Raw genomic sequence first — 57228 nt, forward strand, 5'->3', positions numbered from 1 at the left:
CCATGGGGTTTCTGTCTTTCGGCCTGTGGGTGCACCACATGTATGCGACGGGCATTCCCCACCTGTCGCTGTCGTTCTTTTCGATCGCCAGCGCCCTGGTGGCCCTGCCCACCTCGGTCCAGATTTTCACCTGGCTTGCGACCATGGCCAAGGGGCGCCCGCGCTTTTCCATCCCCATGCTGCATGTGGGGGGGTTCTTCTTCGTCTTCATCTGCGGCGGGTTGTCGGGGGTGATGCTGGCGATGGTGCCGTTCGACTTGCAGGCGCATGACACGCATTTCGTGGTCGCCCACCTGCATTACGTGCTGATGGGCGGGTTCGTGTTTCCGATGATGGCCGCCGCCTATTACTGGCTGCCCCACATCACAGGCCGCCAGCCGGTCCAGCATATGTCCCACGCCGCGTTCTGGACGATCTTCGCGGGCTTCAACGTGACGTTCCTCGGGATGCACCTGACGGGTCTGCTGGGCATGACGCGGCGCATCCACTCCTATACTGATCCCTTGTGGGAGGTGCTGAACTTCATCTCCTCCATGGGCAGTTTCGTGATGACGATCGGATTCGCGCTGCTGGCGATCGACCTCATCATGATGATCTTCTTCGGTCGCCGGTTCCGGCGGGATCCCTGGGGGGCGGGCACGCTGGAATGGGCGATGCCGACGCCGCCCGCGTCCTATGGCTTTGCGGCCATTCCGCATGTGGACGGGCGGGCCGACCAGATCGATGTTCGCACCTTGGGCCCCCGTCTGGCGGCGGGGCAGGGATATCTGGCGACGCCGAACGCGGATCAGGAAACGATGGGGGTCGATCCGATGACCGGCGCGCCGATGCAGGTGATCGTGCTGCCGACGGCCACATATCTGCCGCTGGTCACGGCGGTGCTGACGGGCGGGGTCTTTCTGTCCCTGATCCTGAAGGTCTATATCCTTGCGCCGGTCTTTGCCGCGGGCGTGGTGGGGATGTTCCTTCTGTGGATGCGCGCCTCGGCCCCCGCCGCGCGGGTTGAGGCGGCGCCGGGCCTGACCCTTCCGAACCACCGTGCCAGCGGATCGCCCCCGTCGCTGTGGGCCATGCGGTTCATCCTGACGGCGGATGCGACGGCCTTCACCTCGCTTCTGTTCGGCGCGGGGTTTCTGGCCATAAGCGCCCCCGGCTGGCCGCCCGAAACATGGCCGGGCGCGGGCTGGATCGTCGCGGTTCCGGCAGCGGCGGCGGTTCTGCTGGCCTTGATGCCCCGGGGATGGGCGGCGGTTCTGGCGCAGGTCGTGCTGGTCGCGGGTCTGGCCTGGGCCGTGACGCGCCTTTCCGGCATGACCGAACATGCGGCCGCCGCCTCGCTGGGGGTGATCGGGATCTATGCGGCGGTGCACGCGGTCGTGGGCGCGGTCATCGCCGCCGCCACGCGCGGGCGGGTCGCGGCCGACCGCCGTCTGTCCGACCTGTGGCAACGCTATACCGCGCTGATCACCTTGGTCGCGGTTGGCTTTCCCTTCGCCCTGCGGCTGCTTGCAGCAGGTGCGGCATGAGGGAGGTCGCACGTCTTCTTGCAGGGTTCGTCATCTGGTCGGTCGCGTTTCTCGGCATCTATGCCGTGCAGGCGACGGGATGCGCGATGGGTGTGGCCCCCGGCACCTTGCGGACGATCCTGATCGCGGGGATCGTCGTGGCCCTGGCTGCGGGCGCGGTGCCATTGTGGTGGGCGCTGCGGGGCCAGTCATCCACCTTGCAATTTGCGGCGGTGATCTGCGGCATCGCGGCGCTGGCCTCCACGGGCCTGACGTTTTCGGCGGTGTTCTGGGCCGGGGTCTGTTGACGCCACCGCGACCGTTTGCACGATTGCCCGCCCGCGCGGGTGATCTACACTCGACCATAACATAACAAAGGGGCAGGATCATGATCATTCATCGGCGGAGTTTCACCCTCGGCATCGGCGCGTTGGGGCTGGCCGCCTGCGCGCGCGGCGGCACGGTGTCCAGCGGGCCGGCCTCCATCCCGGACGATCTGCGCCCGGTGCCGGATGCCGGGTATGACGCCTGGGTCGCCGCCTTCCGTCCCCGCGCCGTCGCGCGCGGGATTTCACAATCCACCTTCGATGCGGCCTTCCGTCAGGCGGGGTTCCTTCCCGGCGTCATCACCCGCGACCGCAGTCAGCCCGAATCCGCCCGCTCGCTGGAGGATTATCTTTCCATCGCCGTCTCGGACGAACGCGTGGCCAAGGGGCGCGCCGCGTATGCCCGCCACCGCGCGCTCTTGTCCGCGCTGGAGGCGCGGTATGGCGTGGATGCGACGATCATCACGGCGGTCTGGGGTCTTGAAAGCTTCTATGGCGAACGTCGGGGCGATATCCCGGTGATCTCCGCCACCTCCACCCTTGCGTATGATGGGCGTCGCGGCCAATTCTTCGAAAGCCAACTGATCGCGGCGCTGCGCGTGCTGCAGAACGGCGACGTGTCGGCGCAGGGCATGACGGGCAGTTGGGCGGGGGCCATGGGCCACACGCAATTCATCCCGACCTCCTATCTCGCCTATGCCGTGGATTACAACGGGGACGGGCGGCGGGACATCTGGTCCGACGACCCCACGGATTCGCTGGCCTCCACCGCCGCCTATCTGGCGCGCAGCGGATGGACGCGCGGCACCCGCTGGGGGGCCGAGGTGACGGGCGCCGCACCGGGGGGCACCGTGATCCAGCCGCAGGCGGGCGGGCCGCGTTTCGCCGTCACGGGCAATTTCCGCGCGATCAAACGCTACAACAACTCGGATTCCTATGCGATCGGGGTGGGGCATCTGGCCGATCGGATCGGCGGGGGCGGGCCGCTGCGTGGAACCTTCCCGCCGGACGCGAACGGTCTGACCAAGGCCGACCGCGTGCGCCTGCAACAGCGCCTGACCGCGCGCGGGTTCGATACCGGCGGTGCGGACGGTGTGTTGGGCAACAAGAGCAAGGCCGCGATCCGCGCGTTCCAGGCCAATATCGGCCAGCCCGCCACCGGCGTGCCCTCGCAGGCGCTGCTGCAGGCCCTCGGGTGATCCGTCAGCCGGCCGCGGGTTGATCGAACACCCGCGCGCGCGAGCCCAGAAGGTGCTCGCGCATGAGGCGGCGCGCGGCGTCGGCATCGCGCCCTTCGATGGCGTCGTGAATGCTTTTGTGTTCGGCGAACACGTAAGACAGCCCGTTTTCATCACGCTTCACCGACGCGCCGTGAAACCGCATGCCCACCGCGATGTGATCCTTCAGGGCGATCATGGCCGTGGCGAAATAGGGGTTCTCGGCGGCTTCGGCGATCGCATGGTGGAACTCGAAATCCGCATCCACGCGGTGCGCATGGCGATCGGTGGCATCCCGCATCAGGGTCAGGGCGGTGGCGATGGGGGCCAGCGTGTCGGGACGGTGGCGCGCGGCCGCCAGCGCTGCCGCCTCCGGCTCGATCGTGATGCGGAATTCATAGCAGTTCAGAAGATCGGCGGCATTTTGCAGCTGCCCGAACCCCAAGGGCTGCTTCATGCCGATGGAGCGGACGAAACTGCCCGCGCCCCGGCGGGAGTAGATCAGGCCCTGATCGCGCAGCCGCTGCAACGCCTCGCGCACGATGGGGCGCGACACCTCGAACTCCGCCGCCAGATCGTGTTCGGTCGGCAGACGTTCGTCGGGCTGATAGGAGCCGGACTTGATCGCCCGCTGCATCCGCTCGAACACGATCTCGCCCAGGCTTTTGCGCCCCGTCACGGAAGTCTGGACCATCGTTATCCCCCTGTCCTGATCTTGGCCACCACCTGCGCCAATGTGTCGGGCGTGCCGAACCCGCCCGATTTCGCGACGATGATCATGCCGCCCGCCTGCGCCACCGGCAATCCGGGAAGGCATTCCCCCAAAAGCCGCATGGTGCGGATGCCGTATCCGGTCAGGATCGCCTCCGCCGTCGCCCCGCCGGTCAGGAACAAGGTGTCGGGGGCCGGATGGTCGCGCAGCCCTTGGGCAAGGTTCGCGGCCACCTCAAGGCCGGTCGCCTCATGGTCTCCTTGCGTCGCTTGGATCACCAGCAGATCCTGCGGTGGCAGGGGGGGCACGACGCCGTTGGGCGCGGACACGCGCGGCACGTCCAGCGCCGCCACTTGCGCCAGGGTGATCGGATCGCGCGACCCGATAACCAGCGTGCCGCGCGGGCCGGTCAAAGGCGGGGCCATGGCCGCATCCCGCCCCGTCATCCGGCAGGCAAGCGCTTCGGCCAGACCCCGCGCGCCCACCAGCAGCGCATCCGGCGCCGCGTCAATCGCCCGACGCATGTCGGCCTCGGACCGGATGTCGGGGATGCTGGCGGGGCGGCCCAGCAACGGCGCGATGGCAATGGGGGTCTCGACCCCGAAACCGGTGACGCAGCCGTCTTCCACCCTGCGGTCGAAATCGGGAATGGCGGGGGCAACCAGCGTCGGTCCTTCGGGAAACAGCGCCAGTTCCGCCGCGATATGCCCCTTCATGCGGGAATCGATCTTCTTGAACACAGGCAGGCCGGGGGGCAGGGCGGCCACCGCCTCGGCCACCATGGCGCAGGCTTCGGCTTCGGTCACCTCGCGGGATCGGGTGCTGACGGTCACGACATCGGTGCCCGCCGCCAGCGCCTCAGGCAGATCGGCGGACGAAAGCGCCACCTGAACGGACAGGCCGCGCCCGGCAAAGGGGGCGGCGGCGTCCAGCGCGCCCGTCAGATCGTCGGCGATGATGGCAAGGCGAAGGGTCACGTCGGGCATCCATTGGCTGAAAGGGTGAAAAGACATTGCATCCGTGGGGACATGGCTGTTTCCTGCGGTCTATCCGAGGAGGACTGACGATGACACATGAAACCCCCACCCAGACCGCCGCCCGTCTGCTGCGCGATGCCGAACACGGGTCGAAACTGGCGCATCTGCCCGAAGGCGTGGCCCCGACGGACGAGGCGGCCGCCTATGCCGTGCAGGATGCGGTTCTGGCCGGACAGCGGGTGGCGGCGTGGAAGGTGGCGGCCATCCGCAGCCCGGAACCGCTTCAAACCGCGCCCCTGACGCGCGACATGATGATTGAAAGCACCCTGCCGTCCCACATCCGCGAACCGGAGATCGAGGTGGAGATCGCCATCGCACTGGTGTCCGACCTTCCCCCGCGCGAGGCTGATTACACCCGCGAGGAAGTGATCGAGGCGCTTGGCAAGGCCCATGCCGCGATCGAGATCGTGGAATCGCGCTTTGCCGTGCGCAAGGAGGCGGCGCCGCTGTCCGCCTTGGCCGACAAGTCCAGCAGCGCGGGCGTGGTGATCGGATCGGGCACCGACGCGTGGCGCGATCTGGATTTCACCACGTTGAACGTCACCCTGACGGGGGCGGAACCGATCGCTGAGGCCAAGGGCAACGCCACGCAAGAGCAGACGATCAATTCGCTCATCTGGCTGGCCAACCACGCGTCGCGGCGCGGGCTGGGGCTGATGGCGGGGCAATACGTCATCACGGGCGCGCGGATCGGTCCGATGGTCGTCAAATCCGGCCAACGCCTGATGGCCGGGGTGGAAGGCATCGGCGAAGTGACCCTCGCGGTATAACATCCGGGCGGTCATGCGGCGGCCGCCCCCCGATCCGCCGCGAAGACAAGCCCTGCGGCGGTGAACGGATCGCGTCTGTGCAGCGTCTTGGCGGAACGGGTCACGCGAAAACCTCCGGGTGCGGGATGCGGGCGGGGCGGGCGCCCCGCCGGACCCCTGTCACGTCACAACAGATCGTAGGTCTTGAGTATCTCTGCGATCTTGCGGTCCTGATCCGCCTCGGGCAGCAGCGCGGGCTGACGGCTGGCCCCCACGGACGTGTCCATCAGATAGAGGGCGCGCTTCACCAAGGCGGGGGGATAGCCCAAGCCATACAGATCCTTGCGGAAATTGCCGAAGATCTGTTGCTGACGTTCCGCCTCGGCATGATCGCCCGCGTTGTGGGCGCGCAGCAGGGCAGCCAGGACATCCGGCATGACGTTGCCCAGACCGGAAATGCAGCCCGCTGCCCCGTTCATCAGCGACCAGTGCACCAGATGATCGGGCCCGGAATAAACGGCGAAGCCCGGCTTCTCCTGACCCACCTTCAAATACGCCTCAAGCGTGTCCTGCGCCCCGCCGGAATCCTTGATGCCGGCGATGTTGGGATGATCGGCCAGCGCCTTGGCCGTCGCCGGCTCGATATGGTTCTGCGTGCGCGCCGGAATATCGTAAAGATAGACGGGCGTGGACACCGCCTCGGCCACGGCGGTGAAGTGGCGCACCATCCCGTCCTGCGTGCAGGCGATGAAGAACGGCGTGATGACGGCGATGCCATCCACCCCGATCCGGTCGAATTCGCGCGCCAGCTTGATCGTCTCGAACGTGGCGGGCATCCCGGCGTTGACGATCACCTTGGCGCGGCCCGCCACCTCGTCCACCACCGCTTCGGTCAGGGCCACCTTCTCGTCGAAGGTCAGGGCGGTGAAATCGCCGTTGGTGCCCGCGCACATGATGTTGTTGCCCGCCCGCACCTGACGGCGCACCTGCGCGCGGGTGGCGTCGAAGTTGATCGTCTCATCCTCGTTGAAACAGGTGACGAGGGCGACGTAAGCCTCTTTGGTCATCGAAATTCCTCAGGTCTGAAGGGCAAGGCGGGCGCGGCGGCGTTCTGCCTGCACCTCGGGGTCGGGATCAAGGCCTGCGGCCAGCAGGGCCTGCGTGTAGGGTTCGCGGGGGCGTTCGAAAATCTCGTGCACGGGGCCGAGTTCGACGACGCGGCCCGCCTGCATCACCATGACATTGTCGGCAAAATCGCGCACCACCGGCAGATCGTGGGCGATGAAGATGAAGGCGATGCCCATCGTCTTGCGCAGATCGTCCAGAAGGTCGATCACCTGCGCCTGCACCGACACGTCGAGCGCGGACACCGCCTCGTCGCAGATGATCAGCTTCGGCTCCAGCGCCAGCGCGCGGGCGATGGCGATCCGCTGGCGTTGCCCGCCCGAGAACTGGTGCGGATACCGCTGCGCCATTTCGGGCTTCAGGCCGACCTGTTCCAGCAATTGGGCGACCCGGGTCTTCCATTCCTTCTTCGGCAGGATTTCGGGATGGATCACCCACGCCTCGGAGATCAGTTGATAGACCGTCATCCGCGGGTTCAGCGACTGCGTCGGGTCCTGGAATACCATTTGCAGATCGCGACGCAGCTTGAACAGCTCGGCGGGGGGCAGGGTGAACAGATCCTTGCCTTTCCACACCGCCTTGCCGCCATCGGGTTCGTCCAGACGCAGCAGAACCCGCGCCAAGGTCGATTTGCCCGACCCGGATTCGCCCACGACGGCCAGCGTCTCCCCCTGCATCAGATCGAAGTTGATCCCCTTCAGCGCCTGATAGGCGCCGTAGTTCTTCTTGACATTGCGCACCGACAGAACCGGTTCGCTCTCGGGCAACGGCTCATGCATCGCGCCCTTGCCGGGGGCCGCACCGATCAGCTTTTTCGTATAGGGGTGGGCGGGGTTGCGATAAACCTCGGCCGCCGTTCCCGTCTCCACCACCTCGCCCGCGTTCATCACCACGACGCGGTCGGCAATCTCGGCCACCACGCCCAGATCGTGGGTGATGATCAGCACCCCCATGCCGGTTTCCATCTGCAATTCGTTCAGCAGCGACAGAACCTCGGCCTGCACGGTCACGTCGAGGGCGGTCGTCGGCTCATCCGCGATCAGCAGGTCCGGCTTCATCGCCAGCGCCATCGCGATCATCAGGCGCTGCCGCTGCCCGCCGGAAAATTCGTGCGGGTATTTCTTCAACGAGGCTTCGGGTTCGGGAATGCCCACGCGGGTCACAAGACGCAGCGCCTCTGCCCCCGCCGTGTCGCGCGGGGTGCCGTGGGCGGTCATCATCTCCACGATCTGCCAGCCGACGGCATAGACCGGGTTCAGATGCGACAGCGGATCCTGAAAGATCATCGCGATGCGCTTGCCGTTCAACTGGCGGCGCTGCTCCTCGGTCATCGACAGAACGTCCTGCCCGTCGAAGGTGATCGTGCCGCCCGAAATCCGCCCGGGCGGCATGTCGATCAGATTCATGATGGCCGAGGCGGAGACGGATTTCCCCGACCCCGATTCCCCCAGGATCGCCAGCGTTTCGCCCCGGTCCAGATGGAAGCTGACATCGCGCACGGCCTTCACGACGCCGGCAGCGGTGTGGAATTCCACAGACAGGTTTCGCACATCCAGCATATGGTCAGCCATTCTCGGCTCCTTTCATCTCAAGCCGCCAGCGTTGCACGGGATCAAGCGCGATGCGCAGCCAGTTCGACAAAAGCGTCAGCGACAGCGTGGTCAGGATGATCGCCAGCCCCGGCCAGAAAGACAACCACCACGCATTCGTCAGATAGGCGCGTCCTTGCGCGATCATGAGGCCCCATGTCACATCCGGCGGCTGGATGCCGATGCCAAGAAAGGACAGCGCGCTTTCGGCCAGCATCACGAAGGCGAAATCCAGCGTGGCGACGGTGGTCAGCGTCGGGATCACGACCGGCAGGATGTGGCGGAACAGCACCCGGCGTCGTGGGGCGCCCATCACCTGCGCCGCCTGCACGAACATCCGCTCGCGGATTTCCAGCACCTCGGCGCGGGTGGTCCGCAGATAAACGGGGATGCGCGTGATCGCGAGGACGATGATCAGGTTCGTCACCGACGGCCCAAGGATCGACAAGACGATCAGCGCGATCAGAAGCGAGGGGAAGGACATGATGATGTCCGCCAGTCGCAGGACGACCTCGGACAGGATCTTGCCGGAATAGCCTGCGATCAGGCCCAGCGTGGTGCCGATGATCGCCGATCCCAGCACCGCGCCGGCGGCGATGGCCAGCGTGTTCTGCCCCGCCACAAGGATGCGCGGCAGCAGCGGGCGGCCAAGCGCATCCGACCCGAAGGCCCAGATCAGCCCGCGATCCCAGTCGAAGGGCGGCATGTTGCGCCCGCGCAGATCCTGATCGGCGGCGATGTCACCGATCAGCCACGGCCCGAAAAGGGCGAAGAACACGATGAAGATCAGATAGAAGGCGGCACACAGCGCCATCTTGTCCGCGCACAGCATCCGCCAGAAGCGGGACAGGGCGCTCGGTTCGTCGTAAAGGATGGGGGTGTCGGTCATGCTCGCCTCAGTGCCGGATGCGCGGATCGAGCGCGGCATAGGCCAGATCGATCAGGATGTTCATGAGGAAGATCGCCAGCGCCGTAACCATGATCGCGGCCAGAACGACGTTGAAGTCACGCGCCATGATGCTGTCGATCATCAACTTGCCCACACCGGGAAAGCCGAAGATCGTCTCGATCACCACGGCGCCGTTCAGCAAGGCCGCCGCCTGATCGCCGATCACGGTGATGACCGGCAGCATCGCGTTGCGCAGGGCGTGGACGAAGATGATGGGGCGGGATTTCACGCCCTTGGCCCGCGCGGTCTTCACATAGGCCGAGGACAGGGCCGAAATCATCGACCCCCGCACCACCTGCACGATCAGCCCGAAGGGGCGGATGAACAGCACCGCCACCGGCAGGACCCAGTGCCAGACCGTGCCCGTGCCCGAGGTCGGCAACCAGCCGAAGCCGACCGCGAACACCACGATCCCGACGATCGCCATCCAGAAATCCGGGGCCGACGCCCCAATCAACGATACGAAGGACGCAAACCGGTCGAACGGTCCGCCCACGTTGAACGCGGCCAGTGACCCCACGACGATGGCCGACACCGTCACCAGCGTCATGGTGATCAGCGCCAGTTGCAACGTCCACGGAAAGGCTTCCAGCACCACGTCCATCGCGGGGCGCGCCTGCCGCAGGCTTTCGCCGAAATCGAACCGCACCAGATCGCCGATGTAATAGCCGAACTGAACGATAAGCGGATCGTTCAGGCCGTTGATCTCACGGAACTGGTCCCGCATCTCCTGACTGGCGTCGATGGGAAGGAACAGGTCCGTCGGATCGCCGGTCAGGCGCGTCAGAAAGAAGACGAGAACGACCAGCCCGATCAGGGAAATCAGGCTGGCAAGCCCTCGTTTGCGAAGGAAATGAAGCATCCGTGTCTCCGTTGGGCCGGACGGGGGAGCGTCCGGGGCCGACGTTTACTTGAACCCGATCTGCGACAGCTGAAGCTGCGAGTTCGTGGCGATGGTGGGGGTGAAGTCCAGGCGCGACCCGACACGTGTGAACCCGACCGTGTGGAAAAGCAGGGCATCCGCCTGAATGTCGTCGTGCAGATAAGCGATCAGTTCCGACCAAAGCGCCGCACGTTCGTCATCCGTCGCGGCCGAGGCGCGGGCGATCAGATCGTCCACCTTCGGATCGGACACGCCCGACTGCCGTCCTTCGCTTGCGTATTTGAAGAACATGGTGAAGACGGGGTCGCCCTTGTCGTTGTCATGCATCGCCATCAGCATGTAGGGGCCGACATTGGTGGGATAGGGCTTGGAGTAGAACTGCTCGTGCTCGGCCACCTCATAGAATTGCAGGTCGATGTTGAACCCGGCATCGGTCATCATCTGCTGCAACGCCTCGCCCACCTCGGTCACGGCGGGGAAGTTGCCGGTGCGGGCGATCAGCTTGATCTGCTGGTCCACGTCCACACCATCGGCGCGGGCCTCCTCCAGCAGCGCGCGAGCGCCTTCGGGATCGTATTCCGGCACCTGCACGTCCGGGTTCCAGCCGAGCGTGGTCGGCGGGACCAGGGCGGTGGCCAGTTCCGTTCCTTCGGCCATCACGGTGCCGATGAAAGCCTCGCGGTCGATGGCCATGTTCAGCGCCTTGCGCACCCGCACGTCGTTCATCGGCGCGACCGAATGGTCCAGCCGGATATAGACGGTTTCCGAATTCAGATAGCTGAAGTCGGTGTCGGGGTTCGTGGCGTCGATGTCGGCGATGGAGGGGGCCAGATCCGCCTCTCCGGTGGCGACCATCGCGGCGCGCACGGACGGGTCGCTGCGGAACAGATAGGTGGCCGAGGTGACGGCGGGCGCGTCGCCCCAGTAACCGTCGCGTTGCGTCAGCACGATGCGCTGTCCCGGCGTCCATTCGGTCAATTCATACGGCCCCGTGCCGATGGGCTCGCGGGTGAATTCCATCGGGGTTTCTTCCGGCACGATGGTGACCAGCGACAGCAGCAGCGGCAGGATCGGCTGCGCCGGATCGGTGGTGAAGTCGATGGTGTTCTCGTCCACCACCGTCGCCTTGATCGTCATGCCGCCGAAGTAGCGGGGCGTCTCGCAGCTCAGCTGATCGCTCATCGCGCGGTCGAACGAATGTTTCACATCTGCCGCATCGAAGGTGGAGCCGTCGGAAAACGTCACGCCCTGTCGCAGGTTGAAGCGCCAGGTGGCGTCGTCCATCTGCTCCCAGCTTGTCGCCAGGCGGGGGATCACGCCTTGCCCGCCGCGCGTGTCGTATTCGGTCAGGGTTTCGTTGATATTCTGCAGGATGACCCGCCCGATATTGGACCGGGTCGCCATGCACGGCTCCATCAGGTCCAGTTCCTCGCTCAGCACGACGCGGATGTCGCCTTCGGCTGCGTATAAGGGTGTCAGTCCCGTCGCGGCCAAGGCCGCCCCAAGGGCCAGCGTCTTCGTGATCATCGTTACCTCCCCGAAAAAGACAGGCGCGGGTTCGCGCCAAGTTCCCATTCCCTGTGCGGCCCCTCCGAAGACCGGTCCGAGAAGCATAAATCAGGGGTATATCTTGTCAACAGGGATGGTGCAGGGAATGACAAATCGAGAGTAGGTCAATGTTATAATAAAGTAAAACAACAGTATAACCATGTTCACATCCTATCAGTATGTCTGAAAATGAAAAACCAAACTTGACAACCTGCCCGGACGGACCGACCTTCGCGGCAAGGAACGACGGGAGGATTCCATGCGTCTGGACGAAATCGAGGGGGCCATGACCGGCCAGATCAACGCCACGGCCCCCGGGCGGGCCGAGGGCTTCCTGCCCTCACCGATGATCCAGAATCACGCGGCCTTTCTCAGCCTGCTGCCGGATGGGGCGCTTTTGTGCGTCTGGTTCGGCGGCACGCTGGAAGGCAAGTCCGACATTTCCATCCATGGCAGCGTTCTTCCCGAAGGCGGCGATCGGTGGGGACCGGTGCGCGCGCTCAGCTTCGATCCCGACCATTCGGAACAGAACCCGGTCGTGTTTCATGCGCCTGATGGGCGGATGTGGCTGTTCCACACCTCGCAGCCGTCGGGCAATCAGGACGAATGCCGCATCCGCATGGCCCCGCTGACCCGCGACGACAAGGGCGTCGTGGCGGGCGAGGGGCGGTATCTCGACCTGCCGCGCGGCTGTTTCGTGCGCGGCAATGTCATGCTGCGCGAGGATGGGGCGTGGCTTTTGCCGATTTTCCGCTGCATCCCGCGTCCGGGCCAGAAATGGACCGGCAGCCATGACGACGCGGCCATGGGCGTCTCGGTCGATGGCGGGCAGAACTGGACGCTGGAACCGGTCCCGGACAGCATCGGCTGCGTGCATATGGGGCCGGTTGCGGGTGCGCCGATGACCGCCTTCTATCGCCGCCGCCAGGCCGATCACGTGTTCCGCAGCGAAAGCGGGGATGGCGGGCGGACGTGGACCGCACCGCAGGCGACGGACCTGCCCAACAACAACTCCTCCATCGCGGCGACGCGGGTGGCGGACGGGCGGATCGCGGTCATCTGCAATCTTTCCTCCGCCGCCACCAGCGCCGACCGCCGCGCGTCGCTCTATGATGAGCTGGGGGAGGAGGACGACCGCCCCGACGCCGATCCGACCGGGGGCTGCGTGCCGATCTGGGGGGTGCCGCGCGCGCCCGTGGCGGTGTGTCTGTCGGACGATGGGGGGCGCAGCTTTCCCCATCGGCTGGTGATCGAGGATGGTCCGGGCACCTGCACTTCGAACAACTCCACCGATGGGCGCAACAAGGAAATGTCCTATCCCTGGCTTCTCGAGGCCCCGGACGGGACGCTGCACATCGCCTACACCTATCACCGGCGGGCAATCAAATACGTCCGGCTGGCGCCGGGCTGGGCCAAAGGGAACGCACAATGAAGAACATCACAATCCATCTGCCCAAACGTCTTGAGATCGGGGCCCATGCCGCGACCAAGGTCGGCGAGGTGTTCGGCGCCGCGCGAACATTCGTTCTGGCCACGCCGCACACGCAAGGCTTCGTCGATCAACTTGGCCTTTCGGGGCAGGTCACGGTCTTTGCCGACATTCCGGGCGAACCCGACACCGCCTGTCTTGAGGCGGCGATGGCGGCGGCGCGCGAGGCCCGTCCCGATCTGGTCGTGGGTCTTGGCGGCGGGTCGGTGATGGATGTGGCAAAACTGGTGGCCGCCCTGTGGGACGGTGATCAGACGCTGGCCGACGTGGCCGGGCCGAACAAGGTTGCCGGGCGCGCCTGCGCGCTGGTGCAGGTGGCCACCACCGCAGGCACGGGGTCCGAGGCGGGCATCCGCGCACTGATCACCGATCCGGGTGCGGGCGCCAAGATCGCGGTCGAAAGCCCGCATCTGATCGCCGATCTCGCGGTGCTGGATCCGGTGCTGACCTACAGCGTGCCGCCGGCGGTGACGGCCGCCACCGGCATCGACGCCATGGCCCATTGCGTGGAGGCGTTCACCAACGTCAACGCCCATCCGGTGATCGACGGCTTTGCCCGCATGGGGATCGACCTTGTGGGCCGGTTCCTGGCCCGCGCGGTCAAGGACGGCACCGATACCGAGGCGCGGGAGGGCATGATGCTCGCCTCGTTCTATGGCGGGATCTGCCTTGGCCCGGTGAACACGGCGGCGGGCCATGCGCTGGCCTATCCGCTGGGCACCCTGCTGCATCTGCCGCATGGCCTTGCGAACGCGATCATCTTCCCGCATGTGCTGGCCTTCAACCAGCCTGTGGCCGAGGCCAAGACGGCCGAGGTCGCCGCCGCCCTGGGCCTGACGGGCGATCTTCTGCCCGCCGCCCGCGCCTTTTGCGAAGGGCTGGGGGTGGAGATGCGCCTGTCGGCCCATGGCGCGACCGAGGATCAGCTGGATCGCTTCGCCACCGATGCGCACGGTATCCGCCGCCTGATGAACAACAACCCCCGGGACATGAGCGTGGAGGACGTCCTGGGCATCTATCGCGCGGCGTTCTGACGGGGCGGCGGGGGGTGATGCGTCGTGCGATCCGCGGCACGCAGTTCCGCCAGAACCAGGGCGCGCAGGCGGGCGGCGATGGCCGACATCTGCCGTCCCCGCACCTCGATCACGTAATAGGGGGGGACGACCATGTCCCCCGCAACATCCAACGCCGCGAACCGCCCCATGCCGGGCCCGGTCATCAACGACACGACTTCGGCCGAAACGGGGGCGATGGCGTTGCTGTCCACCAAGAGCGCCATCATCACCAGAAGCGAACTTGTGGTGATGACATGCGCGGGCAGGGGCGCACCGCTCAGGGCCAGCGCCTCCTCCACCGTGTGGCGAACGGGGGTGCCGCGTTCCTGGATGATCCATTCATAGCGTGAGAGCGCCTCAAGCGACACGCCCCGCTGGCTGGACATGGGATGATCGCGACGCGCCAGAAACCGCACGATCTCGGACCCCGCGGGGTGCATGACAAAATCCGACTGGCGCAGATCGGGGGTCAGGCGCGCGATGACGAAGTCGTAATCCCCCGCCATCAACCCGCGCATCAACTGGCCTGAGGGGGCCACGTCCACGGCGACCTGCGCATCGGGGGCGTGCCCGCGCAGCTGCCGGATGGCGGGCACCATGGAGCCGACGGCCGGCCCCGTGACCGACCCAACCCGAACCGCGCCGCTGCGGCCTTGCCGCAATTCGTCCACCTCCGCCTCCAGATCGTGCATGGTGACGATCATGGCCTGCGCCCGCCGCGCCAGAACCCGCCCCACGGGGGTCAGGGTCATGCCCTTGGGATGGCGTTCGAACACCGGCGCGCGCACGATCCGCTCGATATCGGCCAACATGCGCGAGGCGGCGGGCTGGGTCAGCGCCAGCTGCGCCGCCGCAACCTGAAGCTGCCCCAGTTCGGCCACGGCGGCAATCAGACGAAGATGGGACAGCTTCAGGTTCATGGGATACCATAATCGCTATGCAGAACGTCAGTTTACTCATTTGATTGTTATCCTCGCAAGGCGCAACATTATTGCGGAAGGTGAAACCGGGGAGGGTTTCGCCACCTTGGGAGGATCATATGAAGAGCAAGCTGCTCGTGGCCGTGGCCGCGATGGGCGTATCCCTGTTTGCCTTGCAGGCCGGGGCGCAGGACAAGGGAATGGTCGGGATCGCCATGCCCACCAAATCCTCGGCCCGCTGGATCGATGACGGCAACAACATGGTCAAGGCGTTGCAGGAAGCGGGATACGAAACCGACCTGCAATATGCCGAGGACGACATTCCGAACCAGTTGTCCCAGATCGAGAACATGATCGTCAAAGGCGTGGACGTGCTCGTCATCGCCTCCATCGACGGCACCACCTTGTCGAACGCGTTGGAAAACGCCGCCGCCGCCGACATTCCGGTGATCGCCTATGACCGGCTGATCAACGGGACCGAGAATGTCAGCTACTACGCCACCTTCGACAACTTCCAGGTGGGCGTGCTGCAGGCGACCAGCCTGGTGGACGGGATGAAGGAACGTTTCCCCGACACCAAGCCCTGGAATGTCGAACTGTTCGGCGGCAGCCCCGACGACAACAACGCCTTCTTCTTCTACAACGGCGCGATGTCGGTCCTGCAACCGCTGATCGACGACGGCTCGATCGTGATCGGGTCCGGCCAGATGGGGATGGAAACCGTGGGCACCCTGCGGTGGGATCCCGCCGTTGCGCAGTCGCGGATGGATAACATCCTGTCGGCCAATTACACCGACAAACAGGTGAACGGCGTGCTGTCGCCCTATGACGGGTTGTCGATCGGCATCCTGTCCTCGCTGAAGGGTGTGGGCTACGGGTCGGGCGACATGCCGATGCCGATCGTGACGGGGCAGGATGCCGAGGTGCAGTCGGTCAAGTCGATCCTGGCGGACGAGCAGTATTCCTCGATCTTCAAGGACACCCGCGAACTGGCCCGTGTGACCGTGGGCATGGTCGACGCCGTCCTGTCCGGGTCGGAGCCGGAGATCAACGACACCGAAACCTACAACAACGGTGTGAAGGTCGTCCCCTCCTATCTGCTGGAACCGGTCGAGGTGGACAAGTCCAACATCGAAGAGGTTCTGATCGGCTCGGGCTATTACACCGAAGACCAGATCAAGTAAGCGTCGGGCGGCCCTGCCCGGCGCGGGGCCGCCGCATTCGCGGAGTGACAGCCAATGACAGCCATCCTGGAGATGCGGGGGATCACCAAGACCTTCCCCGGCGTAAAGGCGCTGGACGATGTGAACCTGATCGTCCAACCCGGCGAGATCCACGCCATCTGCGGCGAGAACGGCGCCGGAAAATCCACGCTGATGAAAGTGCTGAGCGGGGTCTATCCCCACGGCACCTATGACGGCGAGATCCTGTTCGAAGGTGCGCCGATGACCTTTCGCGGCATCCGCGACAGCGAGGATCGGGGCATCATCATCATCCATCAGGAGCTGGCGCTGGTGCCGCTTTTGTCCATCGCCGAGAACATGTTTCTGGGCAACGAGATCACGACGGGTGGGCATATCGACTGGCCCGAAACCTACAAGCGGTCGGGGGATCTTCTGCGCAAGGTGGGCTTGCGCGAACCGCCCAACATCGCCGTGGGCAAGCTGGGCGTGGGCAAGCAGCAGTTGGTGGAGATCGCCAAGGCCCTGTCGAAACAGGTGAAGCTGCTGATCCTTGACGAACCCACCGCGTCCTTGCAGGAAAACGACAGCCAGACCCTTCTGGACCTTCTGCTGGAATTCAAGGCCGAGGGCATCACCTCCATCATCATCTCGCACAAGCTGAACGAGGTGCGGCGCGTCGCCGACCGCGTGACGGTCCTGCGCGACGGCAACACCGTTTCCACCATGGACGCCCCGATCGAGGAGGAACAGATCATCCGCCAGATGGTCGGGCGCGACATGAACAGCCGCTTTCCCGACCGGAACCCCCGCATCGGTCAGACGCTGATGGAGATCGAGTGTTGGTCCGCCCGCCATCCCGAACATGCCGATCGCATGGTGGTGCGCGACGTGTCCCTGCATGTCAAAGCGGGGGAGATCGTGGGCATCGCGGGCCTGATGGGCGCGGGCCGGACGGAACTGGCGATGAGCGTGTTCGGCCAAAGCTACGGCCACAAGACCGCCGGCACCGTGCTGATGGACGGCGCGGCCGTGGACACGTCCACCGTCCGGCGCGCCATCGATGCCGGGCTGGCCTATGTCACCGAGGACCGCAAGGGACTGGGCCTTGTCATGGACGACCCGATCCTGCGCAACACCACGCTTGCGGCCTTGCAGAAAGTGTCGTCCAACATGGTCCTAGACCGGGGCATGGAACGGCATGTGGCCGAGGAGTATCGGCGCTCGCTGCACATCCGCACGCCGGGGGTCTATCAGCAGGTGATGAACCTGTCGGGGGGCAACCAGCAGAAGGTCGTTCTGGCCAAATGGCTGTTCACCGACCCCAAGGTGCTGATCCTGGACGAACCGACGCGCGGGATCGACGTGGGCGCGAAATTCGAAATCTACACCATCATCAACGAATTGGCCGCGCAGGGCCGGGGCGTCATCGTCATCTCGTCCGAGATGCCGGAGCTTCTGGGCCTGTGCGACCGGATCTACGTCATGAACGAAGGCGCCTTCGTGGGCGAATTGCGGCGCGAGGAGGCGTCGCAGGAACGCATCATGTCGATGATCGTCAAGGGGAAGGAAGAGCATAATGACCGCGTCGCCTGACACGTCGCAGGCACCGGGCCTCGGGACCTATCTTCGCAACAACATGCGGGAATACGGCATCCTCGTCGCGCTGGTCGTCATCATGGGGTATTTCCAGTTCGCCACCGGCGGCGTGCTGATGCGGCCCGTGAACCTGACGAACCTGTTCCTGCAGAACAGTTATATCGTCATCATGGCGCTTGGCATGTTGATGGTCATCGTCTGCGGCCATATCGACCTGTCGGTCGGGTCGGTCGCGGGGTTCATCGGCGGGCTGTCGGCGGTGATGCTGGTGCATTGGGACTGGCCCGTCATTCTGGCGATCCCCGCCTGCCTGATCGCGGGGGCGGCCATCGGGGCGGCGCAAGGATATTGGATCGCCTATTGGAAGATCCCGTCCTTCATCGTCACGCTGGCGGGGATGCTGGTGTTTCGCGGTCTGACCCTGTGGCTTCTCGCCGGTGCGTCGGTCGGGCCGTTCCCGCGCAGCTTTCAGGCGCTGTCCACGGGGTTCATCCCGGACATTCTGGGGCCCGGCAAGCCGAACGTCACCGCACTCGTCCTTGGGGCGCTGGCCGCCGTGGCGATCGTGTTCCTGTCGGTCCGGGCCCGCATCCGCCAGATGAAGTACGGGATCGAGGATGAACCGATGGTCGTCTTCGCCACGAAAAACGCGATGGTCGTGCTGGCGCTGTTGTTCATCGCATGGCTGCTGGCCACCTATCGCGGGCTGCCGAACGTGCTGATCACGATGGCCGTCCTGATCTCGGCCTACACCTTCCTGACGCAATCCACCACGCTGGGCCGGCGCATCTATGCCATCGGCGGGAACGAGAAAGCGGCCAAGCTGTCGGGCATCAACACCGAACGGCTGACCTTCCTGACATTCGCCAATATGGGGATGTTGGCCGCGCTGGCGGGTCTGGTCTTCGCCGCGCGCCTGAACACCGCGACGCCCAAGGCCGGCGTCGGGTTCGAACTGGACGTGATCGCCGCCGTCTTCATCGGGGGCGCTTCCATGGCCGGGGGTGCGGGCAAGATCGTGGGGGCCGTGATCGGGGCGTTCATCATGGGCGTCATGAACAACGGCATGTCCATCATGGGCATCGGCATCGATTATCAACAAGTGATCAAGGGGCTGGTGCTGTTGGCCGCCGTGATCTTCGACGTCTACAACAAGAACCGTCAGGGGTAGGATCATGCATCTGTCTCAATTGAAGGGCGGCGGCGTGGTGGTCCGCGCCGCGACGACCCGGCTTGTCCCGAACGCGACCATCTTCGATCTGGCCAGTCAGGCGATCGCCACCGGCAAACCGCTGGCCGCCGTGATCCCCGGCGGGGGCGAGGCGGTGGATCTGGCGGAACTGGCGGCCGGGGACCGGCTGGATGTGCCGCTGCGCCATCCCGATCCGTCGCGCATGTTCCTGACGGGCACCGGCCTGACCCATACCGGATCGGCCAGCGCGCGCGATGCGATGCACGCGACCGAAGGCCTGTCGGACAGCATGAAGATGTTCCGCATGGGGATGGAGGGGGGCAAGCCCGCCTCTGGCATCGGGGCCCAGCCTGAATGGTTCTACAAGGGGACGGGCGTTCAGGCCGTGGCCCCCGGCGCGCCGCTGACCTCCCCCGCCTTCGCGCTGGATGGGGGGGAGGAGCCGGAGATCGCCGCCTTTTATCTGATCGGGCCGGACGGCACGCCGCATCGCGTGGGGTTCAGCCTGGCCAACGAATTTTCCGACCATGTGACGGAGCGCATCAATTATCTTTTCCTCGCCCATTCCAAGCTGCGCCCCGCCGCCTTCGGGCCGGAGCTGATGGTGGGCGACCTGCCCGCCGACATTCGCGGCAGGTCGCGCATCCTGCGCAACGGCGCGCCGGTATTCGACGCCGAATTCCGGTCGGGAGAGGCGAATATGAGCCACTCCATCGCCAATCTGGAACATCACCATTTCAAATACGACGCCTTCCGCCAGCCGGGGGACCTGCATGTCCACATGTTCGGCACCGCGACGCTGTCCTTTGCCGAGGGCATGAAGGCCGAGCCGGGGGACATCTTCGAGATCGAGAGCCCCACATTCGGCCTGCCGCTGCGCAATGCCCTGGCCCTTGGGCAGGAGGACACGACACGCCCCGTCGTGGTCGCCGCATTATGAGCGCGCTGTATTCCGATCTGGCCGGGAAGGTCGTCCTGATCACCGGCGGGGCCACCGGCATCGGCGCGGCGCTGGTCGAAGGGTTCGCCCGCCAGAAGGCCGTGGCCTGCTTTCTCGACATTGCCGAGGCGGAGGGGCAGGCCCTTTCGGCCCGCCTGTCGCGCGAGGGTCTGGCGGCGCCGTTTCTGCGCTGCGATCTGACGCGGACGCAGGATTTGCAGGCGACCATACTGGCCTTTTCACGCGATCACGGGCCGATCACCGTTCTGGTGAACAATGCCGCCAACGACCGGCGTCACAGCCTGACCGATCTGACGCCCGAAGCGTTCGACGCGACCATCGCCGTGAACCTGCGCCATCAGTTCTTCGCCGCCCAAACGGTGATCCCCATGATGCGCGAGGCGGGGGGCGGAGCGATCATCAACTTCGCCTCCGTATCGTGGATGATCGGCGGGGCGGAATACCCCGTCTATGCCACGGCCAAGGCGGGGGTGCACGGGTTCACCCGCGCGCTGGCGCAGGATCTGGGGCGTGATCGCATCCGGGCCAACACCATCACCCCCGGCTGGGTGATGACCGAACGGCAATTGCGCCTGTGGGTCGATGACGCCGCACGGGCACGCATCGCCCAGGAACAGTGGCTGCCCGGCGACCTTCGCCCCGACGATATCGCCAATATGGCGGTCTTTCTCGCGTCCGATGCGGCGCGGATGTGCACCGCGCAGAACTTTACCGTCGACGGAGGCTGGACATGAGTTTCACCCCTGCACCCTGGCCGCGCCCCCTGCGGTCGCAGCATTGGTATGGCGGCACGTCGCGGGACACGATCTATCATCGTGGCTGGATGAAGAACCAGGGCTATCCGCATGATCTGTTTGATGGAAGGCCGGTGATCGGCATCCTGAACACTTGGTCGGATCTCACCCCCTGCAACGGGCATTTGCGGGAACTGGCCGAAAAGGTGAAGGCCGGCGTCTGGGAGGCGGGCGGCTTTCCGGTAGAGGTGCCGGTGTTCTCGGCCTCCGAGAACACCTATCGCCCGACGGCGATGATGTATCGCAACCTTGCCGCCATGGCGGTGGAGGAGGTGATCCGCGGCCAGCCGATCGACGGCTGCGTCCTGCTGGTGGGCTGCGACAAGACCACGCCCAGCCTGATCATGGGCGCGGCCAGCGTCGATTTGCCGTCCATCGTCGTGACGGGCGGCCCGATGCTGAACGGCTATTTCCGGGGGGAACGGGTCGGTTCGGGCACCCATTTGTGGAAATTTTCGGAAATGGTGAAGGCGGGTCAGATGACCCAGGCCGAATTTCTTGAGGCCGAGGCGTCGATGTCCCGATCCTCGGGCACGTGCAACACGATGGGCACGGCCAGCACAATGGCCTCCATGGCCGAGGCGCTTGGGCTGGCGCTGTCGGGCAACGCAGCCATTCCTGCGGTGGACAGCCGCCGCCGTGTGATGGCCCAGCTGACCGGCCGCCGCATCGTGCAGATGGTGAAGGATGACCTGAAACCATCGGATATCATGACGAAATCGGCGTTCGAGAATGCCATTCGGACCAATGGCGCGATCGGGGGGTCCACCAACGCGGTCATCCATCTTCTGGCCATGGCCGGCCGTGCGGGGATCGACCTGACGCTGGACGATTGGGACAGGCTTGGACGGGACGTGCCGACCATCGTCAACCTGATGCCGTCCGGCAAGTATCTCATGGAAGAATTCTTTTATGCCGGGGGCTTGCCAGTAGTTCTTAAACGTTTGGATGAAGCGGGGCTGCTGAACCGCGATGCGCTGACCGTGTCGGGCCACACCATCGGGGAAGAGGTCGCGGATGCCGTGAACCACAACGAGGATGTGATCCGCCCTGTGGACCGCGCTCTGGCCACCCATGGCGGCATCGCGGTTCTGCGGGGCAATCTGGCGCCCAAGGGGGCGGTGCTGAAACCCTCCGCTGCCAGCGCGCATCTTCTGCGTCATCGCGGGCGGGCGGTCGTGTTCGAGGACATCGACGACTACAAGGCCCGCATCAACGACGAGGCGCTGGACATCGACGAGACCTGCGTGATGGTCCTGAAGAATTGCGGCCCCAAAGGCTATCCCGGCATGGCCGAGGTGGGGAATATGGGATTGCCGCCGAAGGTCCTGCGCAAGGGGATCACCGACATGGTGCGCATTTCGGATGCGCGCATGTCCGGCACCGCCTATGGCACGGTGGTTCTGCACACCTCGCCCGAGGCGGCGGCGGGGGGGCCCCTGGCCGTGGTGCGCAGCGGGGACATGATCGAACTGGACGTGGAGGCGCGCCGTCTGCATCTGGACATCCCCGAGGCGGAACTGGCGGAACGTCTGGCCGCGTGGACCCCGCCCGTCGCCCCCCCGATCGGGGGATATGCGCAGCTGTTCCATACCCATGTCCAAGGGGCCGATACCGGGGCAGATTTCGATTTCCTTCGCGGTCAGCGCGGATCGGCGGTTGGAAAAGACAGCCATTGACGGCATCATCTGCGGCATGATGATCACACCCGAATGGATTGCCGCCGAAGGCCATGACGAAACGCTGCGGGTCTGGGCGATGTCCGGGCCCGAGGTACTGGGACAGGTGGAGGGGGATCGATCCACCCCCATCGCCGATCTGGTGGCAGGGTGGGCGATCCCCGCGCCGCCGCGGGTCATGGTGGCGGACGGCCCGACGATGCTGCGCGCCGTGCCCTGTCCGCCGCTTGGTCCTGCAACGCCGGAAACGGGCGCGGGCATGACCTTGCATCGCCTGCCCGGCTTGTCCCAAGCCGCCCCGTCGCGCGATGCGTTGACCGATGGGGCGGCGCGTGTGGCGGGCATCGTGCAGGCCCATCCCGATTTCGACGGAGTCATCTGCCTGACCGGCGCGCGGTCGGCTTGGGTGTCCGTAAGCGCGGGGGAGGTGACGGATTTCCGCACCTTCCTGACAGGGGAGATGCTGGATCTTCTGGGCCGCCACTCCTCCCTCGCGCCCTTGCTGGCCGGGCCGGAGATCGACGGCGAGGTGTTCGACGCCGCGCTGGCCCAGACCCTCTCGCGCCCCGAGGCGCTGGCGGCACGCCTGTCCGCGCTGAGCGTTGAGCCGGAGGGCGCGCGCGCCCGCGCCGCAGGGGCCCTGATCGGGGCCGAACTGGCGGCGGCCAAACCGTGGTGGCTGGGCCGCGCGGTCCTGGTGGTGGGCGACGGCCCGCTGGCCGAGCTTTATGTCCGCGCGCTGCGCCATGTGGGGCTGGCACCGCCGGTGGTGTCCGGGGTGGATGCGGGCCTTGCGGGTCTGGTGGCGGCTTGGCGCAAAAGGGAGGAGGACGCATGATCCACGACAACCGATCGCTGGAACTGGGGGAAGGCGCGCTGTGGCATCCCGAACGGCAGGAGTTGTTCTGGTTCGACATTCTGGGCCAGAGCCTGCACGGGGCGGGGCAGGACTGGATGTTCGACGATCCCGCCTCGGCCGCCGGATGGGTGGATCGCCACCGGCTGGTCGTGGCCACGGCCAAGGGTCTCAGCGTTCTCAACCTCGCCACCGATGAGCGCCGGATCCTGTGCCCGTTGGAGGCGGACCGACCCGACACGCGCAGCAATGACGGCAAGGCCGATCCGTGGGGCGGCTTCTGGATCGGCACGATGGGGCGGCAGGCGCAGGTGAATGCCGGCGCGCTTTATCGCTGGTATCAGGACGAGGTGCGCACCTTGCGCAAGGGGATGACGATCCCGAATTCCACCTGTTTCGACGCCGCGCGGGGCTGCGCGTATTTTTCCGACACCGCCGAAGGGATCGTGTTCCGGCAAGGGCTGGACCCCCGGACCGGCTGGCCCGTGGGTGGGGCGGAGGTGTTTCTGGATCTCTCCGCCCTCGGTCTCAACCCCGACGGGGCGACGGTGGATGCCGAAGGGCGGGTCTGGATCGCGCAATGGGGCGCGGGCCGGGTGGCCTGCTATGCGCCCGATGGGGCGTTGCTGGGGGCTGAGACCTTTCCCGCCTCGCAGACGTCATGCCCCGTGTTCGGCGGGCCCGCGCTGGATACGTTGTTCGTCACCTCGGCGATGGAGGGGATGGACGCGGCGGGCCGACGCGCCGAGCCGCATGGGGGCAAGACCTTCGTCTGCACACCCATGCTGAACGGCACCCCCGTGATCGGCGTGGCCGAGCCGCGGGTGAGGCTGGATTGGTAAATCGCCAGCATTGCCCGTGGGTTGAACGGACATCCTCGGGTGAACCCGCAGGGGTCAAACCGTCTTTCCGGCATCCATCCGGGCCAGAAACGCCTCGGCCTCGGACATGACCCTGTCGCGCCGCGCCGCCCCCATCCGGTCCAGATTGCGATAGATCGGGGCCATGCGTCGGTTGGCGCGGAACCGGTCCTCGTGCCGATGCAGGAAGTGCCAATACAGCAGGTTGAAGGGGCAGGCGTCGGGCCCCGTCTTGTCCCGGACCTTATAGGCGCAGGTGCCACAATAATCCGACATCCGGTCGATATAGGCCCCGGAGGAGACATAGGGTTTCGATGCGATCAGCCCGCCATCGGCGAACTGGCTCATCCCGACCGTGTTCGGCGCCTCCACCCATTCATAGGCGTCGAAATAGACCGACAGATACCATTCATGCACCTGCGCCGGGTCGATCCCCGCCAGCAAGGCGAAATTGCCGGTGATCATCAGCCGCTGGATGTGGTGGGCATAGGCGTCCTCGGCCGTCTGCCGCACCGCGTGGGACAGGCAGTTCATCCGTGTCTCCGCCCCCCAATACAGCGGTGGCAGATCGCGCCGATGCCCCAGGGCGTTCCGTGCGGGATAATCCGGCCCTTCGTGAAAATAGATCCCGCGCACATATTCGCGCCAGCCCAGGATCTGGCGAATGAACCCCTCCACCGCGTTCAGGGGCGCGCGGCCCGCCTGCCATTCGCCCTCCGCCCGGCGGCAGACGTCCAGCGGGTCCAGCAGGCCGATGTTCATATAGCCGGAGATGACCGCGTGATAGAGGGTCCGCTCTCCCGACAGCATCGCATCCTGATAATCGCCGAACCGGGGCAGCGCCTCGGTCAGGAAATGGGCCAGAACCTGTTCGGCCTGATCGGCGTCGGTTGCGTAATGAAACGGGCGCAACCGCCCGAAATTGCGGGGGAACCGCGCCTCGACCAAGTTCAGAACGCCCGTCACCGTCGCGTCGGGGGCGAAGGTGGGGGGGCGGGGCATGAACAGGTCGGGTTTGGCTGGTTTGCGGTTGTCGGGGTCGTAGTTCCACTGCCCGCCCGCCGGTTTGTCGCCGTCCATCAGCAGCCCCGTCTTGCGGCGCATCTGGCGATAGAAGAACTCCATCCGCAATTCGCGGCGGCCGTCGGCCCAGGCCTCGAATTCGGCTTGGGTGGCGATGAAACGGTCGTCCTCGTGCAGGTCCACATGCAGGGGCAGCGCCTCCAGCGCGGCGATCAGCCGCCATTCGCCCGGACGGGTGGCGCGGACATGACTGTCGCCCGTCTGTGCCGCGCGTCGCAACAGTTCGGCGGGGATCGAACCTGCGTTGTCCGGGTCATCCAGCGGGGTATAGAGAACGGTCCAGCCCGCATCCCGCAACCGATCTGCGAATTTGCGCATGGCGGCGAAGATCAGGGCAATCTTCTTGGGGTGGTGGGGGACGTAATCGGTCTCGACCGCCACTTCGGCCATCACGATGCGGTCGCGCGCGGGATCGGCGCCGCGCAGGGCGGACAGGCTGGGTGTCAGCTGATCGCCGAGGATCAGGATCAGGGGCACGCGGGCGACCTCGCACATGGCATGGACTGGGAAAGGTATCGCCGCGTGCCCGGCGGGCAAGTCAGCGGATGCGGGTGGGGTCCATCCGCAACAGACGCAGCGCGTTCAGCGTGACCAGAACGGTCGCCCCCGTATCGGCCAGAATGGCGATCCACAGGCCCGTGACGCCCAGCACCGAGGTCACCAGAAACACCGCCTTCAGCCCAAGGGCGATGGTGATGTTCTGGCGGATGTTGCCCATCGCCGCGCGCGACAGCCGGATCAGGGCAGGCACATCCGTCACGCGGTCGCGCAGCAGGGCCGCATCGGCGGTGTCCAGCGCGATGTCGGTGCCCGACCCCATCGCCACACCGACCGAGGCGTGTTTCAAGGCCGGGGCGTCGTTGATCCCGTCGCCGATCATCATCACGGGGCCGGTTGCGGACAGGGTGCGGATCGCGGTCAGCTTGTCTTCGGGCAGCAGGCCCGCGCGGGCCGACAGGCCCAGCGGACCCGCGATGGCGGCGGCGGTGCGGGCATTGTCGCCCGTCAGCATGGTGGCCGAAACGCCCAAGGCCGCCAGCTGCCGGATCCCTTCGGCGGAATCTTCGCGCGCCTCGTCGCGCAAGGCGATCAGGCCGAGGGGCGCGCGATCATGGAAGACGGCGACGACGGTCTTGCCCGCTGCCTCCAGCCGCGCGGCCGCCGCAGGGTCGGACAGGCCGCCCGCCTGGGCCGCATGGGCGGGCGAGGTGACCCAAGCCATCCGCCCCCCCACCTGCGCCTGCGCCCCCCGCCCGGGCAGGGCCCGCGCGTCGATGGCGGGCGTGGCCCCCCCGGCGCGGGTCAGGATGGCGCGGGCCAGCGGGTGGCTCGACCCGCCCTCCACCCCGGCGGCGACGGACATGAGCTCCGCCTCGGTCACACCCGCTGTCGGCACAAGATCGGTCACCACGGGGGTGCCGCGCGTCAGCGTTCCCGTCTTGTCGAAGGCCACATGCCGCGTGCGGGCGGCGGCCTCGATCACCGCGCCGCCTTTGAGCAGCAGCCCCCGTCGCGCGCCCGCCGACAGGGCCGAGGCGATGGCGGCAGGGACCGAGATCACCAGCGCGCAGGGGCATCCGATCAGCAACAGCGCCAAGCCGCGATAGATCCACGTCTCCCACATCCCGCCGAAGACCAGCGGGGGGATCAGGATGACAAGCGCCGCCAACCCCACGATGCCGGGCATGTAAACGCGGCTGAACCGGTCAAGGACGCGTTCGGTGGGGGCGCGCGCCTCCTGCGCCTCCTCCACCAAGCGGATGATGCGGGCAAGGGTGGTGTCGGCGGCCTCTTTGTCCACGCGGATCCGCAGCGCCGCGTCGGTGGAGATGGAGCCGGCATGGACGGCGTCGCCCGCGCCCTTGACGCGGGGAACGCTTTCGCCCGTCACGGGGCTTTCATCGACCCCGCCGAGGCCGTCCTGCACCGTGCCATCGGCGGGAATCCGGTCGCCGGGACGCACAAGGACGATCTGGCCCACACGCACCTGTGCGGCGGGAACGGTGCGCAGGGTGCCGTTCTCTTCCACCTGTGCGGTCTTGGGCACCAGATCGGCCAGTGCGCGGATGCCCTGACGGGCGCGCCCGGCGGCCACACCTTCCAACACCTCGCCCACGGCGAACAGGAACACGACCGCCGCCGCCTCCTCTGCCGCGCCGATGGCCAGGGCGCCCATGGCGGCCAGCGTCATCAGCCCCTCGATGGTGAAGGGCTGCCCCATGCGCAAGGCGGCGAAGGCCCGCCGCGCCACCGGGGCCACCCCGATCAGGCAGGCCAGAACGAAGGCTGCGTATCCCAAGGACCCCGTGGTCGCGATCCGCACCGCCCAGGCCAAGGCCAGAACCCCGCCGGTCAGCAGAACCAGCCGCCCCTTGCCCGTGCGATACCATGGCGCGTCCGTGGCGTCGTGATCGTGCCCGCAGCCGCACTCCCCCTGCGCCGCCATTCCGGTGTGGGCGGCGATGCCATAGCCCAGCCGACGCACCGCCTCCTCCAGCCGGGGGGCCGCATCGCGGGTCACGGTGGCCGACAGGCGTTGGGTCATCAGCGACACGCGCACGTCCGCCACCCCCGCGATCCGGTCCACCGCCCGCGTCACCTTCTGCGTGCAGCCGGCGCAGTCCATGCCGCTGATCGTCCATTCGCGCCGTGTTTCGTGCATCCCGTCCGCTCCGTTCTTCGGACCTGCCCCTTTGCAAGGCCCGAATCGGAAGATAGGATCTCTAGCAACTAGAGGTTCAAGGGGGTCGTATGCTGACCATCGGAAAACTGAGCGCCGCGACCGGGGTGAAGGTCCCCACCATCCGGTATTACGAGGAGATCGGCCTGCTGGCCGCGCCGGAGCGCAGCGCGGGAAACCAGCGTCTGTATGGACGCGCGGCGCGCGATCGGCTGTCCTTCATCCGCCATGCCCGCGATCTGGGCTTTCCGCTGGATGCGATCCGCGATCTTCTGGGCCTGTCGGACCGGCCCGATCAGTCCTGCGCCTCGGTCGACCGGATCGCCCGTCAGCGGCTGGCGGAGGTGGAGGCGCGGATCGCGCGCCTTACGGCCCTGCGCCGCGAACTGGAACGGATGCTGTCCTGCTGTGCGCATGGCACGGTGGGCGAATGCCGGGTGATCGAGGTTCTGGGCAATCACGACCTGTGCGCGGGCGACCATCAGGATATGATGCCCAAGGTGGGATAATCCCGCTTCAGCCCGCGCGGCGATGCGCCCCGCGGGCCGCGACCACCACCCCAAGCAGGATCAGCGCGGCCCCGATCCAGGTCGCGGCGGTGGCCGTCTGATCGAAGAACAGCCAGGCCAGCAGGGCGACGGCGGGCAGGCGGATGAAATCCAGGGGGCCGACGAAGCTGGCATCCGACAGGCGAAGGGCATGGGTGACCAGCGCCTGATTCAGCACGCCCAAGCCCCCTTGCGCCAGCAGAAGGGCCAGTTGCCATCCCGTCGGCGTCTGCCAGACCATCGCCGCCAGCCCCAGTCCCAGCACGGTCATGCAGGCCAGGTTCCACGCCACCAGCCGGTCCGACGTGTCGCGTTGCCCCATGCGCTTGAGGATCAACTGGATGGACGCCGTCAGCGCCGCCCCCGCCAGTGCCAGCGCCAGCATCGGATCGAAACCCTGCCCCCCCGGCTGGATAACGATTCCCATTCCGGCCAGCCCCAAAGCCAGCGCCACCAGCTTTGCACCGTCCAGCCGCTCGGCCAAAAACAGCCATGCCCCTAGCATCACGAACAACGGCAGGGAAAAGACGATGGCCGTCACATCCGGCAAGGGCGCGCGTTGATAGGCGATGAAAAGGGCGATCAGCGACATCAGCTTCAGCCCCGCCCGCACCACATGCAGGCCGCGATAGGGCGAGGCGGCCATGTCCACCCGGCGCAGGATCCACGGCAGCATGAACATGAGGCCGAACGCCGCGCGAAAGAACCCGATCATGAACGGGTGCACCTGCCCCGCCAGCGCCCGGACGATCACGGCATCCGCCGCGTTCAAAAACGCGACGCCGACCATCATCGCCACGGTCAGTGCCGCCGCCTGCGGTGATGCCATGCCATACCCCCCCCCGAGGGGGACTATGCCGACGGCGGGGTGGGAATTGCAACGGCGTTCGGGTCCGGGCCCGACCGCTCAGGGTCCGGCACAGACCGCGGCCCGCGCGGTGTGGGGCAACCCCACCTCGGCGCCATAGGCGCGAAAGCCGTGATCGTCGATCATCAGAATGCGGTAGCAGGGGGGGCCGGCGGTCCAGTAAGGTTCGGGATCGGCCAGATCGGTGACAAAGCGGTGCGCCGTCGACTGGCCCGAACTGAAGGCGATGCCTTCGGGGGTCGATCCGGCCAGCGGCACATGGATATGGCCGAAGACGATATGGCGCACGCCGCCCGCATGGGCCGTCAGCCGGGCCAGCACCGCCCCGTCGTCATGCAAACGGATATGTTCGAAATGGGCCAAGCCGTCCATCACGGGGGGATGGTGGATGAAGACGGTCACCGGTCCCTCCACCTGCAGGGCCGCGTCCAGCCATGCCAGACGGTCTGCGCCATAGATCCCGCCGATATGCCCATGCTCATGGCTGTCCAGAAACAACAGCCGCCCGTGATCGGTATCCATCACCGATTGGATATGTCCGTTCGGATCGCGGGGCTGGTCGGGAAAGGCGTCGACGAAATGCGGGCGATGATCGTGATTGCCCAGAAGCAGCCGGACCGGGCAGGCAAGCGGCGCCAGAATGTCGCGCAGCAGGGCATAGGCGGCAGGTTCCCCGTCGTTGCACAGATCGCCGGTGACGACCACCAGATCGGCATCGGCATGGCGGCGCCCGATGTCATCGACCACCGCGCGCAACTGGGTTTCGGGGCTGACGCCGTTCACCGTACCGCCGGGGGGGACAAGGTGGGTGTCGGTGATCTGGATGATTTTCATGGGGGTGTTCCGAATGGGTGCGGGGCAGGCGCTGCCCCGCACGGGGGGGATCAGCGCATCAGCGCGTTCGTTTGTTCGACCATCTGGTCCAGACCCTGTTCGGGCGTGATCTCACCGCGCATGACGGTGCCGATGATGTCGCGCTGCGTGCGCCAGATGCGAACGGAATCGCCACCCGGATACCCGGCCCAGGGCAAGGACCGATCGGCCTGAAGCGAGGCGGTCATCACGTTCGGATGCTCGGCGTAATAAGGGGCGAGGTAGTCTTCGCCCACGGCCAGCTTGTTGGTCGGCAGGTATCCGGTGATGCGGACGATGGTGTCCTGCGCCTTGGGCCCCGTGATCCATTTGAGGTATTTCCACGCCGCCTGCTGCTTGGCCTCGTCCTGCGTCAGGATGACGGCGGAATTGCCGCCCGTGGGCACGCCGCCGTGTTCCTTGTCCTGTTGGGGGAAGGTCGCGGTGGTCAGCTGGAACCGGTCACCCACCAGCCCCTCGATCGTCTGGACATGGGCGGGGGTGGAGAACAAGAACCCCGTCAGGCCCGCGCCGAATTGCTGGCGCGCCTGATCCCAGTCCAGAACGCCCTGACCGCCTTCGGTCACGAACTGGCGGGTGAGGGTCAGGGCGTTCAGCCCGAACTCGTTGTCGAAGGCCACCTTGCCGGTGTCCGCATCGACCAGCGTGCCGCCCTGCTGGAAGATCAGCGCCTGCCACAGCCAATCGTCCGGCCAGCCGCCGATGTCATAGGACATGCCCGCCGCATCGGGGTTGGCCGCCTTGATGGCTTTGGCCAGTTCGATCAGTTCGGGGAAGGTCGTGGGCATGTTCTCCGGATCGCCACCGGCCGAGCGCACGAGATCCGCGTTCACATACATGATGGGCGAGGAGGCGTTGACCGGCAGGCCGTATTGCACGCCGTCCACCTGACCCAGGGCGGCCATGTTGGGGGTGAAGTTCGTCTCCATGAAGCCCGCATCTTCGGCGGCGATGAACGGGCCTAGGTCGGTGATCTGGTTGCGCGGGGCCAGCGTGTGCACCAGTTCCCCCGTCAGGTTGTAGCCCGAGAAATACACGTCCGGCAGATCGCCCGTGACGGCGGCGCGCAGGACCTGCTGCTGGCCTTCGTTATAGCCCGCAGCGGGGGCGAGGAAGTTGATCGCGATGTCCGGATTGTCCGCCATGAACGTGTCGGCCAGCGGCTGGTGGAATTTGGTGAAGCCCGGCAGGTTGTAAAGGACGTTCAGCGTGACGTCCTGGGCGTGGGCGGGCAGGGCCAGCCCAAGGGCGATCGCGCCTGCGGTAAGGCGTTTGGTCAACATGGAAAACTCTCCGGAAAATGCGCGGGTCATTTGACCCCCGTCATGGTGATGCCCGCGATGAATTGGCGTCGGGCCAGAAGGAAACAGACGACCATCGGGGCGGTGATCAGCGTGGCGCCAGCCATCAGCGCGCCGTAATTCGCCCCCGATTCCACGTCCGAAAAGAACAGCATCCCCAAGGGCGGCGGCGCGAGCGCGGTGTCCGACACCACGATCATCGGCCAGTAGAGATCGTTCCAATGCGCCACGACCGAAAAGACCGAGAACGCCGCGAGCGAGGGCAGGGAGCCGCGCAGCACGAGGCCCCAGCAGATCTCCATCTCGGAAAACCCGTCCATGCGGGCGGCCTCGATGATCTCGTCAGGATAGGAGCGGAAGGACTGATGGAACAGGAAGATGGCGAAGACCGACAGGAAGAACGGCGCCATCATCGCGAAATAGGTGTTCAGAAGCTGCGCTTTGGCCAGCCCCACGAACAGCGGCAGGGCCAGCGCCTGCATCGGCACGCAAAGCGCCGCAATGACGAGCGTCAACAGCAGGCGACGGCCGGGAAAGCGCAGTTTCGCCAGCGCATAGGCGGCGGGGACGGCCGTCAGCACCTGCACGATCAGGATGCCCGCGCAGACGATGGCCCCGTTCATCATGAACCGCGCCATGGGCACCTGCCCGGCGGCCCGGCCGTAATTCTCGCCGCCCGCGAAATCCCGGGGGATGGGCCAGAGGGAGATGTCGAAAATCTCGGCCGGGGACCGGATGGAGGTCAGGATCATCCAGTAGAACGGGAGCAGCATGACGCCCGCGCCAAGGGCCAAGACGATATGGGGGATAAAACGGGTCATCCGTAATGCACCTTGCGTTCCATCTTGATCGTCTGCCCGATGGACAGGACCAGCACGATGGTAAGGAAGATCAGCGTCAGGGCGGCGGCGTATCCGGTGTTGGAATATTCGAACCCCTCCAGATACAGGGCGTAAAGCAGCGTCTCCGATCCCGATCGGCCCTTGGTCAGAACGGCCACCGTCTCGAACACCTTGAAGGCGGAAATGGAGGTGGTGACCACGACGAACATCGTCGTCGGCCCCAGCATCGGCCATGTCACGGTCAGGAAGCGGTCGATGGGGTTCTTGGCACCGTCCAGACGCGCGGCCTCATGCAGATCCTTGGGGATGGCGGTCAGACCGGCCAGAAACAGCACCATGTTGAACCCCAGCACCTGCCAGATCCCGATCAGGGCCATGGTGGGGATCAACAGCGATGGCGTGGCCAGAAAGGACACCGGATCGAAGCCCAGCCAGCGGATCGCCGCGTTCACCGGGCCGAGGGTGGGATGCAGCAGGAACTGCCACACGGTCGCCATCGCCACCAGCGTCGCGGTCACGGGCAGGAAATACGCCACCTCCCACACGGCGCGGCTGCGGGTCCGGCCATGCACCAGAAGCGCCACGCCAAGGGCAAGGAAAATACCGAAGGGAATGACCAGTGCCGCGTAAAGGACCGTGTTCCACAGCGCGCGCAGGAACACCGGATCGGCAAAGGCCGCGCGGAAATTCGCAAGCCCGACAAAGCTGACATCCAGCGCGCCCAGTTGGTAATCGGTGACGGCGAACCCGGCCAGAACCACCATTGGGATGATATAGATCGCCAGCAGCAGAAATGCGGCGGGCAGGGCGAACAGCAGCCCGCGTCGCGCCATGCGCGCCTTGCGTGTCGGAAGGGCCAGGGCGGCGGTCATGCGGCCACCGCCGCGCGGGTTGTGACCTCCAGGCGCCGGTCGTCGGCCCCGAACAGATGCGCGCGGGCGGGGTCGAAGCCAAGGGTCAGCGCGCCGTCGGGCAGGGGGGTCGTGGCGGGCAGACGCACCGTCACGCGCAGATCGTCCGTCAGCGCGCAGGTGACGAAGCGGTCCGCCCCTTGGGTTTCCGCGCGCAGGATCCGGGCGGCAAAACCGTCCGCGGCGGGCACCAGATCCTCGGCCCGAAGGCCAAGCGTCACCGGACCCGCATCGGCGCGAACGCCCAGACCCAGATCGCGGCCAAGCGCGCGGACACGGCCCTGGGGCGTGACCTCGGCCGGGATGAGGTTGATGGACGGGGTGCCGATGAACCGCGCCACCGTCAGCGTCGCGGGGCGGGAATACAGATCGTCGGGGGTGCCCAGCTGTTCGATGCGGCCCTTGTCCATCAGGGCGATACGGGTGGACATGGTCATCGCCTCCACCTGATCGTGGGTGACATAGACGAAGGTCGCGCCCAGACGGCGGTGCAGCGCCGCCAGTTCGTCCCGCATATGTGCGCGCAGCTTCGCATCCAGATTGGACAGCGGTTCGTCCATCAGGAATGCCGCCGGGTCGCGCACCAGCGCGCGGGCCAGCGCCACGCGTTGCCGTTGGCCGCCCGACAGTTGCGCAGGCTTGCGGTCCAGCAGCGCGTCGATCTGCAACAGGTTGGCGGCGCGGGCCACCTCGGCGTCGATGGCGGCGACGGTGTCGCGGGGGGCGGCCAGACGCCCCACCAGCGGCAGACGCCCCATCAGCGACAGCCGCCGCATCCGCAGCGGCGTCGCGATGTTCTGGCGCACGGTCATGTGCGGATAAAGGGCATAGGACTGAAACACCATCGCCAGGTTCCGGTCGCTGGGATCGGCGCGGCTGACATCTTGCCCACCGATGGCCACCGTGCCCTGATCGGGGCTTTCCAACCCCGCGATGATCCGCAGCAGCGTCGATTTCCCGCAGCCCGACATGCCGACCAGCGACAGGAACTCGCCCGGTTCGACCGTCAGGTCGATGCCCTTCAGCACGTCCGTTCCGGCGAAACTCTTGCCGATTTTCGACAGCGCGATTGATTGAGGCGTCATCCGGCCCTCCTTTGTTGCGCTGCCAATGAAGGGTGATCGCAACAAGGGGGTGACGGGGATATGATGTTTCGATGACGTCCGCCCGCCGCCGGTCGCGCAAGGCCGGTTGACCTGCCACGTCGTTGTCGCTTTTGTGTTGCGTATGCAATCCTGCCGCATCCGCTGACCCGAAGGTCCGATCATGTTCGACTTCTTTTCCGCCCGCCGCCCATCGACCCTTGCCGGTGGTGCGATGATTGCGACCTCGCACCCCCTCGCCACGGCGGCGGGGCTGGAGGTGTTGGCGGCGGGGGGCACGGCCGCCGATGCGGCGATCGCCGCGGTGGCCGTGCAATGCGTCGTGGATCCGCTGATGACGGGCATCGGCGGGGATTGCTTTGCCCTCTATGCGCCGAAGGGGGGCGCGGTGAAGGCGCTGAACGGGTCGGGGCGCGCCCCGGCCGCCGCCACCGTGGCCGCCCTGACGGAGGCGGGCGTGACGGAGACGATCCCGCAGACCAGCCCCCATGCCGTCACCGTTCCGGGTGCGATCTCGGCCTGGTGCCGGTTGCACGCCGATCACGGAACGATGCCGCTGGCGCGTCTGTTCGCCCGCGCCATCGCCTATGCCGAAGGTGGGTTTCCGGTCACGCCGCGCGTGGCGATGGACTGGGCCGCCAATCAGGCGACCGTGGCCGCCGACCCGCACGCCGCCGCGCATTTCCTGCCCGCGCCGGATGTGGGCGCGCGTTTTGCCCAGCCCCTGTTGGCCGCCCGCCTGCGCGAGATTGCGGACAAGGGCGCTTCGGGCTTTTACGGCGGGACGACCGGGGCCGCGATGGCGCGGCATCTGGCCGGCCTTGGCGGGTTGCACACGGTGGAGGATTTCGCTGCCGGGACCGACGCCGCCTTCTGGACCGATCCGATCAGCGCCACCTATCGCGGGACGACGGTGCATGAATGCCCGCCGAACGGGCAGGGGCTGGCGGCGCTTTTGATCCTGAAGATCATCGAGGGGTTCGACATGGCAACCCTGCCCGAGGCGGACCGCATCCACGTTCTGGCCGAGGCGACGAAGATCGCCTATCACCACCGCGACGCGCTTCTGGCCGATCCGGCCGCGTGCGAGGACGTGGTGGAGCGGCTCTTGTCCGACGAGGTCATCGCCACCCTGCAGGCGCGCATCGACATGGCCCGCGCCGCCACCCCCGTCCTGTGGCACGAGCCCGAGCACAAGGACACCATCTATCTGTGCGCGGTGGACGCCGAAGGAAACGCCATCTCGTTCATCAATTCGATCTTCCACGGGTTCGGCTCGGGGTTGTATGATCCCGAAACCGGCGTGCTGTTCCACAACCGCGGGTCGTCCTTCCGTCTGATCCCCGGCCATCCGAACGCCATCGCGCCGGGCAAGCGTCCCATGCATACGATCATCCCCGGCATGGTCACCCATGAAGGAGAGGCCCGGATGCCCTTCGGCGTGATGGGCGGGCATTATCAGGCGACGGGTCATGCGGCGTTCCTGTCGGCTGTGCTGGATCAGGGCCTGGATCTTCAGGCCGCGCTGGACCTGCCGCGCAGTTTTGCCACCGGCGGCGAATTGCAGGTGGAACCGACCGTCCCGCCCGAAATCCGCGCCGATCTGGAGGCGCGGGGCCATCGGGTAAAGGTTTTGGACAGCCCTCTGGGCGGCGGGCAGGCCATCCGCATCGGCGATGTGCTGGAGGGGGGGTCCGACAGCCGCAAGGACGGCATGGCGCTCGGGTTCTGATGCCCACCTATGCCGCCACCGCCGGGGGGGAAAGGTTCACCTTCCCCAGCCTTGCCGCCCTGATGGCGGCGGCGACGCCCGAACGGTCGGGCGACCAGCTGGCGGGCCTTGCGGCGGCCTCGCCCGTGGCGCGGGTGGCGGCGCGCTATGCGCTGGCCGATCTGCCGCTGACCGAGTTTCTGAATGTCGCCCTCATCCCCTATGAGATGGACGAGGTTACCCGCCTGATCCTTGACACCCATGACGCGGCGGCCTTCGTGCCGCTGCGCGCACTGACCGTGGGGGGGTTGCGCGACTGGCTTCTGGCGGCCGAACCGGCGCAACTTGCGGCGGTGGCGGCGGGGTTGACGCCCGAGATGGTGGCGGCGGTCTCCAAGCTGATGCGCAATCAGGATCTGATCCGCGTCGCCCGCAAATGCGAGGTGGTGACCCGGTTCCGCACCACGCTGGGCCTGCGCGGGCACCTGTCCACCCGTCTTCAGCCCAATCATCCGGCGGACGATCTGCGCGGGATCGCGGTGGCGGTGCTGGACGGCCTGCTGCAAGGGGCGGGCGATGCGGTCATCGGCATCAACCCCGCCTCGGACAGCCTGTCGAACTGCGCCCGCATCCTTCATGCGCTGGATGATCTGCGCCAGAATTTCGACATGCCGGCGCAGTCTTGCGTGCTGACCCATGTCACCACCTCGCTGCGCCTGATGAACGACGGGGCGCCGGTCGATCTGGTATTCCAGTCGATCGCCGGCACCCAGGGGGCGAATGCGGGCTTCGGCGTCGATCTGGCCGTGCTGGCCGAGGCGGCGGACGCGGCCCGCAGCCTGTCCCGTGGCACGGTCGGCCAGAACGCGATGTATTTCGAAACCGGGCAGGGTGCGGCCCTGTCGGCGGGCGCGCATCACGGGGTGGATCAACAGACGCTGGAGGTGCGGGCCTACGGCGTGGCGCGCGCATATCATCCGCTGTTGGTGAACACCGTGGTGGGCTTCATCGGGCCGGAATACCTTTATGACGGCAAGCAGATCATCCGCGCGGGGTTGGAGGATCATTGCTGCGGCAAGCTGCTTGGCCTGCCGATGGGGGTCGATGTCTGCTATACCAACCATGTGGAGGCGGATCAGGACGACATGGACACTCTGATGACCCTGCTGGCGGCGGGGGGCGTGAACTTCGTCATCACCGTGCCGGGGGCGGATGACGTGATGCTGTCCTATCAGTCGCTGGCGTTCGAGGATATCGGCTATCTGCGCGAGGTGACGGGGCTGGCCCCCGCGCCGGAATTCGCGGCCTGGCTGGCGCGGATGGGGATCGGGGATGCGCCGTCGCTGCCAGATATGGCCCGCCGTATGGGAATTGCCGGATGACCGACCTTGTGCCCCGCCTGTCGGCCCTGACCCCGTCGCGTGTGCGGTTGGACCCCAAGGGCGGTCCCGCCCCCCTTGGCGCGGTGCTGGAGTTTCAGGAATGCCACGCGCGGGCGCGGGCGGCGATCCATGGCACGGTGGACTGGGACGCCTTCGCGCGGGCGTTGGACCGCCCGACCCTTCGTCTGCACAGCCGCGCGGCCGACCGGGCCGAATATATCCGCAGGCCCGATCTTGGGCGGCGGCTGGATGCCGCGTCCGAAGGTGCGATCGACCATCAGGGCTGCGATCTGGCGATCATCGTGGCGGACGGGCTGTCGGCCACCGCGGTGACGACGCAGGCCGCCCCGCTGATCGCTGCCCTGACCGCCGCCGCGCCGGACCTGACGCTGGGCCCCGTGGCGCTGGTGGCGCAGGGGCGCGTGGCGGTGGGGGATGAGGTGGCGTCGCGGATGGGGGCGGCGATGGGGCTTGTGCTGATCGGGGAACGCCCGGGGCTGAGCGTGTCGGACAGCCTTGGGGCCTATCTGACCCTGAATCCGATCCCCGGAACACCGGACAGCCGCCGCAACTGCGTGTCGAACATCCATGGGCGCGGGGGTTTGTCGATCGCCGAGGCAGCGGCCAAGATCGTCTGGCTGATGCGGGCGGCGCGCCGGATCGGGGCCACGGGCATCGCGCTGAAGGATGAAAGCCCGTCGTCGCCCCGCCTTGAATGACGGGTCAGTCGTTGATGTCGCGGTCCCAGATCCGCACCTGACCCTTGGTCACGCCCATCATCCGGCGCAGCAGGATCCAGATCACGCCCGACAGCGCCGCCGTTGCAACCAATGTCAGGGGCAGGTCCGCCGTCCAAAGGCCTGACAGCAGCGCCAGCCCCATCACCGCCACCGCCCCGGCAATCCCCAGAAACACCCAGGCCGGAAGGATCAGTTCCACCCCCGCCAGAACCAGCGCCGCGACCAGCCACAGCCAGCCGTTCAGCATCACGCTTTCCCCCCGAACATGCGGAATGCGTTGGAAAACGCCTCCAGCGCGGCGGCGGGCAGAAGGATGGTCTGCTTGCCATCGCCTTGCGCCACGTCGGACAGGGCCTCCACCTGCCGCATCGCCACCTGATATTGCGCGGCCTCCAGCCCGTTGCGGGAAATCGCCTCGGCAATGGCGGTGGTGGCATAGGCTTCGGCGTCCGCCAGAATGCGTTTGGCCTTGGCCTGCTGTTCGGCGGCGTAAAGGTCGGCGTCGGCGGCCAGCTCGGTGGCGCGGCGGCGGCCCTCCGCCTCGGTCACCTGCGCGCGGCGGGCACGTTCGGCGTTCAGTTGCTGCAGCATGGCCGCGCGGGTCGCCTCGTCCAGATTGACGTCGAGGATTTCGGCCCGCGTCACCTCGATCCCCCAATCATCGACGATGTTGGCCAGCGATTCCCGCACGCGCGCAATCAGTTGGGCGCGGTTGGACTGGACCTGATCCAGTTCCAGCGTGCCGATTTCGGACCGGACGATGCCCGCCACGGTGGTGGCGATGGCCGCGTCGATGTCGCGGATGCGATAGACCGTCTTTTCCGGTTCGATGATGCGATAGAAGACGCTGCTGTCCACCTGCACCAGCACGTTGTCCGCCGTGATCGCATCCTGGGAATTGGTGGGCAGCTGGCGTTCGAGGATGGAAATGCGGTGCGCCACCTTGTCGATGAACGGCACGATGATGTTGATGCCCGGACCCAGGACCGAACGCAGCCGCCCGAACCGCTCCACCACGAACTTTTCGGATTGCGGCACGATGCGGACCGCAGAGCCGATGGCGAAGGCCAGAATGATCGCCAGAACGACCAATGCCAGATTTTGTCCGACAAGGTCGAGGGCGGATTCGATCCACATGTCCACGGCGATCTCTCCCTGTTTTCCGTGCACTATGACCCAAGCGGACGGCCCGGCGCAACGGCGGATGCGGCGGCGGTGACGCGGGCCTGATCCGGGGCGAACTCCATGGCGGCCAGGGCGCGCGACAAGGCCAGATCCGATTGCCGCGCCGCCGCCGCGCTGAAGGTCGGGCGGCCCATGACAGACAGGGCGGCAAGGGTCTTTTGCAGACGCAACTGCACCTCGATCACGGCGGCGCCGTCGCGGGCGATCGGTCCGAAGGCGTCGGCCAGCATGTCGTCGTCGGTGATGGGCGGCACGAAGACCGCGGGATGGGCGATCTCATCCGCGGTCGGATCCTCGCCCCACAAGGCCAGAAGGCGGCTGCAGCGTCCGATGATGTCGATCGCGGTGCCCGGATCGTTCACGGCGGGCGACAGCGCGCGCGAGGCGATTTCGGCCATGACCACAAGGCCGAAGCGCGGATCCTGATCATAGCTGCGCTCCGCCTCGATGGTGAAGGCGGCGGCCAGGTCGTCATCCTCGTCCGGGGCGATATCGGTGCGGGCCAGAACGGTGTGCGGAAAGATGAAGGCCCCCGGAATGCGCGCCACATGCACCCGCGCGCCCTTGTCCTCGGCCCAGTCCGACAGATGGGCCATGTCGATATGCTGAAGGTATCCGATTTTCCTGCCGGTGATCGCATGGGGCAGGGCGGGGGCACCGTCGGGCAGGGGATGCCCGCCCAGCCAGGGGGCCGTCTGCCGCCCGACGATCGCGCGGCGCGTCGCATCCTCCACCCGTTGGTTCGTGTCGCCCACGCGTCCCAGCCGCGTCAGATGATCGATCCACCGCAACAGCGTCACCACGATCAGCGCGACCACCCCGATGGTGGCCGCGAACAGGACCAGCCGCCCGCGATCGCCGTAGGCCCCGGTGGTCAGCATGATGATCCCGACGATGGCGAACAGGAAGGATCCGACGAAGGTGGACAGGACGTTCTGCGTCAGGCGATCTTCCATCAGCAGGCGCGTGGCACGGGGCGTCACGTTCGTCGTGGCCGACCCATAGGCCGAGGTGGCCACGCTGAGCGAGAAGGTCGTGACCGCCAACATGCTGGAGGCGATGATGTTCAAAAGGTTGTCGACCGAATTCGCCGCGATTGCCCCCGGCAATTGCCAGGGGATGAACCGCTCCACTACCGCCGCCAGAATGGCCGTGGCCACGCCCAGCAGACCGATCAGCGTGGCGCGCAACCACAAGCGGCGTGTTATCCTGCTCCAGATCCATTGCCAGCGCGACATGCGGCCCCTCCGTTCGATGCTGGGGCGAACGATGATGCCGGGGGGGCCAAGATCAATGCCCGGACGTAAAAAGGGCGCGGCGGAAGATCCCCGCGCCCCCCGATGTCAGCGGCGGGGGTCTTGGGTCCATTCCTCCCACCCCGGCTGGCCCTTCATGAAGACCTCGATCTCTGCCCGGCTGGCTTTCAGTTTGGGGTCGTGGTGCAGATAGTGCCGCGTTTCCCGCACGATCAGGCCCGACAGGATCAGAAGCCCGATCAGGTTAGGGATCGCCATCAGACCGTTCATCACGTCCGAGAAGTTCCACACCACGCCAAGCTGCACCGTGCAGCCGACATAGACGACGAGCGCGAACAGGATGCGGAACGGCATGACGCCGCCGCGCCCGACCAGACGTTCGACATTGCGTTCCCCGTAATAGGCCCAGCCGAGGATGGTGGAATAGGCGAACAGCACCAGACCAACGGTCACGATCCAATGCCCCCATTCCCCCGGAAGGCCGTTGCTGAATGCCTGCCCGGTCATGATCGCGGCCGAAAGCTGTTCGCCCGTGGCGGGATCGATGTCGTCCCAGACGCCGGTGGTGATGATGACAAGGCCGGTGCAGGTCACGACGATGATCGTGTCGATGAAGGTCTGGGTCATCGACACCAGCCCCTGACGCACCGGATGGGTGGTCTGTGCCGAGGCGGCGGCAATCGCCGCCGACCCCATGCCGGATTCGTTGGAAAAGATGCCCCGCGCCACCCCGTATTGCACGGCGATCATGATGGATGACCCGACGAACCCGCCGACCGCGCCCGTGCCCGTGAACGCCTGCGAAAAGATCTGGCCGATGGCGGCCGGCACGTCGGTGATGTTCACCAGCAGGATATACAGCGCGCCCGCGACATAGAAGATGATCATCGCCGGAACCAGGCCCGCCGTCACCCGCCCGATGGATTTGATCCCGCCCACCAGCACCACCAGCGTCAGACCGGCAAGGATCAGCCCCGTGGCCCAGGTGGGCACCGAGAAGCTGCGGTCGAGGTTGGAGGCGATGGAGTTGCCCTGCGTCATGTTGCCGATGCCGAAACAGGCGCAGACGGCGAAGATGGCGAAGGCCAGCGCCAGAAACTTGCCGAATGCGCCCGGAATTCCACGCTCCAGATAATATTGCGGCCCGCCCGATTTTTCGCCCGCCGCATCGGTGGTGCGAAAGCGCACGCCCAGAAACGCCTCGGAATATTTCGACGCCATGCCAAGGATCGCCGTCATCCACATCCAGAACAGCGCGCCCGGGCCACCGATGGCGATGGCGGTCGCCACGCCCACGATGTTGCCGGTGCCGACGGTGGCGGCCATCGCCGTCGTCAGCGCCTGGAACTGCGAGATGTCACCGTCATCCGTGTCATCCTTGCGCCGGATCAACCCCAGCCGCAGCGCCGCCCCCAGCCGAAGCAGCTGGATGAAGCCAAGCCGCACCGTCAGGTAAAGGCCCGTGCCCAGAAGAAGCGGGATCAGCAGGAATGGCCCCCAGACCACGCCGCCGACCGCGCCCAGAAAAGCCTCAAGATTGTTGAAATCCATCACTGTCCCCGTGCATTTGCGTTGTTTTTGTGCACCAGACGGCGGGAGGAGAGGGGGTTTGTCAAGACGTTGCGAACCCCTTGGGGTTGAAACCTGCGGCCGTGCATTGTCCAAGGCGGCTTGAACCGCGCATCGCGCGCACCATCCTGTTCAAAAAATGGGCCTGTCCAAAAATGGGGCCTGTCCGAAAAGAGGGGACGCCGCATGACCGCCGTGATCGACTTTCTGAACCTGATCTTCTGGAACTACATCCTGATCTATGGCCTGCTTGGTGTCGGCCTGTTTTTCACCTTTCGGTTGGGGTTGCTGCAGTTTCGCCATTTCCTTGAGATGTTTCGTTGCGTTCTGGGGTCGGGACCGGCCGACAGGAACGGCATCACCCCGCTGCAGGCGCTGACGGTCAGCCTTGCGTCGCGCGTGGGGACGGGGAACATCGCGGGCGTGGCCGTCGCCATCTATCTGGGCGGGCCGGGGGCGGTGTTCTGGATGTGGATGGTGGCGCTGGTCGGGATGGCCACCGCCTATTCCGAAAGCGCGCTGGCGCAGCTTTACAAGGTGCGGGGGGAGACGGGTCTCTATCGCGGGGGACCGGCCTATTACATCGCGCGCGGGCTGGGGCTGCCGTGGCTGGGGGCGGTGTTCGCGGTGTGCCTGATCCTCGCCTTCGGACTTGTCTTCAACTCGGTCCAGGCGAATTCGATCGCCGAGGCGATGAACGGCGCGTTCGGCGTGCCGAAATGGATCGTGGGCCTGGCCGTCGCCGCCCTGACGGCGGCGATCATCTTCGGGGGCATCCCGCAGGTGGCGCGCGTCGCCTCCATCGTCGTGCCGTTCATGGCGGGGCTGTATCTGCTGGCGGCGATTATCGTCATCGTGCTGAACCTGACCGAGGTGCCGGGCGCCCTGTGGCAGATCGTGGGCGGGGCCTTCGGCCTGACCGAGGCGGCGGGCGGTGTGGCGGGCGGCGTCGTGGCCGCGGCCATGAACGGGATCAAGCGCGGCCTGTTCTCCAACGAGGCGGGCATGGGCTCTGCCCCCAACATCGCCGCCGTGGCGACGCCCGATCCGCATCATCCCTCCAGCCAGGGGTTCGTGCAGGCGCTTGGCGTGTTCATTGACACGCTCCTCGTGTGCACTGCGACCGCCGTGATGATCCTTCTGTCGGGCGCGTATGAGCCGGGGAACGGGCTGACGGGCACGGTGCTGACCCAAGGCGCGCTGGTCGAACATTTCGGCCCCTTGGGCGGGGTGTTCATCGCGGTCGCGATCTTCTTCTTCGCCTTCACCTCGATCATCGGCAATTACGCCTATGCCGAAAACGCCGTGTCCTATCTGGGGCTTGGGGGGCGGACGGGGCTGACCGTGCTGCGCGTCGCGGCGATCGGCATGGTCGTCTGGGGCGCGATCCAAAGCGTGGCGACCGTGTTCAACCTGGCCGATGCCTCGATGGGGCTGATGGCGACGATCAACCTTGTTGCCATCGTGGCGCTGTCGGGGACGGTGGTGAAGCTGACGCGGGATTATCTGGCGCAGCGCAAGGCGGGCCGGTTGCCCACCTTCCGTCTGTCGGACCATCCCGACATCGGCAAAGGCGTGGACCGCGATATCTGGCGGTGAATGAAAAAGGGGCCGGATGACCGGCCCCTTTCCTTATCGAAACATCGACGGCAGCCAGAGCGACAGCGCCGGTATGTAGGTCACCAGCATCAACGTGCCGAAGGCCGCGCCATAGAAGGGCCAGATCGACTTCATCGCCGTGCCGATGCCGATCCTGCCCACGGCACAGCCGACGAACAGAACCGCCCCCACGGGGGGCGTGCACAGCCCGATGCCAAGGTTCAGGATCAGGATCACGCCGAAATGGATCGGATCCACCCCGAAGGCCATCGCCACGGGCAGAAAGATCGGCGTCGTGATCACGATCAGCGGCGACATGTCCATGAACGTGCCAAGTACCAGCAGCATGACATTGATCAGCAGCAGGATCACCAGCGGGTTGTCCGAGATGCCCTGAAGGAACTCGATCATCGCGGTCGGCACCTTCAGGAAGGCCAGCAGCCATCCAAAGCAGGCGGCCGATCCGATGACCGTCAGCACCATCGCGCTTGTGCGCACGGCGCCCAGGGTGGCGTCCTTGAAATCCTCCCACGACAAGGTGCGATAGACCAGAAGCGTCACCAGAAGCGCATAGACCACGGCGATGTTGGCGCTTTCAGAGGCGGTGAAAATCCCGGACCGCACGCCGCCGAAGATGATCAGCACCAAAAGCAGCCCCGGAATGGCCGAGATGAGCATCTGGCCCAGATAGCGCAGCCCCTGGAACGGTTCGGTCGGATACCCCCGCCGACGGGCCACGACATAGGCCGCCCCCATCAGGCTGATCGCCAGCAACAGGCCCGGAACGATGCCCGCGGTGAACAGGTCGGCGATGGACAACCGCCCCCCGGCCGAGATGGAGTAGATGATCATGTTGTGCGAAGGCGGGATCATCAGCGCGATGATGGACCCAACCACCGTCAGGTTGACCGCGTAATCAACGCCGTAGCCGCGCGCCTTCATCTGCGGCACCATCAGCCCGCCCACGGCCGACGCATCCGCCGCCGCCGACCCCGACACGCCCCCGAACATGACCGAGGCCAGAACGTTCACCTGCCCCAGCCCGCCGCGCAGATGCCCGACCAGCGCCCCCGCCAGCGCCACCAGACGGCGGGCGATATCGCCCCGCACCATCAGATCGCCGGCATAGATGAAGAACGGGATCGCCATCAGCGCAAAGGCCGAGATGCCCGAATTCAGACGCTGAAACACGACGACGGGCGGCAGCCCCATGTAAAGGACGGTGAAGAAACTGGCCGCACCCAGACAGAAGGCGACCGGCGTTCCGATAAGCAGCATCACGACAAAGCTGCCGAAAAGTATCCACAGTTCCATTTATTCCTCCACCGTGCCATCGCCGAAACGGCGGGTCGGAAGGCCGGCGGCGCGGCGGGCGATACGTTCAAGGCAGAAGATCAGGAGCAGCGCCCCCCCGCCGATCAGCGGCGCGAAGTCCCACACACGCGACAGGCCAAGCCCCGGAATGTCGCTGGAGGAGGCCTTGACCGCCAACTGCCATCCGAACCACAGCATACCGAAACCGAACGTGCCGACGACGATGTCCGAGATCGTGTGCATAATGTCCCGCACGCGATGGGTCGCGATATAAAGGATCACGTCGAAGGACAGATGATACCCCTCGCGGATGCCGACCGCCGCGCCCAGAAAGATGAACCAGCCCATGATCATCACCGATCCGGGTTCAGCCCATTGCAACGACGACCCAAGGACATAGCGCCAGATCACCTGCGCGAAGACGAAGCCGGTCATCAGCACAAGGGCCAGCCCGGCAATCCACAGGCCGCCCTGTGCCAGCCATTCGGTGACGCGGGCAATGCGCAGCATGGCGGCCCGAAGGCCGCCCGCGTCCGTGTCATGGTGTGGGATCATTGCGTATCCCGGATGCGCTGGACCAGATCCTTCGCCTCGGGCGTCGTCACGTATTTGTCGTAGACGGGGGTCATCGCGTCGATGAAGGGCTGCTTGTCCAGATCGTCGATCACCTCGACCCCCGCCGCTTCGACATGGGCGCGCGACGTCTTCTCGGCCTCGGCCCACAGCTGGCGTTCCACGGCCACGGATTCCACGGCGGCCTGGCGGATGATCTCCTGATCCTCGGGCGCAAGACCGTCCCAGGTGGTTTTGGACATGGCGACGATTTCCGGCACGATCAGGTGTTCGTCCAGCGTGTAGTATTTGGCCACCTCGTAATGGCCCGAGGTGTCATAGGACGGCCAGTTGTTCTCCGCCCCGTCCAGAATGCCCGTCTGGATGGAGGAATAGACCTCGCCATAGGGCATGGGCGTGGCGTTCGCGCCCAAGGCGTCCACCATGTCCACGAACACATCCGACTGGATGACGCGGAACTTCATCCCCGCCATGTCCGCCACCGAGGTGATCGGCTTGACCGAGTTGTAGAAGCTGCGCGCGCCCGCGTCATAGAAGGCGAGGCCGATCAGGTCGTGAGGTTCGAAGGCCTGAAGAATCTCGTCCCCGATCGGGCCGTCCATCACCGCGTTCATATGCGCCACATCGCGGAAGATGTAGGGCAGGGACACGATGCGCGTTTCGGGCACCAGCGTGTCGAACGTGCCGAAGCTGGCGCGGATCATGTCGATGACGCCGAATTGCGTCTGTTCGATCGTGTCCTTTTCCTCGCCCAACTGCGCCGAGGGATAGACCTCGATGCAGATGCGTCCCTCGGTCCGCTCCTCCACAATCTTGGCCATGGCCTTGACGGCTTCCACGGTGGGATAGCCGTCGGGATGCGTGTCGCTGGAGCGCAGCGTGGTATCGCAGGCCCAGGCCCCGCCCGTCATCGCGCACAGCGCGACCGTCCCTGCCAGCAGGGTTTTCATTCGTGTCATGTCGTCCTCCCTTTGCATGGCTGTCGCGCGTTCCGGGCGCGATCGTGATCATGCGGGATCATCCTGAAGATGCGTCAACCTGTCTGTCAACACCTTATCCTTGTCAGACGTGTCCAGGGGGACAACCTCATGGCCGGATGATTTCAGATGGCCGATTGCAAAATTTCAATTGGCCGAATACAGACTTTCAACCGACCGAAGGCAGTCAAGGCCCCGCCCATGTATCACCGCCCCATATCGGACCGTATCGACGAGGCGCTTTCGGATACGCGCGTCGTCCTGATCTCCGGCCCGCGTCAATCGGGCAAGACCACGTTGGCGCGGCAGATCGCGGGGGCGGGGCGTCCGTATTTCACGCTGGACGATGCAACCACACTGGAGGCCGCGCACGCCGATCCGGTCGGATTCCTGCGCGGTCTGGACCGCGTGGTCATCGACGAGGTTCAACGCGCGCCCGCCCTTCTTCTGGCCATCAAGACCGAAGTCGACCGCGATCGCGCGCCGGGGCGGTTCCTTCTGACGGGGTCGGCCAATCTGATGACCTTGCCACGGGTGGCCGATTCGCTGGCCGGGCGCATGGAAACGGTGCCCCTCCTGCCTTTGTCCCAAGCCGAGATCGCGGGCCGCCGATCGACCTTCGTCGACGATCTTCTGGCCGGACGCCGTCCGATTGCCGGCCCTGCCGTTCTGGGCCCCGATCTGGTGGCGGCGGTTCTGGCGGGCGGTTACCCCGAGGCGGTCGCGCGCCCCCGCTGGTCCCGCCGTCAGGATTGGTATCTCGCCTATGTCGACGCGATCGTTCAGCGCGACATCCACGACATCGCCGAGATCGAGAAGGCGGCGATCCTGCCGCGGCTTGTGCGGATGATGGCCGAACATTCGGGACAGCTTACGAATTACTCCGCCCTGGGGGCGCAGGTCGGGCTGAACCACGTCACCACGCAGAAGTATTCGCGCCTGTTCGAAAGCCTGTTTCTGGTCGAAACCGTGCCCCCGTGGTTCAGCAACCGGCTCAAGCGGCTGGTCAAATCGCCCAAGCTGCACTTTCTGGATTCGGGTCTGCTGGCCGCGCTGCGCGACATGTCGCCCGATCGGGTGGCGCGGGACCGTCAGGCGTTCGGCGCGCTTCTGGAAACCTTCGTGCATTCCGAATTGCGCAAGATCGCCGCCTGGGGCGAGGCGCGTCCCGTCTTCAGCCATTTCCGCGACAAGGACGGGACCGAAGTGGATGTCGTGCTGGAAACCCGCGACGGCGCCGTGGCGGGGGTGGAGGTGAAGGCGTCGGCCACGGTCGCAAGCGCCGATTTCAGGGGGTTGCGCAAGATGTCCGACGCGTTGGGCGACCGGTTCGTGCAGGGCGTCGTCCTCTATGACGGGGATCAGGTCGTGCCCTTCGCCGAAAACCTGTTCGCGGTTCCGGTCTCGGCCCTGTGGGGGGCGGCCTGATCGCCGTTCGGACGGCCGGTCCGACCGCAGACCGGCGCGGCGTGGGTTTTTGACATTTCCTGCGTCAAGGCGCATGTCCCGGGGCGAAACGACGCATATATCCATTCCATGACCGACACCGCCGCCCCGCCCCAGCCCACCGGCACCCTGACCATGCCCTTGTGGCGGGCGGCCATCTATGTCGCGGCCTCGCTTCTTCTGGGCCTGTCGCAGGGGTTGGGCATGAGCTTGTTCAGCTCCAACGTGGCGCAGTTGCAGGGCGAGTTCGCGGCCACGCAGCAGGAGGTGGTGTGGCTGGTCGCCGCCTATCTCGCCCCGGCGGCGCTGACCCTGGCGCTGGTGAAGATCCGCACCCAGTTCGGTCTGCGCCGGTTCGGAGAGATCGGGCTGGCGGTGTTCGTCGCCAGCGCGCTTTTGAACTTTCTGGCGAATGATCTGGCCTCGGGCATCGCCGTGCGCTTCATCAGCGGGATGGCCGCCGCCCCCATCGCCACCTTGGCCTTCCTTTATGCGATCGAACCGTTCACCCCGGCCAAGAAGCTGTCCATCGGCCTGTCCCTGGCGCTGATCGGCATTTCCCTGGGGCTGCCGATGTCGCGGGTGCTGTCGCCCACTTTGCTGGATCTGGGGGGGTGGCACCAGCTGACCCTTCTGGAACTGGCGCTGGCGCTGGTGTGCTTTTGCGTGGTGCTGGCCCTGCCGTTGACCCCCGTCCCGCATGAAAAGGTGATCGAACGGCTGGATTTCATCAGCTTTCCGCTGATTTTCTTCGGCCTTGGGGGCCTCGCCATCGCGCTGACGGTGGGCAAGGCCTATTGGTGGTTCACCCAAGACTGGCTGGGGCTCACGATCGCGGGCAGCGTGGCCTGCCTTGCCGTGGCCGCCGTGATCGAACTGAACCGCGAAAGCCCGCTGCTGGACCTGCGCTGGATCTTTTCGCCCACCATCCTGCAATTCGCGGGCGCGCTTTTGGTGTTCCGCATCGTTCTGGCCGAACAATCGTCGGGCGCGCCGGGGTTGTTTCAGGCGGCGGGGCTGCAGAACGCGCAGATGCAGACGATGTTCTGGATGATCGCGGGGGCCACCGTTCTGGGCGGGATCGTCAGCGCCATGATCCTGAAGCCGGGGCGCGAACACGGGATCCACGCGGTGGCCCTTTTGCTGATCATCGTGGGCGCGACGCTGGACGCGCACGCGACCAACCTGACCCGCCCGGCCCAGATGCTGTTCAGCCAGTCGCTGATCGCCTTTGCCAGCGCGCTCTTTCTTCCGGCGGCCCTGGCGGCGGGGATGATGGCCGCGCTGAAGAAGGGGCCGAAATACATCCTGAACTTCATCATCATCTTTCTGGTGACGCAGAAGATCGGCGGGTCGCTTGGTTCGGCCGTCTTCCAGACGATCATCCAGTTCCGGCAGAATTTCCACACCGCGCATCTTGCGGCGGACATGGCGCTGACCGATCCCCTGGTGATCCAAAGGCTTCAGGCCTATGCCTCGGTCTGGTCGCACGCCACGGCGGACGCCACATTTGCGCGGGCGCATGGAACGGCGCAACTGGCGCAGGTGGTCCAGCGCGAGGCGACGGTCCTCGCCTATAACGACGTGTTCGCGTTGATCGCGCTGGTCGCGGCGGCGGCGCTGGCCGTTCTTCTGGCCCATTGGGCGTTGATCGAATTCAAAAAGCGCCGCACCGTCGGCGCAGGGACGACGGGTTGAAGAACATGCGAGCAGGATCATGACAAGCATCACGAAACATATCGGCACGATCGTCGCGGTGGTCATGGGGCTGTGCGGGGTTCTGGCCGTGCTTTACGCGTGGCAGCTCTTTCCCTTCACCTCCTCGGTGCAGCGGACGGACAACGCCTATGTCCGCTCCAAGATCACCTATGTCGCGCCGCAGGTGCAGGGATACATCACCGAAGTGCCGGTGACCGATTACCAGCAGGTGAAGGAGGGCGATCTGCTGGCGCGGGTGGACGACCGGATCTATGTCCAGAAGGTGGCGCAGGCGCAGGCGCAACTGTCCCAGCAGCAGGCGGCGCTCGCCTCCGCCGCGCAGCAGCGCGCCTCGGCCGAGGCGGAGGTGTCGGCGGCCGAAGCGGGCCTTCGCGCCGCCCGGGTGAACCGCGACGTGGCGCAGCGCGATTTCGACCGGCTGGATGCGCTGGCCACGCGGGGTGTGTCGTCGCAATCCAGCCTCGACACCTCGCGCGCCGCGTTGGACCAGTCCACCGCCGATGTGGGCAGTGCCGAGGCGCAGGTGGAGATTGCCCGGCAGAACGTGCTGGCGGCGGAAACCGCCAAGGGCACGGCGCAGGCCGCGATCGAGGCGGCGGATGCCGCGCTGGCGCTGGCGCAGATCGATCTGGACAACACGCGCATCACCGCCCCCGAGGATGGCCGTCTGGGCGAGGTGGGCGCGCGGGTGGGGCAATATGTCAGCGTGGGCACCCAACTGGCGGGCCTTGTGCCGCGCACCGCATGGGTGGTGGCGAACTTCAAGGAAACGCAGCTGCACGGCATGAAGGTGGGGCAGGCGGTGGACATCACCGTCGACGCTTTGGGGGGGCAGGTGCTGCGCGGACGGATCGAAAGTTTCTCGCCCGCCACGGGCAATGAATTCAGCGTGCTGCGCACCGACAACGCGACTGGCAACTTCACCAAGATCACCCAGCGTCTGCCGGTGCGGATCGGCTTTGCCGAGGGTCAGGAGCTGGCCGATCATCTGGTTCCCGGCCTGTCGGTCGAAGTGGCGGTCGACACCGCACAACCGGCCCCCTGACGGACGCGTCGCGGGGGCGGGGGCAAAGATCGGGATTGCGTTGCGCGCCGCCCCGTGCACCACTGATGTCGTATCACCGTTCCGGCCAACAGGAATGCGCCCATGCCCGATTTTCGCATCGCCCCAAAGACCACCCCGTTCTGGTGGGAGGAGGCGCCGGTGCGCCCGCTGCCCGACACGCCGATGCCTGCGCGGGCGGATGTGGTGATCGTGGGGGCGGGCTATGCCGGGTTGACGGCGGGCCTGACCCTGGCCCGCGCGGGCCGGTCGGTGGTGATCCTCGACAAGATGAACCCCGGCGAAGGAGCCTCCAGCCGGAACGGCGGCATCACCAGCGGCAACATCCGCCCCGGTTTTTCCGACCTGAAACGCCGCCACGGCGAAGCGCGGGCCCTCGCGATCGAGGCCGAGGGCAAGGACGCCCGCGCCTTCACCTATGAGTTCATCCGGGCCGAGGGGATCGACTGCGACCTGCAGATGACGGGCCGCTTCTATGGCGCGATCGACCGCCGGAAATACGACAGGATGGCGCGCGATGCCGAAACCCTGTCGCGCAGATTGCAGATCGACGCCTTCGGCGTGCCGGAGGCGGAACAGCGGCGTTATCTCGGCACCGACTTTTATCGCGGTGGGTCCGTACGCATGGATATCGGGGGCCTGCATCCCGCGAAATACCATGCGGGGCTTTTGCGCGTGACGCAGGCCGCGGGCGCGGTCGTGCGGTCCGGCGTGGCCGTGATGGGGGTGGCGCGGGACGGGGCCGGGTTCACCGTCGCCACATCGGCAGGCCCTGTTGCGGCGCGGCAGGTGCTGGTCTGCACCAACGGCTATACCGACGGTGCGGACCCCTGGCTGCGCCGCCGCATCGTCCCGGTCCGCAGCCGCATCATCGCGACCGACAAGCTGGCCCCCGATCTGATGGCCCGCCTGATGCCGCGCCTGATGATGTGCGGCGAGGACATGATTCTGGGCTGCTACTATCGCCCCTCGCCCGATGGCACCCGCATCCTGCTGGGGGGGCGGGACGCCTCGCAATCGGGCAGCGCCGCATGGCCGACCGAGATGCTGCGCCGCCACCTGATCCGCCTGTTCCCCGAACTGGCCGATGTGGGGCTGAGCCACAGCTGGTTCGGCAATGTCGCCATGCATCGCGACATGCTGCCCCGCATCTTCGACCATGACGGCGTGACCTATGCCACCGGGTTCTGCGGGTCGGGCGTCGTCTGGGCCCCGTGGATCGGGCGGCGCGCGGCGCTGCGGATGCTGGCCGAGGACTCTCCCCGTTCGGCCTTCGATTTCCGCCCGATGAAGGCCGTCCCGCTTTACGCGGGCAAACCGTATTTCATGCCGACACTGATCCAGATCTATCGCCTGCAGGACCGCATGGCCCTGAAGCGCGCCGAGCGTTAGGGCCGGGGCAGGCCTTCGGCGATGGTGCGGATCAGGTCGATCAGCAGGGCGGTGGCCGGCGCCAACGGCCGCCCCGCCGGCGTGATCGCGCCCCAGCGATAGGGCAGCGCAAACCCCAGCGGCACCGACACCACGCCGTCCACCGGCAGCCCGCGCAGCGTCATGCTTTCCACCACCGCGATGCCAAGGCCCTGACGCGCCAAGGCCACCGACACGCTGGAGGCGTTGCTGTCGATGCTGCGCGGGGGTCGGATGCCGCCCGCATCCAGCGCGGCGTTGATCGCATGGCGGATGCGATAGGGGTTGTGCGACGCGATCAACGTGGCGTCCCGGAAATCCGCCACATCGATCCGGTCGCGTCGGGCCAACGGGTGCGTGGCGGCCACCACGGCCACGCAGGGCACCTCGGCGGACCAGTGCACCTCCACCCCCGGATGATCCAGGGGCAGGGTGGACAGCCCCAGATCCGCAATATGCCCCGCCGTGGACTGGATCACGTTTTCGGCCGAAACGCTGTTGAGATGCACATGGGCCGGACGCTGGGCCTCCGTCAGGCGCGCCAAGGCCGCCGGCACCACGCTGCTGGCCAGCGAGGGCAGGGCCGCGATGTGCAGGGGCAAGGGCGGCGCGTCGGCGATGGCGCGGGCCCGTGCGCCGATGGTGCGCAGCCCCGCCAGAAACATCTCGGCCTGCGCGTGGAAGGCCAGCCCCTGCTGCGTGGGGGTGATGCGCGGACCGTTGCGGTGCAGAAGGGGAAAGCCCACCTCCTCCTCCAACTCTTGTATCAGGCGGGTGATGACCGATTGCGACCGGCCAAGCGCGCGCGCCGCCCCGGTCATCGACCCGATGGAGATGACGGCGATGAACGCCTCAAGCTGCTTGGTTTCCAGATAGTTCGGGTCCATCAGGGTCGTGTCCAGAGCGCGGGACGCGGATCGAAGGGATCGCGCCGGATCGTGGCGGTGGTGCCGTCCACATGCATGACCCAAGGTGCCGCGGCGGTATAGGGGGTCCAGTTCGGCGCGCCCTTGATGAAGGCCGCCCAGATGTCATGCACGACGATGGCGGCCTCCGGGTCGGCCACGCGCTGGCGCTTGGGCAGGACGCTTTGGTCCATCCCGCGCCGATACCAGACGGCCCCGACCTCGGCCCCGTGGGGGGCGCCGGTTTCGTCCGGTGCGCAGGGGCCATAGAGGTATTTCCACACCGGCTGATGCGCGGCATGGGCGCGGGCAAACTCGGTCGCCGGGTTCTGGAACACCAGATCCCCCGCGATGGCACGCCAAAGGCCAAGGGGCGAATGATCGGGCAGGGCCGCGGCATAACGCGCCACGATTTCCGCGCCCGTCCACCCCATGGGGCGCACGCGGGGGTCCAGCCGGTGGATGACGTCGCGCAAGGTCATCCCCTCCGGCAGGGCGGTCGCATGGGTCAGGTATTCCGCGCTGGTGCAGCCGATCATCATCGGCACGGGGGCGGTTCGGCCCTGCCGCGCCGCCTCCAGCGGGTGCACGGGCAGCGAGGGGCCCAGAACCGGCACGAAGGGCACGCCCAGCATCGCCGCCCGCCCGTCCCGCCCCGGATCATGCCGTTCATAGCTTTCGTTGCACAGATCGCGCTGCGCCGTCAGAAGGTCGGGCAGGGGCACATGGCACGGATCGTCCGTGCCCAGCCGGTCGCACATGCGGCGCGTCAGCCGGCCCGCATCGTGGGGCGCGGCAATGGCGGTGGCGGCCCCGCTTTGCGGCATGGCCCGGGCGAACAGCCCGCGCGCGGCGGGCATCGCCATCAGCGCCGCCACCGCAAACCCGCCCGCCGACCGCCCGGCCAGCGTCACCCGCCCCGGATCGCCGCCGAAGGCCGCGATAGTGTCGCGCACCCATTCCAGCGCCGCGACAATGTCCAGAAGGCCGCGATTGTCCGGCCGCCCCGGCACATGCAGAAACCCCATCGCCCCAAGGCGATAGTTCACCGTCACCTCGACAATGCCCGACGCCGCGAAGGCGCCCGATTGCAAAACCGGCTCATTGGCCGACCCGACTGCGTATCCGCCGCCGTGAATCCAGACCAGCACCGGCGCGCGCCCGTTGGGATCGGGGGTGCGGATGTTGACCGTGCGGAAATCCTCGCCCGCCGTCAGGGCTGACGTCGCCGCCGTTCCCACGGGGCCATAGGTCGGAACCTGCGGACAGACCGGCCCAAGGCGCGTGGCATCGCGGACCCCGGCCCACGGGGGCATGGGGGTGGGCGCGTCGAAGCGGTTGCAATCCGTGACCGGCGCGGCATAGGGCACGCCCAGAAACGCGCCGTTTCGCCCGCGAAGCGCGCCCGCCGCCGTCTGGACGATCATATCGCCCGCCTCAGCCCGATCAGGCGTTCCACCAAGACCACCACCGCGATGGAGATCAGGATCAGCACGACCGACAGCGCCGCGATCTGCGGATCGGTGGAGTATTCGAGATAACGGTAGATCTCGGTCGGCAGGGTGGAGGTGCGGATCGACACGATGAAGAGCGAGATCGTCGCCTCGTCGAAGGAAATGAGAAAGGCGATGACCCCACCCGCGATCAGGCCCGGACGGACCAGCGGCAGCGTGATGCGGCGGAACACGGTCAGGGGGGAGGCGCCGTGCACCATCGCCGCCTCCTCGACCCGCCGGTCCACGGCCATCAGGCTCATGGTGATGGTCCGCACGGTATAGGGGATGGTGATCCCCAGATGCGCCAGCGTGATCCCGGCATAGGTGTCCAGAAGCCCGATCGGGGCCAGCACCAGCATCAGCCCCACCGCCAGCACGATGGATGGCACAAGGAACGGGGCGAGCACCAGAAACCCGATCCCGTCGCGCCCGCGGAAACGGTAGCGGACAAGGGCCAGCGACAACAGCATCCCGATCGCCACGGCCACGAGCCCGACGATCAGCCCGATCAGCACGCTGCGCCCGAAGGCGGAGATGAACGCCTCGTTCGCGAAGACTTTGGCATAGCTGCCGAAAGACAGGCTTTCGGGCGGAAAGGCCAGATATTGCCGCGTGTCGAAGGACACGATGAACACGACGATGATCGGTGCCAGAAGGAACAGATAGAGGAGCGTCAGGCTCAGATTGCGCACGGCTTTCATCTTACCCCTCCAGCCGCCGCAGGGCGCGTTGATAGATCACGATGACCGACGAGAACAACACCAGCAGCACCATCGACAGCGCCGCGGCAAGGGGCCAGTTCAGCGTGACGGTCGCCTCGTTGAACACCTCGGTCCCCAGCACGAACACACGCCCCCCGCCCATCAGGCGCGGCGTGACAAAGGACGAGATGGCCAGCACGAAAACCAGAAGCGCCCCGGTCAGCACGCCGGGCAGCGACAGCGGCAGGATGATCCTCCAGAACACCCGCAGGCGGTTCGCGCCCAGCATGGCGGCCGCCTCCTCCAACTGGGTGGACAGCCGCCCGAACCCCGCCAGCATGGCAAGGATGGCATAGGGCATGAGAATCTCCACCAGCGCCACCGTCGCGCCGAAGCTGTTGTTCGACAGACGGAACGGCGTGTCGATCAGCGACAACGATTGCAGCGTACCGTTGATGACCCCGCGATCGCCCAGAATGACCATCCAGCCATAGGTCCGCACCACCGCCGAGGTCAGAAGCGGAGCCACCGCCAGCGCGGTCAAAACCCCGCGCCACCGGCTTTCGGTGCGCGACAAAAACAGCGCAATGGGATAGCCGAGCACCACGGCGAAGAAGCTGACCGTCAGCCCCAGCGTAAGGGTGTTGAGCGCGACCTTCCAGTAGAACGGATCGGTCAGGGCGGCGACGTAATGTTCCACCGTCCAGCCCCCGCCGAAGGCCGCCATCGTCGAGCCGGAAAACGATGCGCGCAAAAGCCACGCCATCGGCAGGATGAAGGTGGCCAGAAGCGCCAGAAGGCCCGGCAGCAGAAGGGCCAGCACCAGCCAGCGGTTTCGGCTCGTGGCGGGCGCGGTGTGGGTGGCCCCGCCGCTCATGCCGGGGGTCCGATCAGGGTCACGTCCTCGGGGGCGACGGTCAGGGTGATCTCCTGCCCGCGTTCGGGCAGGGATCCGGCATGGGTGGGGATGTCGGCCTGAAGCGCCACCGTTCCCGCCCGCACCGTGATCGTCATGATCTGCCCGCGATAGATCACATCCTCCACCACGCCGGTGAACCGGTTGGCACCCGTGCCGCCCAGGGCCAGACGATGCGGGCGGATCAGCAGCCGGACGGGCGCGCCCGGTGCCATGTCGCCAGCAAAGCGGACAGGGCCCACGCCCTCGATCTCGGCCAGGCCGCGTTCGACCATACGGCCCGTCAGGAAGTTGCCCGCCCCGATGAAAGAGGCCACGAAATCGGTCTGCGGTTGGTCGAAGATCTGCCGCGGGGTGCCGATCTGCTCCAGCTTGCCCGCCGACATGACGGCCAGCCGGTCGGCCATCGACAGCGCCTCGTCCTGATCGTGGGTGACGAAGATCGCGGTGACGCCGGTACGGCTTTGGATCTCGCGGATTTCGTCCCGCATCTCGTCGCGCAGCTTGGCGTCAAGGTTCGACAGCGGCTCGTCCAGCAGCAGCAATTCCGGTTCAATCACCAGCGATCGCGCGATGGCGCAGCGTTGCTGCTGGCCGCCCGACAACTGCGTGATGCGCCGATCCCCAAGGCCCGTCAGCTTCACCAGATCCAGCGCGCGGGCCACCTTCGCCGCACGGTCGGATTTGGGGATACCCCGCATCTCCAACCCGAAGGCGATGTTTTCGGCCACCGTCAGATGGGGAAACAGGGCGTAGGCCTGAAACACCATGCCCATGTTGCGCTTGTGGACGGGGATCTGCAAAATCTCCCGCCCGTTCAGGCGGATGGAG

Annotated in this window: 51 protein-coding genes (1 of these 51 only partly in view); 23 read left to right on the top strand and 28 right to left on the bottom strand. The window is 66.4% G+C overall.

Going from position 1 to position 57228, the window contains the following annotated elements; all coding sequences use genetic code 11:
- The 3 genes from MU449_RS14690 to MU449_RS14700 form a co-directional block, all read left to right on the top strand.
- Positions 1–1526: cytochrome c oxidase subunit I (locus MU449_RS14690; protein WP_244739414.1), on the top strand; the 1526-nt coding region annotated here is incomplete at its 5' end.
- On the top strand, positions 1523–1813 hold the full coding sequence (locus MU449_RS14695; RefSeq protein ID WP_244739416.1) for a hypothetical protein: 291 nt from the start codon (positions 1523–1525) through the stop codon (positions 1811–1813). The genes MU449_RS14690 and MU449_RS14695, both read left to right, overlap by 4 nt.
- 80 nt (positions 1814–1893) lie before the next feature.
- Complete coding sequence (locus MU449_RS14700; protein ID WP_244739418.1) at positions 1894–3030, top strand: lytic murein transglycosylase; 1137 nt, start codon at positions 1894–1896, stop codon at positions 3028–3030.
- 4 nt (positions 3031–3034) lie between these two features.
- On the opposite strand, the gene MU449_RS14705 is transcribed toward MU449_RS14700, so the two are convergent.
- Positions 3035–3742 carry a FadR/GntR family transcriptional regulator gene (locus MU449_RS14705; protein WP_244739419.1) on the bottom strand — a complete coding sequence of 236 codons (708 nt, stop codon included), beginning with the start codon at positions 3740–3742 and terminating at the stop codon, positions 3035–3037.
- 2 nt (positions 3743–3744) lie between these two features.
- Positions 3745–4746, bottom strand: coding sequence for a four-carbon acid sugar kinase family protein (locus MU449_RS14710; RefSeq protein ID WP_280517803.1), 1002 nt, complete (start codon positions 4744–4746; stop codon positions 3745–3747).
- 80 nt (positions 4747–4826) lie between these two features.
- Here MU449_RS14710 and MU449_RS14715 point away from each other — a divergent pair, with 80 nt between their 5' ends.
- Positions 4827–5567 carry a 2-keto-4-pentenoate hydratase gene (locus MU449_RS14715; RefSeq protein ID WP_244739421.1) on the top strand — a complete coding sequence of 247 codons (741 nt, stop codon included), beginning with the start codon at positions 4827–4829 and terminating at the stop codon, positions 5565–5567.
- A 164-nt stretch (positions 5568–5731) separates the two neighbouring features.
- Here MU449_RS14715 and MU449_RS14720 read toward each other — a convergent pair whose 3' ends face one another.
- From MU449_RS14720 to MU449_RS14740, 5 genes are read right to left on the bottom strand one after another with little or no spacing between them, the layout of a single operon-like run.
- A complete protein-coding gene (locus MU449_RS14720; RefSeq protein WP_244739422.1) occupies positions 5732–6613 on the bottom strand; it encodes a dihydrodipicolinate synthase family protein in 882 nt (293 codons plus the stop codon).
- 9 nt (positions 6614–6622) lie between these two features.
- On the bottom strand, positions 6623–8242 hold the full coding sequence (locus MU449_RS14725; protein ID WP_244739423.1) for an ABC transporter ATP-binding protein: 1620 nt from the start codon (positions 8240–8242) through the stop codon (positions 6623–6625).
- Positions 8235–9149 (bottom strand): ABC transporter permease, encoded by a 915-nt coding sequence (locus MU449_RS14730; protein ID WP_244739424.1) that lies wholly within the window; start codon positions 9147–9149, stop codon positions 8235–8237. The genes MU449_RS14725 and MU449_RS14730 overlap by 8 nt, the downstream gene beginning before the upstream one ends.
- A gap of 7 nt (positions 9150–9156) precedes the next feature.
- Entirely contained in the window at positions 9157–10071 is a 915-nt protein-coding gene (locus MU449_RS14735) for an ABC transporter permease (RefSeq protein WP_244739425.1), read from the bottom strand.
- Between the two features lie 45 nt (positions 10072–10116).
- On the bottom strand, positions 10117–11619 hold the full coding sequence (locus MU449_RS14740) for an ABC transporter substrate-binding protein (protein WP_244739427.1): 1503 nt from the start codon (positions 11617–11619) through the stop codon (positions 10117–10119).
- Between the two features lie 280 nt (positions 11620–11899).
- Here MU449_RS14740 and MU449_RS14745 point away from each other — a divergent pair, with 280 nt between their 5' ends.
- Together MU449_RS14745 and MU449_RS14750 are read left to right on the top strand one after the other, a co-directional pair.
- Positions 11900–13072, top strand: coding sequence for a sialidase family protein (locus MU449_RS14745; RefSeq protein WP_244739428.1), 1173 nt, complete (start codon positions 11900–11902; stop codon positions 13070–13072).
- Positions 13069–14163 carry an iron-containing alcohol dehydrogenase gene (locus MU449_RS14750; protein WP_244739429.1) on the top strand — a complete coding sequence of 365 codons (1095 nt, stop codon included), beginning with the start codon at positions 13069–13071 and terminating at the stop codon, positions 14161–14163. The genes MU449_RS14745 and MU449_RS14750 overlap by 4 nt, the downstream gene beginning before the upstream one ends.
- Here MU449_RS14750 and MU449_RS14755 read toward each other — a convergent pair.
- Positions 14145–15104, bottom strand: coding sequence for a LysR family transcriptional regulator (locus tag MU449_RS14755; protein WP_244739430.1), 960 nt, complete (start codon positions 15102–15104; stop codon positions 14145–14147). The genes MU449_RS14750 and MU449_RS14755 overlap by 19 nt on opposite strands.
- A 119-nt stretch (positions 15105–15223) precedes the next feature.
- Between MU449_RS14755 and chvE the strand changes: the two genes are divergently transcribed.
- Genes chvE through MU449_RS14795 form a run of 8 tightly spaced genes read left to right on the top strand, consistent with a single transcriptional unit; the run spans position 15224 to position 24208 of the window.
- Complete coding sequence (gene chvE, locus MU449_RS14760; protein ID WP_244739431.1) at positions 15224–16288, top strand: multiple monosaccharide ABC transporter substrate-binding protein; 1065 nt, start codon at positions 15224–15226, stop codon at positions 16286–16288.
- 54 nt (positions 16289–16342) lie between these two features.
- On the top strand, positions 16343–17881 hold the full coding sequence (gene mmsA, locus MU449_RS14765) for a multiple monosaccharide ABC transporter ATP-binding protein (RefSeq protein WP_244739433.1): 1539 nt from the start codon (positions 16343–16345) through the stop codon (positions 17879–17881).
- On the top strand, positions 17865–19055 hold the full coding sequence (gene mmsB, locus MU449_RS14770) for a multiple monosaccharide ABC transporter permease (RefSeq protein ID WP_244739434.1): 1191 nt from the start codon (positions 17865–17867) through the stop codon (positions 19053–19055). Before mmsA ends, mmsB begins: the two co-directional genes overlap by 17 nt.
- A 4-nt stretch (positions 19056–19059) precedes the next feature.
- Positions 19060–20016, top strand: a complete 957-nt coding sequence (gene araD1 / locus MU449_RS14775; protein ID WP_244739435.1) for an AraD1 family protein — start codon at positions 19060–19062, stop codon at positions 20014–20016.
- Positions 20013–20771, top strand: coding sequence for an SDR family NAD(P)-dependent oxidoreductase (locus MU449_RS14780; protein ID WP_244739436.1), 759 nt, complete (start codon positions 20013–20015; stop codon positions 20769–20771). The genes araD1 and MU449_RS14780 overlap by 4 nt, the downstream gene beginning before the upstream one ends.
- On the top strand, positions 20768–22510 hold the full coding sequence (gene araD, locus MU449_RS14785) for an L-arabinonate dehydratase (RefSeq protein WP_244739437.1): 1743 nt from the start codon (positions 20768–20770) through the stop codon (positions 22508–22510). Before MU449_RS14780 ends, araD begins: the two co-directional genes overlap by 4 nt.
- Entirely contained in the window at positions 22491–23348 is an 858-nt protein-coding gene (locus MU449_RS14790) for a 2-dehydro-3-deoxygalactonokinase (protein ID WP_244739438.1), read from the top strand. Before araD ends, MU449_RS14790 begins: the two co-directional genes overlap by 20 nt.
- Positions 23345–24208, top strand: a complete 864-nt coding sequence (locus MU449_RS14795) for an SMP-30/gluconolactonase/LRE family protein (RefSeq protein ID WP_244739439.1) — start codon at positions 23345–23347, stop codon at positions 24206–24208. The genes MU449_RS14790 and MU449_RS14795 overlap by 4 nt, the downstream gene beginning before the upstream one ends.
- A 54-nt stretch (positions 24209–24262) precedes the next feature.
- On the opposite strand, the gene MU449_RS14800 is transcribed toward MU449_RS14795, so the two are convergent.
- Entirely contained in the window at positions 24263–25786 is a 1524-nt protein-coding gene (locus MU449_RS14800; RefSeq protein WP_244739440.1) for a cryptochrome/photolyase family protein, read from the bottom strand.
- Positions 25787–25847: 61 nt separating this feature from the next.
- Positions 25848–27971 (bottom strand): heavy metal translocating P-type ATPase, encoded by a 2124-nt coding sequence (locus MU449_RS14805; RefSeq protein ID WP_244739441.1) that lies wholly within the window; start codon positions 27969–27971, stop codon positions 25848–25850.
- Between the two features lie 89 nt (positions 27972–28060).
- Here MU449_RS14805 and MU449_RS14810 point away from each other — a divergent pair, with 89 nt between their 5' ends.
- Positions 28061–28498 carry a MerR family transcriptional regulator gene (locus MU449_RS14810; protein ID WP_244739442.1) on the top strand — a complete coding sequence of 146 codons (438 nt, stop codon included), beginning with the start codon at positions 28061–28063 and terminating at the stop codon, positions 28496–28498.
- Positions 28499–28505: 7 nt separating this feature from the next.
- Here the strand turns inward: MU449_RS14810 and MU449_RS14815 are convergent, their stop codons facing one another.
- From MU449_RS14815 to MU449_RS14840, 6 genes are all read right to left on the bottom strand, one after another.
- The gene (locus tag MU449_RS14815) at positions 28506–29366 is read right to left on the bottom strand and encodes a DMT family transporter (RefSeq protein ID WP_244739443.1); all 861 of its coding nucleotides are present in this window, start codon (positions 29364–29366) and stop codon (positions 28506–28508) included.
- Between the two features lie 78 nt (positions 29367–29444).
- The gene (locus MU449_RS14820; protein WP_244739444.1) at positions 29445–30239 is read right to left on the bottom strand and encodes a phosphodiesterase; all 795 of its coding nucleotides are present in this window, start codon (positions 30237–30239) and stop codon (positions 29445–29447) included.
- Between the two features lie 50 nt (positions 30240–30289).
- Positions 30290–31561: an ABC transporter substrate-binding protein gene (locus MU449_RS14825; RefSeq protein WP_244739446.1), complete on the bottom strand. Its 1272-nt coding sequence runs from the start codon at positions 31559–31561 to the stop codon at positions 30290–30292.
- Positions 31562–31587: 26 nt separating this feature from the next.
- On the bottom strand, positions 31588–32400 hold the full coding sequence (locus tag MU449_RS14830; RefSeq protein WP_244739449.1) for a carbohydrate ABC transporter permease: 813 nt from the start codon (positions 32398–32400) through the stop codon (positions 31588–31590).
- Positions 32397–33293: a carbohydrate ABC transporter permease gene (locus MU449_RS14835; RefSeq protein WP_244739450.1), complete on the bottom strand. Its 897-nt coding sequence runs from the start codon at positions 33291–33293 to the stop codon at positions 32397–32399. The genes MU449_RS14830 and MU449_RS14835 overlap by 4 nt, the downstream gene beginning before the upstream one ends.
- On the bottom strand, positions 33290–34417 hold the full coding sequence (locus MU449_RS14840; protein WP_244739451.1) for an ABC transporter ATP-binding protein: 1128 nt from the start codon (positions 34415–34417) through the stop codon (positions 33290–33292). The genes MU449_RS14835 and MU449_RS14840 overlap by 4 nt, the downstream gene beginning before the upstream one ends.
- A 181-nt stretch (positions 34418–34598) precedes the next feature.
- Between MU449_RS14840 and MU449_RS14845 the strand changes: the two genes are divergently transcribed.
- From MU449_RS14845 to eutC, 3 genes are read left to right on the top strand one after another with little or no spacing between them, the layout of a single operon-like run.
- A complete protein-coding gene (locus MU449_RS14845; protein ID WP_244739452.1) occupies positions 34599–36167 on the top strand; it encodes a gamma-glutamyltransferase family protein in 1569 nt (522 codons plus the stop codon).
- Positions 36167–37528, top strand: coding sequence for an ethanolamine ammonia-lyase subunit EutB (locus tag MU449_RS14850; protein WP_244739453.1), 1362 nt, complete (start codon positions 36167–36169; stop codon positions 37526–37528). Before MU449_RS14845 ends, MU449_RS14850 begins: the two co-directional genes overlap by 1 nt.
- Positions 37525–38247: an ethanolamine ammonia-lyase subunit EutC gene (gene eutC, locus MU449_RS14855; RefSeq protein ID WP_244739454.1), complete on the top strand. Its 723-nt coding sequence runs from the start codon at positions 37525–37527 to the stop codon at positions 38245–38247. Before MU449_RS14850 ends, eutC begins: the two co-directional genes overlap by 4 nt.
- A 4-nt stretch (positions 38248–38251) precedes the next feature.
- Here eutC and MU449_RS14860 read toward each other — a convergent pair whose 3' ends face one another.
- From MU449_RS14860 to MU449_RS14875, 4 genes are all read right to left on the bottom strand, one after another.
- Positions 38252–38515 (bottom strand): NfeD family protein, encoded by a 264-nt coding sequence (locus tag MU449_RS14860; RefSeq protein WP_244739455.1) that lies wholly within the window; start codon positions 38513–38515, stop codon positions 38252–38254.
- Positions 38515–39405, bottom strand: coding sequence for an SPFH domain-containing protein (locus tag MU449_RS14865; RefSeq protein WP_244739684.1), 891 nt, complete (start codon positions 39403–39405; stop codon positions 38515–38517). Before MU449_RS14865 ends, MU449_RS14860 begins: the two co-directional genes overlap by 1 nt.
- A 32-nt stretch (positions 39406–39437) precedes the next feature.
- Positions 39438–40691 carry a DUF2254 domain-containing protein gene (locus MU449_RS14870; RefSeq protein ID WP_244739457.1) on the bottom strand — a complete coding sequence of 418 codons (1254 nt, stop codon included), beginning with the start codon at positions 40689–40691 and terminating at the stop codon, positions 39438–39440.
- Between the two features lie 105 nt (positions 40692–40796).
- Positions 40797–42260 (bottom strand): alanine/glycine:cation symporter family protein, encoded by a 1464-nt coding sequence (locus tag MU449_RS14875; RefSeq protein WP_244739458.1) that lies wholly within the window; start codon positions 42258–42260, stop codon positions 40797–40799.
- A 204-nt stretch (positions 42261–42464) separates the two neighbouring features.
- Between MU449_RS14875 and MU449_RS14880 the strand changes: the two genes are divergently transcribed.
- Positions 42465–43877: an alanine/glycine:cation symporter family protein gene (locus MU449_RS14880; RefSeq protein WP_244739459.1), complete on the top strand. Its 1413-nt coding sequence runs from the start codon at positions 42465–42467 to the stop codon at positions 43875–43877.
- A 33-nt stretch (positions 43878–43910) separates the two neighbouring features.
- Here the strand turns inward: MU449_RS14880 and MU449_RS14885 are convergent, their stop codons facing one another.
- From MU449_RS14885 to MU449_RS14895, 3 genes are read right to left on the bottom strand one after another with little or no spacing between them, the layout of a single operon-like run.
- The gene (locus MU449_RS14885; protein WP_244739460.1) at positions 43911–45191 is read right to left on the bottom strand and encodes a TRAP transporter large permease; all 1281 of its coding nucleotides are present in this window, start codon (positions 45189–45191) and stop codon (positions 43911–43913) included.
- Positions 45192–45746 (bottom strand): TRAP transporter small permease, encoded by a 555-nt coding sequence (locus tag MU449_RS14890; protein ID WP_244739462.1) that lies wholly within the window; start codon positions 45744–45746, stop codon positions 45192–45194. It lies immediately after the preceding gene.
- Positions 45743–46723, bottom strand: coding sequence for a TRAP transporter substrate-binding protein (locus MU449_RS14895; RefSeq protein WP_244739464.1), 981 nt, complete (start codon positions 46721–46723; stop codon positions 45743–45745). Before MU449_RS14895 ends, MU449_RS14890 begins: the two co-directional genes overlap by 4 nt.
- Positions 46724–46942: 219 nt before the next feature.
- Between MU449_RS14895 and MU449_RS14900 the strand changes: the two genes are divergently transcribed.
- The 4 genes from MU449_RS14900 (at position 46943) to MU449_RS14915 (ending at position 52361) form a co-directional block, all read left to right on the top strand.
- A complete protein-coding gene (locus MU449_RS14900) occupies positions 46943–48169 on the top strand; it encodes an ATP-binding protein (protein WP_244739466.1) in 1227 nt (408 codons plus the stop codon).
- Positions 48170–48277: 108 nt separating this feature from the next.
- Entirely contained in the window at positions 48278–49885 is a 1608-nt protein-coding gene (locus MU449_RS14905; RefSeq protein WP_244739467.1) for an MFS transporter, read from the top strand.
- A 19-nt stretch (positions 49886–49904) separates the two neighbouring features.
- A complete protein-coding gene (locus MU449_RS14910; RefSeq protein WP_244739468.1) occupies positions 49905–50951 on the top strand; it encodes an HlyD family secretion protein in 1047 nt (348 codons plus the stop codon).
- 102 nt (positions 50952–51053) lie between these two features.
- Positions 51054–52361 carry an NAD(P)/FAD-dependent oxidoreductase gene (locus MU449_RS14915; RefSeq protein ID WP_244739469.1) on the top strand — a complete coding sequence of 436 codons (1308 nt, stop codon included), beginning with the start codon at positions 51054–51056 and terminating at the stop codon, positions 52359–52361.
- Here the strand turns inward: MU449_RS14915 and MU449_RS14920 are convergent.
- The 5 genes in view from MU449_RS14920 to MU449_RS14940 are tightly spaced (at most 1 nt apart) and all read right to left on the bottom strand, a layout consistent with a single transcriptional unit that may run on beyond the window.
- Positions 52358–53266 (bottom strand): LysR family transcriptional regulator, encoded by a 909-nt coding sequence (locus MU449_RS14920; protein WP_244739470.1) that lies wholly within the window; start codon positions 53264–53266, stop codon positions 52358–52360. The two genes, MU449_RS14915 and MU449_RS14920, sit on opposite strands and share 4 nt — an antisense overlap.
- On the bottom strand, positions 53266–54711 hold the full coding sequence (locus MU449_RS14925) for a carboxylesterase/lipase family protein (RefSeq protein WP_244739471.1): 1446 nt from the start codon (positions 54709–54711) through the stop codon (positions 53266–53268). The genes MU449_RS14920 and MU449_RS14925 overlap by 1 nt, the downstream gene beginning before the upstream one ends.
- The gene (locus tag MU449_RS14930) at positions 54708–55481 is read right to left on the bottom strand and encodes an ABC transporter permease (RefSeq protein WP_244739472.1); all 774 of its coding nucleotides are present in this window, start codon (positions 55479–55481) and stop codon (positions 54708–54710) included. Before MU449_RS14930 ends, MU449_RS14925 begins: the two co-directional genes overlap by 4 nt.
- Before the next feature lies 1 nt (position 55482).
- On the bottom strand, positions 55483–56358 hold the full coding sequence (locus MU449_RS14935; protein ID WP_244739473.1) for an ABC transporter permease: 876 nt from the start codon (positions 56356–56358) through the stop codon (positions 55483–55485).
- Positions 56355–57228, bottom strand: partial view of an ABC transporter ATP-binding protein gene (locus MU449_RS14940; protein WP_244739474.1) — the 3' portion only. 185 nt of this gene lie beyond the right edge of the window; only the last 874 of its 1059 coding nucleotides appear in the window; its start codon lies beyond the right edge, outside the window — the gene reads right to left on this strand; it ends in the stop codon at positions 56355–56357. The genes MU449_RS14935 and MU449_RS14940 overlap by 4 nt, the downstream gene beginning before the upstream one ends.

This window comes from Falsirhodobacter halotolerans, from assembly GCF_022899245.1.
Classification (GTDB): Bacteria; Pseudomonadota; Alphaproteobacteria; order Rhodobacterales; family Rhodobacteraceae; genus Falsirhodobacter; species Falsirhodobacter halotolerans.

Bases quoted from the DNA above. Each gene is read 5' to 3' on its own strand.
- MU449_RS14695 (WP_244739416.1), top strand. From the start codon at position 1,523: ATGAGGGAGGTCGCACGTCTTCTTGCAGGGTTCGTCATCTGGTCGGTC.
- MU449_RS14700 (WP_244739418.1), top strand. From the start codon at position 1,894: ATGATCATTCATCGGCGGAGTTTCACCCTCGGCATCGGCGCGTTGGGG.
- MU449_RS14705 (WP_244739419.1), bottom strand. From the start codon at position 3,742: ATGGTCCAGACTTCCGTGACGGGGCGCAAAAGCCTGGGCGAGATCGTG.
- MU449_RS14710 (WP_280517803.1), bottom strand. From the start codon at position 4,746: ATGCCCGACGTGACCCTTCGCCTTGCCATCATCGCCGACGATCTGACG.
- MU449_RS14715 (WP_244739421.1), top strand. From the start codon at position 4,827: ATGACACATGAAACCCCCACCCAGACCGCCGCCCGTCTGCTGCGCGAT.
- MU449_RS14720 (WP_244739422.1), bottom strand. From the start codon at position 6,613: ATGACCAAAGAGGCTTACGTCGCCCTCGTCACCTGTTTCAACGAGGAT.
- MU449_RS14725 (WP_244739423.1), bottom strand. From the start codon at position 8,242: ATGGCTGACCATATGCTGGATGTGCGAAACCTGTCTGTGGAATTCCAC.
- MU449_RS14730 (WP_244739424.1), bottom strand. From the start codon at position 9,149: ATGACCGACACCCCCATCCTTTACGACGAACCGAGCGCCCTGTCCCGC.
- MU449_RS14735 (WP_244739425.1), bottom strand. From the start codon at position 10,071: ATGCTTCATTTCCTTCGCAAACGAGGGCTTGCCAGCCTGATTTCCCTG.
- MU449_RS14740 (WP_244739427.1), bottom strand. From the start codon at position 11,619: ATGATCACGAAGACGCTGGCCCTTGGGGCGGCCTTGGCCGCGACGGGA.
- MU449_RS14745 (WP_244739428.1), top strand. From the start codon at position 11,900: ATGCGTCTGGACGAAATCGAGGGGGCCATGACCGGCCAGATCAACGCC.
- MU449_RS14750 (WP_244739429.1), top strand. From the start codon at position 13,069: ATGAAGAACATCACAATCCATCTGCCCAAACGTCTTGAGATCGGGGCC.
- MU449_RS14755 (WP_244739430.1), bottom strand. From the start codon at position 15,104: ATGAACCTGAAGCTGTCCCATCTTCGTCTGATTGCCGCCGTGGCCGAA.
- chvE (WP_244739431.1), top strand. From the start codon at position 15,224: ATGAAGAGCAAGCTGCTCGTGGCCGTGGCCGCGATGGGCGTATCCCTG.
- mmsA (WP_244739433.1), top strand. From the start codon at position 16,343: ATGACAGCCATCCTGGAGATGCGGGGGATCACCAAGACCTTCCCCGGC.
- mmsB (WP_244739434.1), top strand. From the start codon at position 17,865: ATGACCGCGTCGCCTGACACGTCGCAGGCACCGGGCCTCGGGACCTAT.
- araD1 (WP_244739435.1), top strand. From the start codon at position 19,060: ATGCATCTGTCTCAATTGAAGGGCGGCGGCGTGGTGGTCCGCGCCGCG.
- MU449_RS14780 (WP_244739436.1), top strand. From the start codon at position 20,013: ATGAGCGCGCTGTATTCCGATCTGGCCGGGAAGGTCGTCCTGATCACC.
- araD (WP_244739437.1), top strand. From the start codon at position 20,768: ATGAGTTTCACCCCTGCACCCTGGCCGCGCCCCCTGCGGTCGCAGCAT.
- MU449_RS14795 (WP_244739439.1), top strand. From the start codon at position 23,345: ATGATCCACGACAACCGATCGCTGGAACTGGGGGAAGGCGCGCTGTGG.
- MU449_RS14805 (WP_244739441.1), bottom strand. From the start codon at position 27,971: ATGCACGAAACACGGCGCGAATGGACGATCAGCGGCATGGACTGCGCC.
- MU449_RS14810 (WP_244739442.1), top strand. From the start codon at position 28,061: ATGCTGACCATCGGAAAACTGAGCGCCGCGACCGGGGTGAAGGTCCCC.
- MU449_RS14815 (WP_244739443.1), bottom strand. From the start codon at position 29,366: ATGGCATCACCGCAGGCGGCGGCACTGACCGTGGCGATGATGGTCGGC.
- MU449_RS14820 (WP_244739444.1), bottom strand. From the start codon at position 30,239: ATGAAAATCATCCAGATCACCGACACCCACCTTGTCCCCCCCGGCGGT.
- MU449_RS14825 (WP_244739446.1), bottom strand. From the start codon at position 31,561: ATGTTGACCAAACGCCTTACCGCAGGCGCGATCGCCCTTGGGCTGGCC.
- MU449_RS14830 (WP_244739449.1), bottom strand. From the start codon at position 32,400: ATGACCCGTTTTATCCCCCATATCGTCTTGGCCCTTGGCGCGGGCGTC.
- MU449_RS14835 (WP_244739450.1), bottom strand. From the start codon at position 33,293: ATGACCGCCGCCCTGGCCCTTCCGACACGCAAGGCGCGCATGGCGCGA.
- MU449_RS14840 (WP_244739451.1), bottom strand. From the start codon at position 34,417: ATGACGCCTCAATCAATCGCGCTGTCGAAAATCGGCAAGAGTTTCGCC.
- MU449_RS14845 (WP_244739452.1), top strand. From the start codon at position 34,599: ATGTTCGACTTCTTTTCCGCCCGCCGCCCATCGACCCTTGCCGGTGGT.
- MU449_RS14850 (WP_244739453.1), top strand. From the start codon at position 36,167: ATGCCCACCTATGCCGCCACCGCCGGGGGGGAAAGGTTCACCTTCCCC.
- eutC (WP_244739454.1), top strand. From the start codon at position 37,525: ATGACCGACCTTGTGCCCCGCCTGTCGGCCCTGACCCCGTCGCGTGTG.
- MU449_RS14860 (WP_244739455.1), bottom strand. From the start codon at position 38,515: ATGCTGAACGGCTGGCTGTGGCTGGTCGCGGCGCTGGTTCTGGCGGGG.
- MU449_RS14865 (WP_244739684.1), bottom strand. From the start codon at position 39,405: ATGTGGATCGAATCCGCCCTCGACCTTGTCGGACAAAATCTGGCATTG.
- MU449_RS14870 (WP_244739457.1), bottom strand. From the start codon at position 40,691: ATGTCGCGCTGGCAATGGATCTGGAGCAGGATAACACGCCGCTTGTGG.
- MU449_RS14875 (WP_244739458.1), bottom strand. From the start codon at position 42,260: ATGGATTTCAACAATCTTGAGGCTTTTCTGGGCGCGGTCGGCGGCGTG.
- MU449_RS14880 (WP_244739459.1), top strand. From the start codon at position 42,465: ATGACCGCCGTGATCGACTTTCTGAACCTGATCTTCTGGAACTACATC.
- MU449_RS14885 (WP_244739460.1), bottom strand. From the start codon at position 45,191: ATGGAACTGTGGATACTTTTCGGCAGCTTTGTCGTGATGCTGCTTATC.
- MU449_RS14890 (WP_244739462.1), bottom strand. From the start codon at position 45,746: ATGATCCCACACCATGACACGGACGCGGGCGGCCTTCGGGCCGCCATG.
- MU449_RS14895 (WP_244739464.1), bottom strand. From the start codon at position 46,723: ATGACACGAATGAAAACCCTGCTGGCAGGGACGGTCGCGCTGTGCGCG.
- MU449_RS14900 (WP_244739466.1), top strand. From the start codon at position 46,943: ATGTATCACCGCCCCATATCGGACCGTATCGACGAGGCGCTTTCGGAT.
- MU449_RS14905 (WP_244739467.1), top strand. From the start codon at position 48,278: ATGACCGACACCGCCGCCCCGCCCCAGCCCACCGGCACCCTGACCATG.
- MU449_RS14910 (WP_244739468.1), top strand. From the start codon at position 49,905: ATGACAAGCATCACGAAACATATCGGCACGATCGTCGCGGTGGTCATG.
- MU449_RS14915 (WP_244739469.1), top strand. From the start codon at position 51,054: ATGCCCGATTTTCGCATCGCCCCAAAGACCACCCCGTTCTGGTGGGAG.
- MU449_RS14920 (WP_244739470.1), bottom strand. From the start codon at position 53,266: ATGGACCCGAACTATCTGGAAACCAAGCAGCTTGAGGCGTTCATCGCC.
- MU449_RS14925 (WP_244739471.1), bottom strand. From the start codon at position 54,711: ATGATCGTCCAGACGGCGGCGGGCGCGCTTCGCGGGCGAAACGGCGCG.
- MU449_RS14930 (WP_244739472.1), bottom strand. From the start codon at position 55,481: ATGAAAGCCGTGCGCAATCTGAGCCTGACGCTCCTCTATCTGTTCCTT.
- MU449_RS14935 (WP_244739473.1), bottom strand. From the start codon at position 56,358: ATGAGCGGCGGGGCCACCCACACCGCGCCCGCCACGAGCCGAAACCGC.